Source organism: Brevibacillus jepli (assembly GCF_047229145.1).
GTDB lineage: Bacteria > Bacillota > Bacilli > Brevibacillales > Brevibacillaceae > Brevibacillus.
In genome coordinates this window covers 1-56,018 of the sequence record NZ_JBFEFW010000015.1, presented here as the reverse complement: position 1 = coordinate 56,018, position 56,018 = coordinate 1, and the positions used below count along the sequence as shown (strand labels likewise).

Genomic DNA, 56,018 nt, shown 5'->3' with positions numbered 1-56,018 from the left:
CGGGATAAAAACTTCTCCTTATCGATCACAGTGTACTTCCTCCTGCTCTCTGTAGGCTGAACTACATAGTAAATGCCTTCCTCACACTATACTCCTTGTTAAGCAATGAATTTCGAAAGAACAAAGGAGTGCCTTTTGATGATCCTTCAACTCATTCTGGCTTTGATGTTTTCTATCTCTGTGTGGATGAAGTTTTCACGTGCACAATCAATGCTCCAACACTGGAAGGAATACAGGTATCCGCTCTGGTTTATGGACGTGGTTGCTTCACTTGAGCTCATCGGGGTCATTGGCGTGGTTAGCGCCTTTTGGATTCCTGTTGCAGTAAAATTCGCTTGCGCCCTGTTTGCCGCCCTCATGCTCGGTGCCATACATGCGCATCTTTTTCTGGCCAAGCACAAGCCGATCATGGCGATAAATGCCGTGTTTATGCTGGCCTGCTCGTTGCTTCTCCTTTGGATATAGTCTAACAAAAAAAGGCTATCTCCAGAACTGCCTTGGAGACTAGCCTCTTTCTCATCAACTCTACGCCTGCTGAAGCAAAAACTTCTTCCCGTATTCCCCATGATCCAAGATCGTCGGGTGCTCGATCTGAATCGTCGAGTGGTCAATTCCGTATTTCGTTTGCAGGATGTGATTAATCGCCAGAATGACACAATACGGCTGGATGCCTTCACGAACGAACACATGCGCTGTCAGCGAGTAGTGCTCTGTGGATACCGCCCACAGGTGCAGCTCATGAACATCTTCTACTCCTTCTACTTCACTAAGGTCTTGACGAATTTGATCGAGATCAAACTGCTCAGGAACAGATTCCATCAACACCAAGAGCGATTCGCGGATGATTTTGGCGCCGCCTGTAAAAATAATTCCCCCGATCACCAAGCTGATCAATGGGTCGAACAAATAGTAGCCTGTCATGTAAATGAGAATCGCCGAGGTAATCACACCGACGGAGCTGAGCAAATCTCCAATAAAGTGCCACAGTGCACTTTTTACATTGAGATTGTCTTCTTCCTTCATACTGCGGCTAAGTACGATGGTCAACACGATGTTCACTACCAAGCCGATCGAAGCAATGACCAGCATCAACTGCAAATCTACGTCTTGTGGATTGATCATCCGTTTGATCCCTTCAATGACAATCCCGATCGAAATCACGGCAAGGGCCAAGCCATTCAAGAACGAAGCGATAATTTCAAAACGGAGAAACCCGAATGTGTACTTCTTATTCGGCTTGCGAGTCGCCATATAAATAGCGGTCATACTCAAGCTCAATGCGATGACATCTGAGATCATATGAGCTGAGTCAGACAGGAGCGCGAGTGAATTGGACATCAAGCCCCCCACAACCTCCACGATCGTAAAAAACAACGTTAATATGAGCGTAACCCACAGTGTTTTCTTCGATGTTTGCTGTTCCTTTACGTGATCAAGATGATGATATTCCTCCATCTTCATACGTATCACCTCTGTTCATTAATTTATAAAAATTACAATGTAATAATTAATGTAATCATAACCTCCTTTTTGCCGATATTCAAATGAACATTTTATGGATCATACAAGTGATTTTCATTACCAGTGGGGCTTATCAAAACAAAAAAAGCCTCATCCAAAAGGATCAGGCTGAGCTTTCCTTATTGTTTTTCCCTTCCAAAATCCGTCGTATATTTCCCTTATACTGCGTGAGCAAGACACTTGCCTCTCCTGCTGGCAACGCGGTTTTTTGCATCACGATCGCCAGCTTTGCGTCACCGGCTGCCAGCTGCAGCAGTACGTCGGCCTCCTCGATAGAGACATTGGTCGCTTCTGCCACGATCCGCTTTGCCCGTTCCTTCAGCTTCTCATTTGTTACCTGCACATTGACCATCAAATTTTTGTACACTTTCCCCAACCGAACCATGCATGCGGTCGTGATCATGTTTAGCACCATCTTCTGTGCCGTCGCCGCTTTCAATCGAGTCGAGCCTGTCACTACTTCCGGGCCTACCACTACATTGATGGCCACATCCACACCCTGGTTGATCTGCGCCTGCTGATTGCAGGACAACGAAATTATTTTTGCCTGCTGACTTCTTGCTTCCGCCAACGCTCCGATCACATATGGAGTGCGCCCGCTTGCCGCGATTCCGACCACTGCATCGCCTGCCTTCACGCCATAAGCAATCACGTCTTCCCGCCCATACTGCTCAACGTCTTCGGCTCCTTCCACAGCTCTGACGAGAGCCTTTTCCCCTCCTGCAATGACTCCCTGCACCAATGAAGGGTCCGTACCAAATGTCGGAGGGCATTCTGCTGCATCCAGCAATCCCAGTCTCCCGCTCGTTCCTGCGCCGAAGTAAAAAAGTCTACCGCCGTTTTCCAGGCATTCTCCGATCAAGTCCACTGCCGCTGAAATTGCGGGCAACTCCTTCTCTACGGCAAACGCTACTTTTTTATCCTCCTCATTCATAATCTGGATAATCTCCATGGTCGAGAACTTATCCAGCTCTTCCGTACGGAGATTTCTTGTTTCTGTCGTCAAATCGCGCAGCTGAAACTTCATCCAGTTTCCTCCCACCCATTTACACTCGTCTTCTCTTTTTCCTATGGAAACAGGCTGACAGGAAGATGTCCGGCTGCCTTTTGTTCCCCAAACAAAATGTCTGCCACAAGCTCAATGGCTTGGTGTGTGTGGTCGTAAACAGCGAGGTACGCATCGACCTCCTGCATATCCATGAGATCATACGGATTTCGCAATGCGACAGCCACGACCTTCTTCCCCTGCTCCACAAGTCGATTTGCCAGTCGTGATTGACCTTTAAAAATATGTGCATTGTACGTAAAGACGACGATGTGCTCCATGGAGCCAAAAGCAGACGCCACTGACTCTACTTCACTCTCTGTCGGGTCGAGCGAAGAGTGGACACGGTATTCCACGTCACAATATTTTCGCAGAGACGCGAAGAGATCGACTGATCCTGTCTGGGCGTCTTCTGCCAAGGTGAGATTGGTAACACCTGGAAAAATCACACCGAGCGGCTGACTGTTTTTCATAAAGGGGATCAACTGATTCTCATTTTTGACTAACGTAATGGCTTGCGAGAGCACATCCCGCGCCAAGGCCGCATGTTCTCCCCTGTCAAAGGACGCTCCTCTTTCTTTCAAGCATGTCTCCCAGGAAAGAAATCGCTGCTTCAGTCGCAGCACGCGATTTACCGCTTCGTTTACTCTCTCTTCGGACAGCTCGCCGGAATGGATTGCTTCTACGAGTCGGTCATACGCTTTTTGCTGTACTTCATGTGTGTGAGAAATGAGCACGAGATCGATTCCAGCCTGCACACAACGCACCGCTGCTTCTGAAACGCCAATTGTACCTGCGATCGCAGCCATTTCCATGCAATCCGTAATCGCAACCCCATCAAAGCCGAGGGACTCGCGCAATATCCCCGTCACGATTTCCTTGGAATACGTGGCAGGTGAGCCTGACCCATCCACACTGGGCAAACTGATATGTCCTACCATGACCATCGGGACGCCAGCCGCGATACTACGCCGGAATGGAACGAGCTCGACCTCTTCCAATCGCTTCCGATCATGTCCAAGCACGGGAATGGCTTCATGAGAATCGGTACTCGTATCTCCATGACCAGGGAAATGCTTGATGGAGGGAATGACACCACTTGCAAGCATGCCTTGAACGGCTGCCTCACCAAACCTCGCCACCTGCTCTGGCGCTTCCCCAAAGGATCGCACGCCAATGACCGGATTGTACGCATTGTTGTTCACGTCGACCGTCGGGGCAAAATTAACCGAAACGCCAGCTGCACGCAGCTCCTCGCCTGTTGCCTGATAAATACGCTTGGCTTGATCGAGATTGCCTGTCGCACCCAAAGCCATTGCCCCGGGAAAACGTGTCGCGCCTTTTTGCAGACGAGAAACCACGCCATTTTCCTGATCAGTCCCGATCAATAGCGGATAGGAATGCCAAGACTCATACGCCCAGCTCTGGAGCTTCCGTACTTGCTGATACGTCTCTTCCGGTGTTCCAATATTGCGGCTAAACAGAATCACGTTTCCAATCTGCTTTTTTTTGATCCATGTTTCCATTTCTATGGGAATATCCATCGTCGGGTAACCGATCATCAGGAGCTGCCCGACCTTCTGTTCCACAGTCATATGTTCGGCTTGCATGGAATCCTCCTTCCTAACGACTTGATCCTTTTACGAGAATGCTTTGCCGTACTTCGCATACTGCTTCCAGCTGCGATATCCGAGCCTCTCATAAAAGTCGACCAGCGTCGTCCAATCAATGACGATGTTTTGAATGCCGCGCTTGCGCAAGGTCACAATGCCCGCCTCCACAATCGCCAGTCCCAGGCCTTGTCCTCTGTACGCCGCGTCGACCCCCAACGGCCCGATGCCGCCCAGCCCCTCCGAAAACAGAGGTGCCCAGTACACGTTTTGTGCGATAAACGGAGATTCGGCATCATTGATCCGGCAAAAACCGATGATCTCTCCCTGCCGCTCCACGACGACGAATTCGCGTCCGGTTCCTCCTCGCTGAAAATAATGAATGGCTTCGTACTCCCAGCGTCCGGGGAAGCATCGATGCAAGAAGGACAGGAATGCATCTTGGTCCGCCTTCGTCAACAATCGAAAGCAGCTACCTGGTATCTCCGGCAGCGCCAGCTCCTCTTGATCGGGATACTGCGCTAACAGATCGTTCTCCAATCGATCCTCCGAGTGATACCCTTGTTTCTGAAACCATGCCTTTACGTCCGCGGATTCATCAGGTATGCCTGGGAAATAATGATACGGGTCACGCCCCAGCAGGATTTTTTCCACACCCTGCTCCCGCAACGCTCCCTCTGCCCTTCCCAGTAATTCACGACCGATCCCTTGCCCGCGATACGAATCAGCCACGAGCAAAACCTGCAGCCAGCCGATGCCTTTTCCCAGCTGAATGTCGAGCTTTTCCTGCCAGCACTTGGCCACGATAAAACCGACTGGACGCTGCGTCACAGGATCAATCGCCATCCACGATCCGGCTTTTACTACATTCTGATCTTCGAAGCTGTTTTGTCGCATGAGCTCGGGCCGCATTGGAAAGCGATCACCTAACTCCTGATTCCACAGCTCGCAAAGTGCATCCACATATTGATCGTCCCAGGATACGTATTGCATATTGGACCGTAGCCTCCTTCCGTCCTATTTCAATCCAGAGGTTTTGGAGCCTTCCACAAAATATTTCTCGGCAAACAAAAACACGATCAAAATCGGGATCAAGCTGATCAAAGCCCCTGCTACCAGCAATTGATCCTCTGTCTTGTACTGACCGCTCAGCGACAAAATTCCGATCGGCAAGGTAAAGTTCTCATCCGAAATCAGATAGATGACCGGCGCCAAAATCTCATTCCATTTCCCCATAAACGTAAAGACCGCCAGTGTCGCCAGAGAAGGCTTGCACATCGGCAAAAACACCCGCCAGTAAATCTGGAACGGATTGCAGCCATCCAGCTTGGCCGCTTCCTCGTAATCCTTCGGGATATTCAGGAAAGCTTGCCTCATTAAAAAGATGGCAAATGGCTGTCCGAGCCACTCCAAAATCCACAACGGAGCTAATGTGTCGAGCAGTCCCAAATTTTTAAAGATAATAAACTGCGGGATAATCGTGACGATCCCCGGAATCATCATGGTTCCCAGCACGATCATGAACAGTGTATCGCGGAAAGGAAAGCGCAGCCTGGCAAAGGCAAAGGCTATCATCGAGCTCGACAGCAGCGCCCCTACCACCGAAAGAACCGCGACAATCAGACTGTTGATCGTATAGCTGCTGAAATTCGCCTGTTCCCACACGGTAGTATAGTTGCTCCACTGTGCAGGATTAGGCAGCCATTCTGGTGGGAATTGCATGTACTGTTTGTAAGTTTTCAGTGAGTTAAACACCGTCGTCAAAAACGGGACGAGCATGATCAAGGCACTGGCGATGACAAACAGGTAACCCACGATTTTATTCAGAGGAAAACGCTTTTGCATGGCTACCTCCTTTTCCTCCTAATCATAGTGAACCCATTTCTTCTGCAGCTTGAATTGAATCAACGTAATGGCAAGCAAAATGAGGAACAACACCCACGCAATAGCAGATGCATAGCCCATTTTGAAGAAGCTAAATGCTTGGCGGAACATGAAAAGCATCAGGACGAGACTGGCGTTGTTCGCACCACCTGTCGAGCCTGCCTCCGTAGAGCCGCCGGTCATGACAAAAATCTGTTCAAAGTTTTGGAAGGAGTAGATCGTGTTCAGGATGACGACCAAAAACGTCGTTCCTGAGATCATCGGGACCGTCACCCGCCAAAATCTTTGCCAGGCGTTGGCTCCATCAATCGAGGCTGCCTCGTACATTTCAGACGATATTCCTTGCAGTCCAGCGAGAAAAATAATCATCATGTAGCCGACCGACTTCCAGATGGCGATGAGCACCAATACCGGAATGACCCACATTTCATCAATCAGCCAGTTTTGCGGAGCGATCCCGAGTTTGGACAAAAAGGCATTGGCAAAGCCGATCCGTTGGTTGAACACCGCATCCGCTACATACGCGATCACCGTCCACGAGGAGATGACCGGCAAAAAGTGAACCATCCGGAAAAATTTCAGACCCTTTAGCTTTTGATTGAGGGCAACAGCTAACAACAGTGCCAAAAAGGTTTTGGCCGGTACGTACAGGATCGTAAAGTAAACCGTATTCCATAGCGCGCGATAAAACAGCGGGTCTTCAAGCAGCTTTTCATAGTTGTCCAAGCCAGTCCATTTGGGCGGATTTAATATATCGTAGTCGGAAAAGCTGAAGTACAGTGAAGCCACTGATGTCCCCACGACGAACACGAGAAAGTGGATGAGATAGGGGGAGACCAGGAGCAGTCCCCATCTCCCCTCGCTATCCAACCATTTTCTTTTTTTCACAGCAGGCTTAAGCTGTTGCTTGGTCTGCATCTCTAGCATGGTTGGCACACATCCTCACTGATAGATGACTACTGCTTTTTGAAGAAGTCATCCAATACTTTTTGAATGCCTTGGTCTGTTTTCGAGATGAACTCATCGGTTCCGTATTTATCCATGAACAGCTCCGCCAGATTGTCGGTAAACACCTTCACCCACTCGGTAAAGACGGCATTGGTATCAATCGTGCCCGCGAACTCCAAGGTGTCGAGGAATACCTTTTTGTTTTCAGGCTTCGTGGCAGGGTTTAGGAACATTTCAGAGTTCGCTACTGATTTCTTCACTGGAATGGCTTCGCCCACTTGCGTCCACTCTTTTTGTGCTTCATCTGATGTCGTCCAGTACGTGATCCATTCTTTTGCGGCCTTGACCTTTTGTTCGTCTGCCTTTTTGTTGATGACCCAAGAGTTGGCGATCACGGGAGCGAAGCGCTTGCCGTCCGGACCTTTTGGCATCGGAGCGACGTCGTAGTTCAAGCCTGCGCCGTTCATCGAGGTCGTTGCTGCGTAAATATCGATTTGCATGGCTACAGCACCACTCAAGAACGCTTTGAAGTTGCTCTGGAACGCCTTTAGATCAGCAGGATTCGGGAACAGCTTGCGTTGCATCCCGTCCACCATCCACTCCACCGCTTTTTTGTTCTCTGGACTGTTGATGATCGATTTCGTCAGCGTCGGGTCCAATACGCCGCCGCCGTATGCTTTCAAGATGTTAAAAGCACCCCGGGAGCTTCCAAAAAACGCGAAGCCGTACTGCTTCACCGCTTTTTTGTCAAAGGCAGGGTCGTCTGCATTTTTCCCGTTGGCATCGAGGGTCAGCTTGACGGAAGCCGCCTTCAAATCATCCCAGGTCCAGTCAGCAGTAGGGTATGGTACGCCCGCTTTGTCAAACAAATCCTTGTTGTAAAATAGGGCCCCTACCTGGATACCTTGCGGAACGCCCCAATACTTCCCGTCTGCGTCCTTGTTGAACTCAAGTCCATTCAGCTCATCTTTGCTAATTTCTTTTGTGACGTAATCGGTGATGTCGAGAATGGCTCCGCGTTGGGCGTAGCCGAATACTTTGGTTCCATCGCTCTGCCACATATCAGGTGCATTCCCTGCCGCAATCTGGGTAGTCAGCTTTTGATAAAAGTCATCGTAAGGAGCCGTCATCGTTTTGATCTTGATATGCGGATGTGATTGTTCGAATTTTGCGATAATTTCTTCCATCTTTTTCTTCGTCGGTGGATCAGAGCTGTAGCCCATGTACAATTCGACTTTGTCCCCTTGCTGTGTGGAGGGCTGGCTGCTACATCCGGCTAGGAGCAATGCCGCTGCTAAGCCAACCATACCGAGTATTGAGAGAAACCGTCTCTTTTTCATGAAAAACCTCCCCAATTGTAAAAAGTGCAAAGCTTACATAGCTAACGATGTTACCAAATGATAGGGATAAAGGGATAAAGGCAGGAGTTTGTGTAATCTAAGAGGGTTTGCTTATTTGTATTGCTCCCGAACGGCTTTACGCGTCTGACGCAAGTACGCAGCAGAGACATCGTAATTTTTGGCAGCAACACCTCTAAACAAGATGTCGATCACATTGAGCTGTGCGATTCGTGAGGAAGTGGCAGCACTGCGTTCATCAGCCTCTGTGGAAAACGTGGTCAAGTGAATGTCCACGCATTCAGCCAATGAGTTCGTGCCGTATTTCGTAAGGCCGACGGTCACAGCACCCGATTTGCGGGCTTGTTTCATCGTCGTAATGATCTGGGAGGTCTCCCCCGAATTCGAGATTCCGACTGCTACATCACCCGCTGTCAGCGTGACCGCCGATGTAAGCTGCAGGTGAGAATCTGAGTGAGCTGTGCACATTTTGTTGATGCGCAAGAACTTATGCTGCGCATCCTGGGCAACCAACTGAGAAGCACCTACTCCGTAAAAATCAATCCGGGTGGCTCGGTATAGCTCGCCAATCGCCTGCTCTACTGCTTCGGTATCCAGGATTTTGATCGTTTCTCGCAAGGAGAGAATATTGTTGAGCGAAACCGATTCAATCAATGTGTACATATCAGCATCGGGAAGAATCTCTTTGTATTCATCCTGAGCGGTAGACGATTGCAGATCACCCGCGATTCTGATTTTCAACTCCTGAAAACCATCTACACCGATACTTTTGCACATGCGTATAATGGCAGCTTGGCTGGATTCGCTTCTTTCCGCAAGCTCCTTGATCGAAAGGCGAATCACCTCATCCGGGTTGGCTAAAATGTAATGTGCTGCGTTTTGTTCAGAACGCTTGATATTGTGCAACGATTCGCGGATGCGCAACAACCCGCCATTCAACACCATACCACCCCTTTAGTCTCGCGAAATTGTTAAGCGCTTACATCAGAGCATGACATTGGTAATTCAATCCATATTTTGTATTATAGACACTTGAAACAAAATATCAATATAAATTGTCAGATTTGAAATAAAATTTCAAAACTTTTTTCGACATTTCCTATTACTACTAAGGTCTTCATCCAGGGGCTTCCATCTTAAACGTTTGCTATTTGAATTTCTCTACCACTTCCAAAATAGATTTAAAATACAAAAATAACTAAATTTGTGTATAATTCGTTAAATTTCGTCGATATATTTACCAAAATTGCACTTTATGGTATTAATTGTATATACCATTTATTAGGAGGTAGCTTCGTTATGAAAAAAGTACTTTTTAGCCTTATGAGTCTTTCTTTAGTGTTTGGGATATCTTCTACTGCTTTAGCAAAAGATGCCAAACAAGATGAGTCCAAATTGAGTACCCTAGCTGTTTTTTATGATCGTGAGCCTAATAACACTCCAGCAGGGGCCAATTTTTTTGAACTTGGTAACCAAATAAACGGAGCTTTTCAGTACGAACCAATTGATTCTGAAGACTACTTTTACTTTATTGCACCTGAAACAGGATATTATAATTTCTCGCTATCTTTTAACACAGAAAACCATTATGGACTCTTTTTATTAAATAACAATCAAGTGGAGATTGGAAAAACTACCTCTAGGAATCCATCTTTTACTGCTAGAGTGGTTAAAGGTCAAAAATATTACCTTTGGGTAGATGCAGGTAGTATCGCGCATCATGCTGATCCAAGCTACAGCGTCTACACCTCCAAATCTAACTAATACGCCTGATCTCACAGTTTAAATGTGAACCTATCCCATCCCTAAAAGTTACCAGCAAAAAAGAGACGGTTATGCCGCCTCTTTTTTGCATGTGTATGAACTCTTCTACCAAACCAACCTTACAACCCTGTAATATTCTGTAAGGTAAATCAATTTCCCATTTCTCTCCTATCGATTAAGATTCTCCTGTTAAGTGAAAAGGGGGATCACAAATAATGAATGGCATGGACGTCAATGTTCATTATTTTCGATTGATTAATGACTTGGGGAAAGAATATCCGGCGCTTAATCCCATAGCTTTTTTCGTAGCGGAATACACCGTGTTTCTTTTGGCATTGTGCGCGTTGGTGTATTGGTTTACGCAAAAGGATGAGAATCGGATCATGGTTGTTTGTGCGACTGTTACGTTTGTTATCGCCGAGCTCTTTGGAAAAATAGCGGGAAGCCTGCATATGAACAACCAGCCATTCGCGGAGCTTCCCGACGTGAACCAGCTGGTTCAAAAAGCCGTTGATAACTCATTCCCGAGCGACCATACGATCTTGTTCTTTTCTTTCTGCATGACCTTTTGGCTTTTCAAAAAGAAAATGGGTCCCCTCTGGATGCTGCTAGCTGTATGTGTAGGCATTTCTCGTATTTGGGTAGGTGTTCATTATCCGGCAGATGTCATCGTCGGGGCTTTAATCAGCACCGGATCAGCCTTAACGGTTTACATGGTCATACCGCGAATGCGTATTGTGCAAACCTTGCTGGATATCTATGAAAAGGGCGAGCGAGCCATTTTACCTGCGAAATCGAAGACAAAAGGCTTTTAGTATGGCCTTAAGTCTCCGGCATCGTTCCACCATTTACGAGACAATCATCTTAATGAACTGAAGAATAAGAGGAGCACCTTGTACAGGTACATCACTCAGAATCAAAACTCCCGGTTGAACAACATATAAATTGGGAGGCTGAAGCATTCCATTGATGAAAAGATTCAGAACAGAAACCTCATTCGGATCCAGAATGCCGGAAGTACTGAATAACACGACAGCATCACTGTTGGTATACATGTTTTTAACTCCATCTGAAATTGCGGTATACTGATATGTTTCTGTTCTTATTAAACCAGGAGTACATGGACATGGGGGACATGGCGGACAAGTCGGGGAGGGTTTTACTGGAAAAATCCCGGGACAACCTAATGGCTGGACGATTTGCAGACTCTGTCTCCTCACTGTGTATTGCTGTGTGTCATAGCGCCTCATGAATTCACTCGTCCTCTCTGGAAGTGATTCGACCGTTCACTCCGTTTTACAGACATGAGTGAACCCCAGGCACATTCCATCCACCTGGGGCCACCATTCTTTTCACCTTAGTTCACGACAAACTCTACAATGACTGGAGTACCATCGTTTTCGGCATCTCCATCTGGAATGGTAATCGCAGTTGTTGTAATAGTAGAGGTATTACCTGGCTGGAGTACCCCATTAATGTAGAGACTGTAAAAAGCAAACGTACCAGGAAATGCTGTCGCAGCAGCGCCAGCGTCATTGGTAAATGCAGTTGCCGCAATGGTAAACGTAGCACCAGTACCAGTTCCAGCACCCATGGTGGATGTAAATCTCAATGAGGTAAGATACGGTTTAATAATCGGCACTTTGAACACCCCCTCCTCTATTTATTCCCTACTAGTTAATGCTTGTTTTCATTCGATTGAAACCGACAAATGACAGTAGAAACATGCACATTTTCCCTTAAAAGAATATAACTGGAAAAAGAAAACACCCCCCACTTTTACCAGTAGGAGGGCTACATGATTTTTAATCTTGAAACAGTACTCGCAACTGCTCCTTCTCTGCGTCACTCAAGACGTATTCTGCCATCGGAAACAGCACACTCTCTTCTTTAAAGAAATGTTCCATGAGTATTTCTACTGACTTTAGCAAATGAATGTGGACAGCTTCTACTTCAACAGGTTCAGACTTTTCCTTTTCTACGATTCGCATGAACGACATCAGGCTTTCATGAATAAGATCATGCTCTTCTTCCATGGCAGCAATCGGTCCCATCTCCCCTTCTATATAGTTAGCCATCAGGGGATACAGGTCTTCCTCCTCGCGTCTGGAGTGTTTCTCCAGTTCCGCCCGAAACGATGACGCCAGCTCATGAAGCTCCGTTAAGCCTTTCTTTCTTTTCGTAGGTTCGGCAGTAGATTTCAGGTTATTTGCTAGATGTACGAGCTCATTCATCTGCTCAGCCAATGATAGATGCTCGTCTTTCAATTTTTCCAGAGCTGGACACAGCTTCCTTCTTCCTTCAAACTCCTGCATCATCCCCATACATCCTATAGGCGGTGGTCCCATTGCAATCCCTCCATCTAATAGTGCGTGTTCAAAAAGTCGGCTTTTTAGCACCGAGAAGATGGCGAGAACCGAACGAAGGAGGAGCGGAGTGTAGGTAATCTACATGAGCACCGGACTTCGGAGGTAAACGCCATATTCGATGTCGAATTAGCTTCTTGAATTACTTCGTGATCAAAAGTCGACTTTTTGAACAACCTCTACTAGTAGACGTTAGTTACCAAAAGAAATATGATACGCTAGCTGTCCCCGGTTATCCCTGGCAACCATTCGAGTACAGTCATCCTCTTGCGAAAAAACAACAGGTCCATTCTGGATGGGAATCGCAACAAACTGACAAGGGTTAAAATATAGCCGCAGATGCTCTTCATCCTCTGTGATCTCCCATTTTGCCAGCTGCCTTTCCAAGAGAGCTGGACTGTGTAGCTCGGCATCATCCGCCAAATCTTGAATGAGTATCCCCATTTTTTTATCCACCAAGGGAGGCAGCTCTTGGTGAAGCTCGGCAATCGTTCGCTTAGTAGGATTCATGGCAACTGTCCACCCTTCCTTCTCCCTATTAATTCCCTTGCTCTCGTCGATCTCGCTTGTCTTTGCTATATACCAGCCATGCCAGTGGGAACAACACAACCGCAGCACCGCTGAGCAGTAGCACCTCCATATACCGCTGTGCAAAATACATATTGACTACGTACTGGGTGCATACAATGCTGGCGAACAGGATCAAGGCTAACAGGATGACACCTCTATAGCTGCTCTTCATATCTCTTCACCCCTACAGCGTAAACGGCTCCATCTTTCTCTTGAACCACAATTTCCGGAAGCGGTCTTCTCGGCGGACCAGCGAGCGGCTTCCCCGTAGCCACATCAAACTTTCCATGATGGCATGGACATAGCAGCTCTTTCTCATCACGGTCCCAAAATACCGGACACTTCAGATGCGTACATGCATTTTGATACGCCTTGTATTCCTTTTCCGCTACATATACGAACAGTGCACTGTCATGCTCTCCTGGATAATTAAATTCAATCGCATCTCCAGGCTTTATATCACTGAGATTCGCAATTTTTTGCGTGGGAAACGACTTGCTGGATGGAACGATCAGCTCTTTGGCAGCTAATGCTCCCCATGGCAGAGTAGATGCCGCGAAAAGGCCGGCTGCCCCTACCATTGTTTTCATAAAACTCCGGCGATCGAGATTGCGCTCATTGGAACGATTGATGTTGTGCGTATAGTTATCATCCTTCGAAGGAATGTGGCGGTTTTTCTCGTTCTCCATAAGGTATATCTCCCCTCTAGAATAGCTTCTGCTTGCCCTGCAGAATGCCAGGCAGGCTAATTTTCACATTCGTTTCGCCTTCCAGCACATCCGGATCGTGACTGGCCGTCCATTTGCCATTGGCCAAAGGAATCTGTGCCCGTTTTTCTTCCAGCTCTGCTTCTTCAATCCACTGCAAGGTGTTTGTCGGGCAAACCGAAGCGCACATCGGCGGGATTCCCTCTTTCGTACGGTCGTAGCATAGATCGCACTTGTACATGAGATTCTGCTCTTCATCAAATTTGGGAATCCCATAGGGGCATGCAATCGTGCAGTTTTGACAGCCGATGCATTTCTCTACCAAGGCTGACAATACGGCCCCATTATCTGCGATTTGAATCGCCTGAGCAGGACAGCTGCGTGCACAAGCAGGATTGACACAATGGAAGCACATGAGAGGGATCGTTTGTCTGTTGATAAACGGGTCCACATCCAGTACGTAGTTTCGGTTTCGGTTGTCGTGGCCGCCACACTGTGTACACGCCGCCAAGCAGCTTCGACAACCGATGCAATTGTCCATTTCGATGTATAAGACTTGTTTACCCATGGCGAACTCCTCCATGTTTTTGCTTGATGATTTGCGCGGCACACGCTTTAAACTCAGGCATTTTGCTGTAAGGGTCCAATGCCGGGTTGGTCAGCAGATTGATCGACTTCTCTTTTCCCCAGTGGTACGGAACAAACACCGTGTCCTCTCGAATGGCCTCGATCACTTTCACACGGTACTGTGCCTCGCCCCTCCTCGTTTTCAGCGTGACCAATTCATCGTGCTCAATGCCGTAACGAGCTGCTATTTTTGGGTGAACCTCTAGCAGAGGATCAGGATACATGTCGTTCAAAAACGGGATTCGTCTTGTCTGGTTCCCGGACAAATAGTGAAAAACAACTCGTCCCGTAGTTAGCCGCAAAGGATATTCCTCATCCGGCTCCTCCGCTGGCGGACGGTAAGGCAGCGCACAAATTTTGGCTTTGCCATCCGGGTAATAAAATTTTTTATCCAGGAATAAATGGGGCTGTCCCTCGTCACCCTCCTCGCGACACGGCCAGAAAACCCCATTGTTTTTTTCGATTTTCTCGTAGGTGACCCCGTAATAGTCAGCTACTCCGCCTTTGGAGACCTGACGTATTTCATTGAAAATATCCTGGGGAGACTGCAAGTGAGCAAAGTATTGTCCGCGCCCCATTCTCTTCGCGATTTCGATCTGAATCCACCAGTCAGGCTTGGATTCGGCAAACCATTCCTGCGCCTGCCGATGACGAATGATGCGACCCTCGAGATTCGTTGTCGTTCCATCGTCCTCTGCCCAAGTCGTAACGGGAAGAACGACATCGGCGTATTCTGCGGATTCAGACAGGTAAAAGTCGCAGCAAACCATAAAATCCAGACTCTTCAGCGACTCCCGGACATGATTAAGGTTTGGTGCACTAACAACCGGGTTGGAGCAGAGTAAGTATAAGCTGCGGATCGTTTTATCCTTCATCAGCTGGAACATCTCATAGGCCGAGACACCTTTTTGCGGCATCTCTTCCGCTGGCATCCCCCAGGCACATGCTATTTCACGCACATGTTCAGGATTGTCAATCTTGCGGTAGCCAGGCAGCTGATCGGCTTTTTGCCCGTGTTCCCGCCCCCCTTGACCGTTTCCTTGACCGGTAAGGGTTGCCACACCTGATTTGGGACGGCCAATCTTGCCTGTGACGAGCGACATGTTGGTATAGGCCGATACGTTGTCCGTCCCTTTCGCCTGCTGTTCCACCCCACGGCAAAACAGCACAATCGCTTCGGGTGCCCTCCCGAAAATATCGGCAGCTCGCACAATCTTCTCCACAGAAATTCCTGTTATGTCACTGACATACTCCGGTGTGAAGGTAGCAACCACTTCTTTTGTTTCTTCAAAACCATTCGTATGATTTCGAATAAAGTCTTCATCAATATGCCCATTCTTGATCAGGAGATGAACGATTCCGTTTGCTAGTGCCAAATCTGTACCGGGCCGCAGATCCAGGTGGACATCTGCACGACGTGCCAAAGGTGTTTCCCGTGGATCGGCTACGATCAGATAACCGCCTCGATTTTGCACTTCCCAAATACGAAACATGCTGGTTGGGTGACATTCAGCCGCGTTTGAACCGGCCAAAAACAAGCAGTCTGTTTGATGAATATCCGTCCAGGGAACGGTAGAGCCTCGGTCAATCCCCAAGCTTCGATTCAATCCTGCCGCAGCGGAGGACATGCAGAAGCGACCATTGTAGTCGATATAGCGGGTTTGCAAGGCGACCCGGGCAAATTTACCCGTGAGATAGCATTTTTCGTTGGTCATGGAAACGCCAGAGTAAACAGACAAGGTATCTTTGCCATAGTTGTGCTGCAATTCCTTGAACTTGGAAACGATCAAGTCAAGTGCTTCCTCCCATGACGCTTCCCGAAATCCTTCCGCTGTACCTTTTAATGATGCGTCTGTTCGAATCAAAGGCCGCTGTATCCGATCCGGATGGTTCACCTGCTGATAAGCTGTCACCCCTTTTGGGCACATCTTACCCAGATTGACAGGGAAATCGTACCGTGGCTCCACTCCGATAATCTTGTTCGTCGTTGTATCTACACGCAGGTTCATCCCGCATTGCATGCCACAGTAGCAGCAGTGCGTGCTCACCAATTTCTCGTTTGGATGAATCTTGTTTTCAATGTCTTTAAAAAATTTATCCTTTGGCATGTTGATTGGCCTCCCTGGCATTGATCTCGTGCGTAGGAACTCCTGTAAAGCGGAACATCCGGTATTTTCTGCGGCACGGCAAGCAGAGTTCAGCCAAGTGGAATCCTTCTTCCATTTGAAAAGCCATTTCGTTTTTACCCAATACATTGATTACATCTGCCGATTGTTCCGCAGAAACAAATTCATTGCTGCACACTTTGCACTTTTTCATTTCCTGCTCGCCGTAGTGTTCACGATAATTACGAGCAAACACACTCATAGGACGGAACGGTATGTGAGCCAGTTTTCCGAATGGCAGATAAATCAAGGTCACAATCACTGCGAATTGGTGAGTGACTGATATGACCGGGTGCCCAAAGCCCCCTAAGAACATGTTGCTTACAGTTAACATCAAGCCTGTTATGCTGATAAACAGTAGCAAGTACAAAGGCAAGAAGTCGTAGACAAAGGATTGTTCAGCCCGTGCCTGCATGTTTTTGTGTCTGCGATACAAAGCCATGACTGCTCCGCTGATGACCATAAAAGCAGTAATGTTCAGCGCATTGTAAAAGAGAAAGGCAACCCAGCCATCTGCTTTTACAGTCAAAACATCCAAACCCATGAATACAACCTGATAGAAGCCATTGTCCGTCATCGTGAAATACATCCAGCCAAACACTAACGGAAAGGTGACGAATGCGGCTAGGATACATCCCCATCCCAGTAAAATGTGCTGTGTCCAGCGGTACCATCCCCGATTCCAAATAAAGCGATAGATGGCCAGATGATCCACCGTTGTATTTGCCGTGCTTTTACGAAAGAGAAGTCGTAGCCCTTTTTTTAAAATCACATTCGTTGGCGGGCGATCTGCCCAGGCAGAGAATCGGTAGAGGAAACCTCCAATAAAGACAAGAGTTCCCACCATATAGCCGTAAAGCGCCAAGTCAATATGCGTGAAAAAACGTGTTCCCACGTAACTTAAGACGAACAAGCAAGCAATGATGATAAAAGCACGCTTCGCCACCTTGGAAGCAAATATATAGTTCATACAACACCCTCCCTGCTGCTGCTCATTTTTTTCCTTTCGTTCGAGACTATTGTAGCAATGGCTCGTAACCCGGGTTGTGATATACCTCACACCACTGCCACAATCATGACTATTTTCCCTTTCCAAACCATCGAATTCGGATGATATAATGAGTTACCTTTTATCCTTGTTATAAGGGAGGACCCACATGACCGGAAATGGCACTACGTTTGTGGAGCAGATTTCTTCCGATTTTGTGAATAGCCTTGAAACGTTTTCTGTTAGGAAGAGCTTTGCTCCCGGAGCCGTCCTGTTCTTGGATGGTGAAAGCGCCGATCAGCTATTTTTAATTTCGTCGGGCCAAATCAAGCTCACAAAAAACACAAACGATGGAAAAGAACTGACCCTGCAAGTATTTGGTGCAGGAGAGCTAGTCGGCGTCTCTGGACTCTTCGAACAGGAATTGATGTACACCTCGACAGGCACCATGTTGATGGAAGGTGAGATATGGATCATCCCGCGACAAGCGTTGGAAAAAATGCTCATCAAAAACGGACAATTTTGCGTAGACTTCCTGCGCTGGATGGGCTTGATGAACAGGCGGATGCAGTCCAAATTCCGTGATTTGCTACTCAATGGCAAAATCGGCGCCCTGTATTCAACGCTCATCCGCATGAGTAACACGTACGGCAAGCCACACCCCGACGGAATTCTCATCGACCTTTCCCTTACCAATCGTGATTTGGCGCAATTCATTGGCCTGACACGAGAAAGTGTTAACCGGATGCTGTCCGATCTGAAAAAACAGGACACCATCGATCTGCTCCCCCACGGGCATATTTTGATTAAGGACCTTGCCTATTTAAAAGAAGCGATTTATTGTGATGACTGTCCTCCTGATATTTGCCAAATGTGAGCGATCTCTTCATACTTTTCTACATGAAAAAAGTCCTGGACTTGTCCGTCCAAGACTTTTTTTCATTATTGATTCAAGCTTCTTTATCCATGTTTTTGCTCCGCAAGCTCGCTGAACATGCCAGCATAGTACTCGACGTCTCCTGCATCGTCCAGAATCGCGCTGATTGTTAACCATTGGAGATATTGATCTCCATTCTTTCGACGATTCCAGATTTCGCCTTGCCAATAGCCATTTTTCTTGATTGAATCCCACATCTTTTGATAGAAGTCCGCATCCTGCCTTCCCGATTTCAAAATGCTGGGAGTCTTGCCGATCACCTCATTCATCTCGTAACCGGTCACTTTCGTAAAAGCATGGTTCGCACTTTTAATGACGCCACGCGTATCTGTAATCAGTATCGCTTCACCCGTGTTTTCCATTATGGTGGCGGCGAGCTGCAACTTCTCTTGATAAAACATCCACATCACCAAGATCAAGCTTGCCAGTGCAAACTGAGACAACGCCATGAAACCGATCGCGTAATGACCCGTCAGATTAAACAGCATCGTTAATATCAACGGCGGGAAAAATCCTCCCAATCCACCCATGGCAGATACGATCCCGTTCACAATCCCCGCTTGTCGCGAGAAATACATCGGCACTAATTTGAACACGGCACCGTTACCGATTCCGACACATGTCGCCACCAGCAAGCAACCTACTGTATACATCACAATCGTTGGCGAAAACGATAAGACAATTCCAGACAAGGCGAGCCCGGCAAACACAATCATCAATGCCTTGAAAGGGTTCCACTTATCTCCGAGCCAGCCTCCCACTGGTCTCGCCAGTGTCGCCAAAAGAATGAACCCTGCTGTTCGCATCCCCGCATCTACTTTATCCAACTGGAAATGGCTCACTAAAAAATTCGGGAGATACACGGTGAAAGCGACGAAGCAGCCAAACGTAATAAAGTAGAACAAACTGATTAACCACAGCTTCTCGTTTTTGTAGACACTCTTTATTTGCTGACCAAGAGGAGTCACTACCTTTGGTTCATTTTTATCCCCCATCAAGAAGGTAAGCACAGCGAATCCCGCGAGCAATAACATGAACATCTGTACAGTCGTGGCCCATCCAAACGATTTGGCGAGAACTGGCGCAGCAAAAGTTGTGATCGCTGTACCAATATTCCCCATACCGTAGATTCCGTTTATAGAACCATGCTTCTCTTTCGGATAGTATTTCGGTAAAGAAGTGACACCAACGGAAAACACCGCTCCGCCTATCCCTAAAAACAGCCCGCCTATTAACAAATCGGTATAAGTGGTCGCCTGGCTAATATAAAAAACAGGAGCTAGCAGCAAGAGAAAGCTAATGCTAAATAATATTCTCGCGCCAAATCGGTTACTCCAATATCCAACAGGGATTCTGAGCAACGATCCAAGAAGCACCGGAATCGCTGTCACCCACGCCACTTCACTTGCACTCATGGGTACGGTTTCTTTAATAAAAGGCATGAGCGATGACAGAATGACCCATACCATGAAACCGACCGTAAGACTCAACGTCTGTAACGGCAACTGCCATTTTCGTACCATAACAACACCCCTCACTTGGGAATCATCTTCATTCACAATGATAAGAGGCAATGTTCGTTTTCGTTGTGATTTTAATCACAGCTCCTTCCAGTTAATCCGCTTATAATCAAAGCGAAATCTTGGATAGAAGGAGTGGATCATACATGTTTTGTTATCAATGTGAACAGACTCCATCCGGTGGTTGTAAGATCATCGGCGTTTGCGGAAAGAATGAAGAGCTTGCGAGTATTCAGGATACGATTATTTTTGCTTTAAAAGGAATTGCCGCTTATGCAACACATGCAAGGCAACTGGGGTATATCGATCCTGAAGTGGATGGAATTACTCAGGAAGCTCTCTATTTTACACTGACGAATGTGAATTTTAACTTGGATGAACATTTGCAGATGGCGATGAAAGTAGGAAGTGCCGCAATAAAAGTCATGGAGCTTTTGGATAGAGCCCATACGGATCATTTCGGAATCCCGCAGCCAATCACAGTCTCGCAAAATAAAATAGAAGGAAAATGCATCGTTGTAACGGGGCACAATCTGTTTGCTCTCGAAGAGCTGTTAAAACAGACAGAAGGCAAAGGAATCAATGTGTACACGCATTCCGAGATGCTGCCTGCGCATGGCTATCCAGAACTGAAAAAATATCCACATTTGAAGGGAAACATCGGGAAAGCATGGTACGATCAACGTCAATTGTTTGAGCAATTCCCAGGCGCCATACTGGCTACAACAAACTGTGTGATGCCCATTCGTGGCAGCTACGCCGATCGTTTCTTTTCGTATGATATAACTGGCTTGGAAAATGTAACGAAAATTGTAGATAACGACTTCTCGCCGCTCATTGAAAGAGCATTGTCTCTTCCTGAGGTTTCTATCGAATCGGAACTGACATTGACGACAGGATATCATCACAAAACGGTGCTCGGAATCGCCCCTGAAATTATTCAGGCTGTAAAAGAAGGAAAGATCAAACGCTTCTTCGTCATCGCTGGTTGCGACGCTCCTGGCAAGGGAGGCGAGTATTACCGTGAATTGGCTACATCCTTACCGCCAGAAACAGTCATTCTTACTACCTCCTGTGGAAAATTCCGTTTCAACGATGTAGATTTCGGCACCGTGCCAGGTACCGACATCCCAAGATATATCGATTTGGGACAGTGCAATAACTCGGTTTCTACCATTACGATTGCGGCTGCTTTAGCCGATGCCTTCGAATGTGAAGTGAACGAGCTGCCGGTAAGTATCGTCCTTTCCTGGTTTGAACAAAAAGCGGTAGCGATCTTGCTCGGTCTGTTTAGCCTGGGGATACAAGATATCCGAATCGGCCCGAAATTGCCTGAGTTCATTCAGCCCGGTGTTCTGCAAGTACTGCAAGACTTGTTCCATATTCAGTTGATTGGGGATGCCCAAGAGGATATGAAGCAAATGCTAGGAGTCACGCAATAGGCAAAATAGAAAAAACGGCTGTCAAAAGGTCAGGTCTAAGACCAGCCAATGACAGCCGTTTTTCATTCGCATCTCTTATGTTTGGTTCGCTCGTGATCTCGAAGCTGTTCAAGGCTTCTCATTTTCTTTCTTCAGGTTTTGAAAAACTGATCCATTTTCCTGTGTGTGCGTCGACAACTCCTTTGTCTCCGCTGAGGCGGTAAACAAGCCGCGGTTTTGGTTCCTCTACCTCGTTAAAGTCTTTATCCGGTAGCAGGTAGTAGAGTTCGAGCGATTTTTTCACGGCTTGCTCCGTTTTTTTCGCAAATGCCAAGTCTACTCTCTGCATGTTATTGTCGAGAATCACAGGATAGGGAAGCTCGTCATCCCCTATATGACTGCTGCCTGAGTACGGGTTGACAGATACTTCAAATCTTGCGTTCTCAATCAGAAGACCATTTTTCAACCATCCAAAATGCACTTTATAGTCCCGCCAATTCGTCTCCTTCCCCCTCAGACCTCCATCATACGGCTGTGGATCAAGCATATAAATATCTGCCAGCTGATCACGGAGCGTCGTTTGCAGGAGATGGATTGCGCCTGCCTCCGCTTGCTCACGGGTAAAAGCTCCGTCTTTCTGACTCCCCGCCTTTGGAGCTGAAGCAGGGGGTAATTCCTTCAAAATCTTGATCGGTTGCTTTGGTTTCGCCACCGCCCCTTTGCCATCGATCATCACGCCTGAGATCGCATCTACCATTTGCGGATCGGTTGGTAGGTAATCGTAGACCAACTTGTATTTCTCCTCATGATCTCCACTGGAAAAACTCTTATAATACATGGTTGGCTCCGTTTTTTGTTCCAACAGCTCGCGCGCTTCTTTTTCCGATATGATTTGGCTTGCGTCAGGCAACTCCCCCTCATACCATAATCGATTGAATCGCAGAATCTTTCCGTCTCCTCGCACGGTTACAGCGATCGAATTGTCCTTAAAAGGAATACCATTCTCAACTCTCTGAAATTTAAAAGAGTACGTTTCTGGATTGTTGCTCTTGTAATCGTCTTCTTCTAGCAATGTTAGCTTCGCTCGTTCCTCTGGAGGAATGACTTTTGTGAGAAACTGCATTACTCCCTCAAGAGCGATTTGCTGTCTATTCGTTGTAGCAGGGCTAGGGGCTTCGCTGTCGTTGCCATGATATTGATATCTCAACAGATTCCCTGAGACAGGATGAATGACATACATGATACTTGATTGATCTGATTTGTTCCAATTAAGGGACCATCCCGCATAGGGTATATAGTCTTCATACGGTTCGTAGTATTTTCCATGGCTATACTCATAACCTTCGGGGATAGTCACCCATTTCTTGGCGTATTCAATAGCTTCTTGTTCTGAAAGAATCTTTTCTGATTTTTGCTCAGCCGCCTGTACCAGTGTACTCCCAGTTGCGATATTGCCAAGTACAAGTAAGGATGAAAGCAAGAGAATCGATAATCGTTTCCAAATTCCTTTTCTACTATTTTGCTTCATACACATGTTCCTCCTCCATCTGTTCCCGATTGATTTCATCGGATCATTGTGGATTTGATCACACTAATGTTTTTCCATTCTTTGTTAACTCTATATCAATATACATAATTTGTAAAAGGAAAAGAAATAGATGAAACGAAAAAAGAGACGGTTTCCCGCCTCTTCTTCTATTACTACCATTCCGTTTCCGTTTTGTGTTCAATTACGTGTATGACTTTTGGTTCAACTTCTTTCATCATTTGTTTCAGTAAATCATCGCTGATCTTTACTTCATTTTTTCCATCTTGAAGTTGTCGTTCAGACTGTGTTTTTGCAATCACATCAATCACTTGTTGTTTCGAGACATTTTTCGTTGCTGCAATCTCGACAACATTTTTCCCTTTGGCAAGTTCTTCTTTTAACTCTGTCGGGCTCATTTTTAGTAAAGCAAACAGTTTTTCATCGTTTAAGAAGTAATCAGCAGTATGATCAGGTTTTCCATTTAATGAGAAATAACCTTCTACTCCAGTGTTAGATGGTTCAAAATCTACCGGAGAAAGACTAATTGTATTCCCCTGAACAAATACCTGGTAGCCCTCTCCTTCTGATCCCTTCTTGGTGTAATTCAAGATAAATGTTTTTTGATTGGGATTATCCATTTGCTCCATGGCAACCTCGTAATCTTTGATGTTGCCGTACAATTTATCAATAAGCTGATCTACCTTCGCCTTGATTTCCTTATCGGTTAAAGAAATGAGCGGCTTCTCCTTAGGCTCCCAATTCTCTTGCGTCAGGTCTTGAATCTCATCCGTAATACCGTTTGTATGAAGGGTAATCTTTTTGCCGGTTCCCCCTTTTTCCTGCAGAACGATGCTTAGTTGGACCTTTTTGGTTGAATCTTTGGGGTCTCCCAGGTAGCTTGCATCGATAATCTCAAACGATTTTGTTTCGGGAATTGCGCTGTACAGCTTCTCAAGTGTTGCTTTGCCAACCTCATCCAGCTTGACTTGTTCAGAAGTCATTGGTGCTCGAGTGAGCATGTCAATCACAACAGGGGCCGCAAATGCTGCAGTTGGAATCAAAATCGCAGCAGCAACTAATCCACCAATTAATCGTTTTTTCATGGTTATTTCGCTCCTTTTTCGTTGCAAATAGTGTGTATAGGATTGTTCGATACGTTTGGAGAGAGCCGCTGGGCACTCCATCGTTTCTGCCTCTTCGTGCAGATGTTCACGGATTTTGCGTTCAATAGTCATTGATCTTTTCCATCCTTTCCAGGGGGAGATTCCCTAAGCTTTTTCGAAGAGCCTGGAGGGCAGCATGATATCTGGACTTGACTGTTCCCAGCGGAATATCGAGCAAGTTCGCAATTTCCTCAAGAGTATAGTCGTGAAAAAAGCGGAAGATAATCACTGCCCGCTGTTTGTCGGTCAGTTTTCGTATGGACTGCGATATTATTTGGTTCGTCCCATCCAACGCAGTATGCTGATCCCAATAAGACTCTTCCTGAGAGAAGGCACGGATGCGATCAAAAATTCGGAATCTCCTCCAGCTCTTGACCCGAAATCGCTGCACTTGACGGATTACCAAGCCATGCAGCCAGAACTGGAAAGGACGGTCCGTATCGTAATTAGCTAGTGAAGTCCACATTTGCATATAGATCTCATTCATGACATCTTCCCGATCCTGCTGATGATCCACCAGAAAGGAGACGGTCCGATAGACGTCCTGAAAGGTGGCATCATACATCGTATGAAACGCCTGTTGATCACCCTCTTTCATTTTTATAAGTAATTGGTACATCTCTTCACTTTGCATTCAGAGGGCCCTCCTGAGTAAGCAGCTTACACACTATATTGCCTCTCTATCGGAAAAAGGTTCGGTTCTCTTCTTATTTTTTTTCAAACGGTTGATTGTATTAGGGTCTCTTGCTCGTCCCACACAGGGAGGTTCATGGCATATTTATGTCGAAATCTAAAAATTACAATAATCACCAGGTTAATGGAAGCGGCAAAGTCAGTTCGGAAAATTTCGAGTAGGAGCGTGTAAAATGAATATAAAAGAAAAGTTGCTATTCATAAAAGAAAATGGCTACCAAGCACCATCCGATACATTTCAATTCGTATTAGAAATGATAAATGAAATTGGTTCTTTGGATGCCCAATTACGTGATGACCTCATTTATACAACCTTATCACATTGGATTCCTGGTCAATCTCTAACCGCAAATGAACTGGAACAACTGATACCAATCATTCTCGATAATAACCATTTGCTTTTTAAGCTTGGTGAAACAAATACAGACTCCGTCTTTACCCGCTCTTTCTCCATGCTAGTCATACCTCTCCTCCTCATGAGGCATAGAGAATCACCCTTTCTCTCCAGAGAGAATATCCATGAGATAAAAGAGAAAGTATTTGACTGCGTACGAGGAGAGCGAGATTATCGCGGATATGATGAAGAAAAAGGCTGGGCTCATGCCATAGCCCATGCAGCGGATGCATTAGACGATTTAGCTCAATGTTCCGAGCTGGACAAAGATGACCTCATAACCATCCTCGATTTGGTTTACGAAAAGATGACCATAACCGATCGAATTTACTCCGATGGGGAAGATGAGAGAATGGTAACAGCCATCATTAGTATTTTGAATAGAAAAATTCTTAGCCACACTTATGTAGAACAATGGATTCAAAGTTTTGGTGATGCAAAGATGAGTTCAGAATTTCTTCCTGCCTTTAAACAAAAAAAGAATACGAAGAACTTTTTGAAGAGCTTGTACTTTCGGGTGAAATTTTACAAAGTAGATGCCGATCTCTGCCCAACCATCGAGCAGACATTATATAAAATAGAAAAAGTATACTATTCCTGATATCGTAATGAAACGAATACAAAAACAAAAAAGAAGCGGTTCTCCAGCCGCTTCTTCATCATTTCCTCATCTCATATACTAATCATTTAATCCCTTTCCATCGAGAATTTGCTGCACACATTTTTCAACCCTTGACTCACGAGTTTTGGATTGTTTAGGTGCTGAAAAATGAAGAATGTAGGCTCTTTGCCGTCCCGGCGTCAATGCTTCAAAAGCAGTTTTCAAGGCAGGGATTTCATTTAATTTATTTTGAAATTCTTCTGGGATGATATATTCTTCATGCTTTTTAAAGTCCACTTCCAAGCCGGCTTTTTCAACTTCAATGGCTTCCTGAATATAGGCCTTTATCATGGATTCCATTTCAACTATTTCTTCAATATTGGTGAACCGAATCTGACGCGCCGCCTGTACATTCTCCGTTTGTTGGATGAGAATCCCGTGTGGGTCCTTTAACAAGGCGCCTTTTTGAAACAGAAGCGCACAATATTCTTTAAATCCATGTATTAAAACGATATTTTTTTTCTCAAACGTGTAACAAGGATGCATCCACTTAAAATCTTCGGTCAGATCACAGTCAAGAACAATATTTCTCAGCTTCTCGTATTCAGCCTTCCACGTTTTCGCTTTACTTAAAAATTCATCAACTTTAGGATTCATTCTACTGGTTGTCATCAAAGAACACCCCTCTTCTACTTGGTGTCATGTCAATTTATAGTTTTGACATCATGGTATTTGTATTATTCTATCATCATGTATACAGGCTCCTTCTTTTCATGAATAAGCTCTATCAAAGTGAGGGTGATTGTTATGGATATCTATAAAAAGTGGGCTTGCCAAAAAATGATCGAATCGTCACAAAGCAATATATGGGAAGGACATTGGGCGTGTGCGGTTATCGCCTTGACTAATCTCTTGGAAGAAAAACTTGTACCTGCCAAGTTGGAAGATTTGATTCATAAAAATCTTGTCAAAATTGTAGAAGAACATGCAAACGAAGAGCAGTATCGGGAAAACAAAGAATACGAGGACTTTCCTGCTCAAATGATAAGACTGCTTGTCCAAAATAACCATGCATGCCATGCTCTTGGTCATGACGTGATTTACACGTTCTATTTGCTGAGTATGCTCTCCCGTTCCGATATTCCGGCAACTGTCGAATTGCTTGATGCCATGGGCAAAATTATTAGAAGCTTCGCAGCATCTGGTCCTGGTTATGTTACTGTGAATGGGGAGAATATCGTCATTGATCCTGACGGCATACCAAATACCAGTGTTAGATTACAGCTAACTCCGGAGCTTGTGCTTGACTTACTCCATAACTTTCAGAGACCATTGCAAATGGAGATGGGCGATATGCAGTTGGGCCATATCCTTACGCATGGTCACGCTATTGTAGAAATGAAGCAAGCTTACCGCCAATATGTAAACGACAACCTCGATTCGGCCTTTTGCACAAGAATCAACCTCTTGACCTATGCAAATTCACTTGAGAAAAATCAGGTTGAATTCGATACGGTGGTTACGGAAACCGAGTTGAATCCATTAGAACCTTCCTACTGGGAACAAGCATTAGCTGAAAGCAGGCATGGTCATTTTTATAAATACGCGAACAGTTACCTGAGACTTTGCCGATTGTCTGGCCGTGGTCCATCCGATTTTCGAGTCTTTCAACGCATTCTGTGACGAGCTACCACTATTAAAAAACACGCCCTTTTTCAGGAGGCCACTGAAGAACTTAACGATTTTTGTGATATTCATTCATTAGAGGGAAAAAATGCGACACCTGCTCCGTATTTTCGGGCAGGTGTCGCATTTTTTATGATGCAGTTTCCCTCTCTTCTTAGTCCGTCAATTTCAATATTCGCTTTAGGTTAACCGCGAATATCGCCATCGCGCCTTGTAATTCCATACCTAACAAGCCCGAGGATGTGGCTACATCATACCCGTGCCTATGCTTGAGTTCGCTATTCTTGGCTTCAATCTTGTAGCGTTCCTTCGCCTTTTCCTGGAAGTACTCACTTTCTTGAAACGCCATTTGTTCCGTGTGCTCTTCGGATTTTATCGTCACCGAGTACGTTTTGCTTTTGGCTCCGTCCTTGTAACACCCATCTTTAAACGGACACCGCTTGCATGTCTCCACATTGAAATAGTAGGTGTCGACTTGGTTCCTTCCTACGCCTTTCTTCCCTTGTCGTGCTTTGCGGATCGCCATATGCCCCGCTTTACACACGTACATGCCCGCGTCTTTATTAAACGTAAATTCATCCTCTTTCTTGCGTCCGCCTTGCGTAATCTGCGGGTTTAACTTCGCGATCAGCTCGATGTTATTTTCTTTGCTGTATGTAAGGTTGTCCTTCTCCGAATAAGCTGTATCTCCAATCACTGTCTTCACGTTCATGCCCGCTGCCTTGCTTTTCTCAATGAGTGCCTGAAGTTGCTTGCCGTCACTTTTTTCTCCCGTCGTGACCACAGCCGCTGTTATGATCCGTTCCTCGGTCAAGGCGAGATGTGTCTTGTATCCAAAAAACGAGGAATCCGCACTTTTGTGACCAACGCGCGCGTCCTGATCTTCCGAGATTCGCAATTGCTCTACGTCATCTTCGACGGTTTCTTGGAGCAGATTCAGCGGCTCCGTAATTTTAGGCAGTTGGGCGATTCCAAGCTGTGTCTGTGTGACTTCAATAAGCTGTTGGCAGTATGCGATCTCCGCTTCGAGAGTATCCACCGTATTTTTGGCGGGAAGCTTCGTTTTGAACGATTCGTCTACGGAGTAGATCGCTTTTCGTAGTTTGCGAGATCGATCCTGCAAGATTTCTCTCGGAGATTTCTGATTATAGCGAGCCTTTGTATGCGTGGCGTCCACAATGATGGCGGTGCTCTTGAGAATATCTTTCTCGACCGCCAGTTGAACCGTTTTTCCGATGAGCATGTCCAGTAGCTTTACGTCTTTCAGCCGAAGCTTACGGAACTTGGTCAAGGAACTCGGATCGATGACCGGCTCTTCCGGTGCCATATGAAGGAAGTATTTGAACGACATGTCGTACCTGGACCGCTCGACAATATCCACATCTGACAGCTCAAAGATAGCTTTGAGCAGTAGATATTTAAACATCCGCACGGGGTCGATGGCGTTCCGACCGTTATCCAGACAGTAGTTCGCTTTCAATTCGTCGTATATAAAAGAAAAGTCCACTAGTTCGTTGATCTGACGTAACATGTTATCTTTAGGAACAATCAGGTCATATAATGCCGTGTAGGGACTAAATGCAAATGAGATTTGTGGCTGGAACATGGGGTTCAACCCTTTCGCCGTAATGCTTTCATTATACAAAAAAAGGTACAGCCTCGTAAAAAACGGAGGTCTGTACCTTTTGTGCTCGAGGAGACTTTTTCAGTGCCCTCTTTTTCAGGCGTGTTTTTCTTTATTCTTATTTTCAGCATCAAGCTTACCCGCAATTTTCACTTAGAAAGCATATCATCCAAATACTTCATAACCTCTTCTCTCTTACCAGACACTTTTTCTGCACGCCTGCTATCTTTCTCTACCTTGTCCAGAGCTTGCTTTAAAATCTCTTGCTCTGCTGCTTGAGGAATCACAACGACACCATCGGCATCACCTACGACGATATCACCCGGATGGACCGTAGTTCCACCGCATGAGATCGGAACGTTAATCTCTCCCATGCCTGCTTTTCCGCTGGCGGCAACGGTCGTCCCTTTGCAAAACACCGGATAATTCAACTCTTTTATCCCCTGAATGTCACGAACCACTCCGTCGACAATGATGCCGCTAATCCCCATTGTCTGTGCCAAACCAACTACAAAATCACCAGCGATTGCCCGATACGTATCGCCTTTGGCGTCGATCACCAGAACATCTCCCGGCGTAGCCTCACGAATCGCCTGCAATACGACCTGGTTGTCACCTACAGGCATTTTCACCGTAAATGCTCTGCCTGCCACACGGTATTCCTCTTTTAATGGCTTGATCGCTGGATCCATATTGTTGAGACCTTGCATCGTGTCCGAAATGCACGTGGTTGGAACGTTTTCATATTGAGTGACAATGCTCATTGATATCTCTCCTTTAGTATTCAGTATCACATTATCTTAATAGTAACTCTTTTTGAAATAATTTAAATCATATTCCCTATTCCTTTTTTGAATACCTTGAACGGATGTGGTCATTTGCATATAACTAGCCCATGTTAAAATGAAAAAGAGACGGAAATTATCCGCCCCTTCATTCAAATCAATCCCAAGCAAACAAACCTTTGCTCTTTCCAGGGATCACCGTACTTCTACTTATGTAAACCATTAAGTGACACTTAAAAGGATCAACCGGTGTATCCAATTCGCAACCGCCGCTGTAGGAGACTCGCAGAGGCTGCCTGTGCTTTTACTACATTGCTAACAGCCTGATAATACAGTTCATCATCTTCTACTGTTGTTTCTGGTATCGGAGGTTCCTCGTTTGTACTACTAGGTACCTCCCATTTATCCTTGTTCTCCTACCTAACTGTACCTTCCGATATACCTAAATGATCGGCTATGTCCTTCAGCTTAATTTCATCACTGGACTGTTCTCATATCTCCAACGCCGATTCGGGTCTCTCGTTCTCGCCACTACATGATCACCACCTCCATTGTTTCAGTTGTTTTGCAATAGAAAAAAGCATCACTAGGGTGCTATGCACTTTTTCTATCTTCCATTTTTTTAGAGCTTGGCCAGATACCTGTCTGATGTAATATATTCGAAATTATACCCGCTAACAGAGTATTGGATAGAGATACTGCCAAAGCGAAAAGCGAAAGGGCGTCACCATATTTACTTGGAATAGCTGGTTCTTGCATCCCAAGAAAAATACTAACAATTATCCCTATAATCAAAACAATAACGATCAACAAATCAAGAAAGTTTGTTCGATGCAGCTTCTTTTGTAACCATATTTCTTCTGATTCTAGGATTATCGATTTAGAAGAAAACAGAACAGTAATAATCGAAGTGAAAAGAGAAATACTTCCAAATACAATTGATAATTTAAATGTTTCATCTATTAGCTTAAAAACACCCAAAGTTATAAAAACAAAAAACGTACCTATTTGGATAAGCTTTATTACTGTTTTCACGGTTCAATAATAAACTCTTCGTTAATCTTTGAATGAATAAAAGCAATAAAATGAAGCAGTTCAATAATTTCTTCTTTATATAGTACTCCCGTTTCTCCTCTTTCCATACTAATTGCGTGAGAAAAAGCTATCCGAGGTGTTGCTGTTTCATCATTCTTATGAATAAACGTTGTTCCGTATAAAATATTACTATTTAAATCCATAATATACTTGACTGCTTCATCAGTTGTTTCTTCAGGTATTTTGATAATTGATGGGACAGTAATAAGTATCACCTTAAGTTTTTCATGAACGAAAAGATATACTCTGAATGCCTTAGAATCATTTAACTTAACCAGTAATGAAAACCCTGCTTTCTCCTCGAGTACTTTAAAATCGTTTAATTCCATCTCTAATAATACTTGCTCTAATTGTTTGTACAAATTCATTATTAATCCCTCACATATGAGTAAAGTTCATCGTCTACTATATACGAAATGTAGTAACTCCTTCTATACTATCTAACTCTCCGTCTGATACACCGTAGTGTCTAACTCCGATAATTTGATTTTTAAAATGTTCTTTTAAAAAAGTCCTAGTTAAACTAACAACATCACAATATAGTTCCTGATCTAATTGCTCTGGAAACATAAAAAGCATTTTTTGGGGCGTAACGTCTAATACAAATTGCTTGTTATTATGTATAGCTATCGCATTTTCATAATTAGAATTACGATAGTTAAGGCCAAAGTGTTTTTCGCTCTGTTTTATTAATTCATTGTAGTCAAAGTCCCTATCAAAAATAAGAGCAAAAGATTTTGAATCATTCATCATTTTTGCTCCCTCCAAAAATTATGCCATGTATTTTATTCGTGAATGAGTTGTCATATTTTTTTTCCAAAGTAATGATATTTTGATCAAATGTCGCAAACTTAAATATTTCTTGATGTGTGACACTGGCTTTATTCCAATTCACATGTATGCGAGTTAAATCATTCACAATCCAAATCTGATCTTCTTCATAGATATAACAATTTATTACTTCGACTCTTTTCTCAAAAGTATAGTATTCTTTCCCCCAAGCAACTAATGCTTGATTCTCTCTGTTTTCCAAAATGGCGATTTGTAACTTCTTATGTTCAATTGACTTCATATTGTTCTTATATTTCAAGAAATGTTCCATAATACTCCACCGATCTAATTGAACTTACTCGTATCATACAACATTTTCCTAAAGTTTCCTATTGCATTCTTTTCATTAATGTAAGTTTTGATTTTTATGTTCCATCATTATCTCTATACGTAACAAATCACAAAAAGATAACAATTTTTATGATTTTTTAAAATTCGTATGGGCTATTGTAGCGGTAATGAAACCAAAAAGTTCTATCACATAAAAAGAACTTCCGTATGACAAAAATAGAATTTCAACTGATCCACATGGCAATAAAAATAGATATCAGCAAGCATTGTTACTGCACTGAAAATTCCTCGTAAAAACTTTGCACTAACGTAAAAATCATAAGAAATATATTGGCAAGAAGTATGGAAAAGACATCCAATTGTACAGCGTCAATCGTAAACCACGTTTCGTTCACACTTAAAACTAACCCCATCACAACCTCCAATCATCCCAATTACTTGCAATTCATTTATACTAATCCAATTTTTACATTCGATAAAAAGTATTATCTACCACATAACAAATTAAAATAGCCTATCCCACAAGGAAAAGGCTATTTGAAAAGCGCTCTGATATTTTTCTTTGCGCCCGAGTGACAAGTGTTTGTATGTGCTTTTGATGATCTTTAGTAGGCGAGCTGTCTCCGCTAATGAAAAGCACTCCCCATATGTTAGTACATAGCACCCCCATTCGCACTTTGTAAGATTGAATATAGCATCTTCCAATTGAAACCTCTGCCACTCTATCAGATTACACGAGCTACCTGGCTGTACTCCGAGAGACGAATACTTGCTTGTATGTATACCGGCATCAATTTTTCACATTCATACTCAGCGCTCCGATCAATTCCCCGTTTGTTCTCTGGCATGCGCCCTGACCCCACTCACTCAATAACAAATTCAGTACTGCTGATCATTTCGCCGATGAGTTGTCGCTCCTTTTTTTTGCATCACCATTGCTGATGATTTTTTTGTCTATTTTTCATCAAAGCTTCTTCAAACCGAACCACTCGATTCTGAATCCTTAGTGTCCTTCATTTGACTTTGTGTGCGTGCCAGTGCTTTCATAGTCCCTTTGTCTTTAGTAAATCGTGCACTATACCCCCTCCCCAATGCGTCTGTTTACGTGCTTTACTAATTGTATTCAAGGAACTGCCGTCTTCATGTGTCACCCATCAACCGTTTAATTTGATTGATCGTCATTACTTTAGTCGGTCTTGCAGGTTCTGGTTTCTGGCACGTAGTACGTGTTAATCTGGCGCCCTCCCGTATCTCAGTATCCGGGTTGAATTAAAAAATCTTGCATAGATGGTGAGCATAAAGAACTTGTTTCGGAAGAAGATTTCGAAGAAGTTGCTATTTTTATAAAGAAACGCTTGATATACCGCGAGAAGACCAATGTCTACTTTCCGTTTACTGGCATTCTAAAATGCGCACGCTACGGAAGTCCCCTCCAGGTTGAGAAAATAAATAAGCAAAAGCTTCGAAATTACCGCTTTTACTGATGCTGGCCTTATCTTGAATTTGAACACAAGAAAGCAATAATGCAAAATAATTTCATTAAAACGAATGAAGAGGCGGAAATAATCCGCCCCTTCATTCAAATCAATCCCAAGCAAACCTCTGCTCTTTCCAAGGATCACCATACATATTATACCCGTTCTTCTCCCAAAACCCTTGCTTGTCTTTCTCCATAAACTCAATCCCACGCACCCACTTGGCGCTCTTCCAGAAGTAGAGATGCGGAATGACAAAGCGCAGCGGCCATCCGTGCTCAGGCGTCAAGTCTTCACCGTTATGCTTGGTAGCAAACAGATTCCCAGCTTTCATGAAGTCGACCAGCGGAATGTTCACAGTCCATCCGTGCTCTGCGTGCAGCATGACGTACTTCGCTTCCGGCTTCACCTTTACCAGCTTCAGTACTTCTTCTACGGGAATGCCTTCCCATTCATTGTCCAGCTTGCTCCAGCCTGTGACGCAGTGAATATCGTTGGTCGTGCCGCCTTTTGGCATAGCCATCATTTGCTCATAGGTCAGTGTTACTTCCTCTTCGACTAGACCGAAAAGGCGAAAGCTCCACTCCGTAGACAGGTCTGTATATTCAGGAACATCCCCGTAGTGCAAGACAGGAAAACCTGTCGTCTGCTTTTGATTAGGCGGGATACGATCTCGCTTGGTGTCTGACGATGGATTGAAAAACATGCGTCCACTCCCTCGATTGTCAGTCTCTTATTTTCCAACCCGCAAAAGGGCGTGATCTACCTTGATGCACATGTCCTGCACAACCTCGATGCCTTGATCTGCAACCAACTTGGCAGCTTCTTCGTTGGCAATACCTTGTTGCATCCAGAATACCTTTGGCTTGTTCTGCATTTTCAATGCTTCCTCTGCAACAGGCATCATATCTTCGCTGCGGCGGAACACATTGACGATATCCACTTGCTGGTCGATCTCAGACAGGCTGGCAAGCGCTTTTTCACCCAAAACCGTTTCACCTGCGATGACAGGATTGACCGGGATGATGGTGTACCCCGCATGCTGCATGGCTTGCGCGACCATATAGCTGGTGCGATCCGGCTTGTTGGACAGACCTACTACTGCGATTGTTTTTGCATCCTCCAGCAGTTGACGACGTGCTTCGTTAGTTGGATTTTGTGCCATATGAAAACACTCCTTTTATAATAAGTGTTGAATTACCTATGATAATTAGGATTCACTGCGACTGGAAACGAATTCAACGATGGTCCGCGTCATCGCACCGGTACCACCTGCTGGCTGCATGTCGCCTGCGCTTGCTGTGTAAGCCGTACCCGCGATATCCAGATGCACCCATGGTGTCTCGCCAACGAATTCCTGCAGGAAAACACCGCCGATGATGCCATGACCATAACGTCCACCCGAGTTTTTCAGATCAGCAAAGCGGCTCTTGTTCAGGCTGCGATACTCATCGAAGGTCGGGAGCTGCCACAAGCGCTCACCCGCTACGTCTGCTGCTTTCATCAGCTCATCCATCAGTGCTTTGTCATTGGTCATGGCGCCAGAGCAGAAATGACCGAGCGCAACCACGATACCTCCTGTCAAGGTAGCGGCATCTACCAGGCAGGACACTCCTTGCTTTTTTGCATAGGTGATGCAATCAGCCAGCACGAGGCGACCTTCTGCGTCTGTCGTAATAATCTCCACCGTTTTGCCACTCATGGTCGTGATGACATCGCCTGGACGGAATGCCGTTCCGGATGGCATGTTTTCCACAGTACCGACAACCGCGAGTACGTTTACTTTCGGTTTAATTTGGCCCAGTGCCTCGAGCGCCCCGATCATCGTAGCCGCTCCACCCATATCCGACTTCATGTCTTCCATACCTGCTACCGGCTTAATGGAGATACCACCTGTATCGAATGTCACGCCTTTGCCTACCAAGCCAATGACGTCATCCCACGTGTCTCTTCCTTGATATTTGACGGCTACGACATAAGGCTCAAGCTCGCTGCCCTGAGCCACAGAGAGGACGCCGCCCATTCCCAGCTCTTCCAGCTTCGCTTTTTCGAGGACTTCCACAGTCATCCCGTAGCGCTCTGCTACCGCTACCATCGCATCCTTCAAAGCACGCGGAGTCAAGTAGTTGGCTGGTTCATTGACGAGTGTACGCGCCAGGTTTGTCCCGGATACAAGAGCCGATCCGCGCGCAACACCTGCCTGTACCAACGCGGCATCGCCATCTGCTGACAAAATCCGCACAGCTGCCACCGGGTCCGACTCACGCTTTGGCTTTTGTCGGTAGCCCTCGTAGTTGTATTCAGCAAGGCCAAATGCTTCCGTCACTGCCTGTGCCAGACGATCTGCACTCAAATGCTCGGTGGTTGGCAAATCGATTACGACCGTTTTGCCGTTGCCTTTTCCCACCACTGTTTTGGCTGCACGTCCCCATGCATTCCGGGCTGCGACGAAATCAAATTTGCCTGGATCACCCATCCCAACGATCATCAATTTTTTCGCGGCTACTTGATTCATTCCGTGTACAACCGTAATTTCTTTAGCCTCGCCTGTGAGTTCCTTGTCCTGCTGCAAGCCACTCAGGGTGCCTCCAAAAGCTTCGTCCAGCTCCGGATAAACTTGAGAAATCTCCTCGCCCTTCCATAGTGGGATAATCAGCTCATCACACGCGATATTCACGAGCTGCAAGCGTTTTTCTACTGCTACTTTCATATACTCTTCCCTCTTTCTCTGTGGTAGGATACAATATGGGCACATTTGTTTAGTGCGATGTGTCGACATATAAGCGCAAGGATGGAAACGTCATGGCTTTTGCCTCTGTGTACGAAACGACATCCGTCTCTGGCAATACTTTCTCGCATTCATCTATGTAACGAAGAACTCTTGTTACGTCTAGCCCCCAATGAACGGGCTGGTAACGGGTTAAATACTTTCGTGCATTGCCTAACATCCAGCGAGCACCTTTTATATTGCCGTATTCTTGGTGATAAAGTCCAACTGACAATTGCAGCAATCCTTGCAAAAACTTGTCTGACTTATCTTCCATCCAGATGTCTTCCAACAGATCGTGGCATTCGTAGTATTCTCCATCATTGAACTTTTCAATGAACTGTAAATACTGCTCGGGATACCCCATGGATGCATGCCTCCGTTTCGAACCTTCCGTCTTCATGGTAACACAGATTGGCAGTGACTTTACATCCAAACAAAAACTTCACGGATTAAGACAACGCCCTTCTGTTACAATAATCCTAGAGATAAGCGCACAGTAGAAAGGAATGGATTTTCCGTGGCGGATTTTTTTGACAACTTTCCTTTATGGGCTGCACTTCTTGCCATAGGGATTGCCCAATTTATCAAAATACCCCTCCATTTTTTCGCAACGAAAACGTGGCAATGGTCACTGCTCATGAGCACGGGCGGTATGCCTAGCTCCCACTCCTCTGCCGTGACGGCGCTGTCTACAGCCGTGGGACTGCGCGAAGGCTTCGGCAGCAATATGTTCGCTATTTCCGCCATTCTCGGTGTGATCGTGATGTTTGATGCCGCAGGTGTTCGCCGCCATGCCGGTATGCAAGCCGTCGTCTTAAATAAGCTGGTAGATGAATTCAACCATCTGTTAGAAGGAATGAAATCGTTAAAAGTACGCCCTAACCAGGAAAAAGCGAAAAAACTGAAAGAGCTTCTCGGTCATCAACCTATCGAAGTATTGATCGGTGGTTGGCTAGGAGTTATGGTCGCGCTATTGGTACATCCGTTGTTTTAAGATGCTTCCTCAGGGGGGACTCGCATGCGTATCGTTTCCATTTGTCCCAGCAATACGGAAATCCTGTATTACTTAGGCCTGCATGAGCATGTCGTCGGATTGGATGATCACTCTGACTGGCCGCAGGAATGGCAGCATCTCCCCAGGGTCGGACCCGATTTGACCATCGATATGGACCTGGTCGCTGCCCTCCAACCGGATCTGGTCGTAGCATCACTCTCTGTTCCTGGCATGGAGAAAAATATTGAGGCTCTGCGCGATCGCAGTATCCCTCATATCGTTCTGAACCCTTCCCGGATTGGGGAAATCGCCCAGGATATCCGACTCGTAGGCGAGGCGACAGGTACAACGAGGCAAGCCGAGCAGCTTGCGGTCCACTTTGACGAAACCATCGAAAGCATTCGACAAAAGGCCGCGAAGTACGATCGCCGCCCGAAGCTGTACTGGGAATGGTGGCCGAATCCCATCTATACGCCCGGCCAGGAAAACTGGTTGACAGATGTCAGTGAAATCGCGGGTGCCACCAACATTTTCGCAGACTATCCTGTCGCCAACGTCAAGGCTACGCGGGAAATGGTCATGGAGCGCAATCCCGATCATATTTGCGTCGTCTGGTGCGGGATTGAGCTGAAACGAATCAAGTCGGACATGATAACGAACCGCCCTGAGTGGACGAACATGACCGCGATTCGAAGCAATCAGGTCCACTTGTTGGAAGAAGGCCTGTATTGCCGACCTTCTCCTCGCATTCTCGAAGGACTGGAGAAGCTGGTTGATTTGATTCATACATAATGTAAATACAAAAAACGTTCAAAGCCTATGCCTTGAACGTTTTTTCCTTGTTTCTTCCATGCCACCGCTGTGGCATCTATTGGTTTTAGGTCATATACTATTCAGTTTGCTGTCGTCCACTGACGGGTTCCGCCATGGCCGCGATTCCTTTTTCATTCAAGCTATTCAAAAAAGCTTCTGTTACTTTGCCTTCGCCTTTTTTTACGATATACACGTCTACCGATTTTTTCCCCCATTGCGAGAATACGTCCTGCTTGGTCTCGAAATAAAGGTCAATCTTATGGCCGCGAATCGCTCCACCCTTGTCAGCTACCACGCCATATCCATATCCGGGAATGTAAAGAATCGTCCCCAGTGGGAAAACACGCAAGTCAGCGGCAATGGTGGAATAGTCGTCTCTACGAACCTTTACACCCGAATAGGTAATTCCATAGGACGGGTGAGATGGATTTTTGCCCGTCGACTCGTATCCGGCATAGTAGCCAGTTGCTACCACACGTACTTTTGGATATTGATCATGGAATACATCGGCTTTATCAATCACTTGAGTAAGGGAGCTGGCTGATACCGTCCGTTTTTTGACGACATGCTGTCCCTCTTTCGTTTCCCTGATTCCAAAAGTGGATGATGCACTGCGCTCTTCCACCACATTATAGCTGTATCCATCGCTTGCGAAGGCCGTCAAGACCAGAATGAACAGCGCGACGATACTTACGAACTGCTTCCTATTCATTTCTTGGAAAACCTCCTCTCGTTTCTAGTCATGTCCCGATGAGGAGGAAAGTATACACAAATTTTGGTTGATTACAGGAATATTCAGTAAGTTGCGCCCATTGCCAATCAAATACCAAAAGAAAAACAAGCCCGAAACGAAGGCTTGTTTGTGCTTGTTTTAAAACATCCGATATCCTTTTTTGCGAAGCGTTTGAATGGTCCAGCCACTCGCCACTGTACCTGCCATACCGCAGCCCAGAATGAGCGCATCCCAAATGCCTGGTACGATTTGTTGATAGACAAGCGCCCCTACAACTACACCAACGCCGATCACAACAGGAAACCATGTCGTTTTCAAAATCATGTTTAAAATAAACCCAATGCCAAACCCTAGCACGGAGAACAGAACAATGGATACCATAAATTGCATCAAGTTCATCGACGAAAAAGACCTCCTGCCACCTTCTCCACCTTTTGCCACGATATCGGCAAATACAGGAAAGACGGGCTATTTTCGGTATTAAGTGTAGCAAAAAGGCGAGGGATCGGTCAATACGGGAAGCCTGCTGTGTGTGTTGCAAGCCTCACAGAAAAAACCGCCGATGCATTCGCTTCGACGGTTCTCTATGCTACACTCATTCATTATTGATGGGAAGAAACAGGGTCCTTCTGAGCTTCCTGTGTACCGGCTCCATCACAGTTAGGGCAATTTTCCGAGCCCCCCAGGAGCAGTTGAAAATACCCTTGGCCGTTACAGTACGGGCACTGTTCTTGTTTTTGTCTCATGTTGAGCTCCCCTTTCGGTATACATGCGCGAGAACTAATTGCATGTATTTTCAGATTATTTTGATGTATCTAACTATATCAGAATCCTCCCTCGGTTCACAATGCAGTTCATGCAGGAAAATGAATAAAAAAACCGCAATGTAAGCGGAAACATCGCGGTTTATCTATCTTATTCGCAGGATTACTTAAAGATTTTATAAGATGTGTATTGAAAAACGGGATCGATAGCAAACGATTGCCCTGTCATTCCTTGCTCTCGCTTGATATAGTCCGGCAATATTATTTTCAAATAGGTAGAAGAAAGCGGGTCATGAAGCAGCTCTTGAATCGACATGAATCTCGCCTCGGCGATCTCCCCTTCCTGCGGGCGAGGCTCTCCACCTGCATAATCCATCCAAAAAACAACCATATTGTCGCTAATCGATTCCCGGATGACTCCTGATCGAATGCCCGCTACTTGACGAACGACCGCCTCGACACCCGTTTCTTCCAGCACCTCACGCACTGCCGCTTCATCTACGGTCTCGCCTTCCTGCACGAATCCCGCAGGAAACGACCATTGACCCTTCAGTCCACTGTACGTTTTTTTGACGACCAACGCTTCTTCCCCGCGAATGACGATCCCGCAGGCTCCTAGCCAAACCTTCCCCTCGCGCATCCTACTCGCTCCTCCCTTGTATGAAACGAAACCCCCGGCTCTTCTTCGCCGGGGGTACTCTCTCAATCATCCTCGTCATCCAGGAGCCCATTATCGATCATGTAGCGCAGATTTTCCCGATCCCTTTCGCGGCCCTTTTCCTTGAGCCGATCGATGGCAGGCAGGATGAGAATATCTACTTCACGCTGTACATGCCATGCCAAATCGTGTCGCCCCTGTTCCTCCAGAAAGGCGCCCACTTCCATCATGGCGTTGTACCGGTCCATCTCTTCGCGGACCATAAGCCCTCTGACTTGAATGCTCGCATGACGCATCGTTTTACAGCTTTACTTTCTTCAAGGCGAGTCCAACCCCGCCGATTTTATACAAATAGCGGAGGTCGCTCGCTTTTTTCATCATGGCTGCTGTGCTGCCGAACAGCTTTTTCGAACCAACTTGCCCGATTCCCTCGCCTTTGCCTAGTGAAGCCAGTGTTCCTTGCAGGTGCGGTGTGAATTTTTGCGGGAGATCGCCACGGACCAATGCCGCCAGGTTATCACCTAAAGTCTCGCCTTCCTGCACAGCGATTTGCGCCGTTGGCGGGTAAGGACGTCCTTCCTCGTTAAAGATCAAGGCACAATCTCCTACGACAAAAACATTCTCATGACCAGGCGCACGCAAATATTCGTCTACCTTGACGCGACCGCGCATGACTTCGAAGCCAGCTTTTTCCACGATGCTGTTGCCGCGCACACCTGCTGCCCAGACGACCGTCTTCGATTTGATTTCTTCTCCCGTAGCCAGCAGCACGCCATCCGGGGTACACTGCTTGATTGGTGTTCCAATTTTGAACTCGATGCCTTTTCTCTCCAATACATCCATTGCGTATTGGATTAGCTCTGGATCAAAACCTGGCAAGGCAGTTGGTGCTGCCTCAATGCAGTAGACTTTTACCAGTTCTGGATCGACATCAAATTCTCGGCACAGTTCCGGCAGACGATCGCCAAGCTCTCCGCAAAACTCGATGCCAGTAAAGCCAGCTCCACCCACAACAAACGTGAGGTAGTCCGTACGATCCGGCTCATTTTTATATTTGGAAAACATGTACTCAATGTGCTCGCGAATATGGCGAACCGCGTTGATGCTGCGAATGCTGAACGCATGCTCCTTGAGTCCTTCGATGCCAAACGTCTCAGGCTCGCTGCCCAATCCGATGACGAGGTAGTCATAAGGCAGCACATCGCCATTGTCGAGCGTGACCGTCTGCTCCTCTGGCTGAATCGCTTGCACCGTTCCTTTGACAAAATTCACTTTGTCCTTGTTCAAAATGCCGTCCAGGCTGACGCGGGCGTGATCCGCTGGAGCCGTACCTGCCGCTGGCTCATGCAACCAAGTCGTGATGTAGTGATAGTTGTGCTTGTTGACCAAGGTGATATCTGCTTCATTGTAGTTGAGCTTTTTCTGGAGCTGCAACGTAGTGAGCAAACCACCATATCCGGCGCCGAGAATCAGGATTTTGGGTGTACCCATCATTATCCCTTCCATTCATGTATAATGTCATTGTTTTTGGTAACAAAAGGAAGATTGTGCGATTTTTCACGTGGTCTGGTACGTATTAAGATGCCCCAATCCACTAACTGTGTAGTATCGGAATTATTGCCCTATGATGCCATCCGAACCACTCTGTGAAAAAATGCACAAAGTCTTACAAAGAAAAATGTGACAATTTCTTTACAGTCATCCTCATCTTATCGGCTACCGATTGGATTTGCAAGGTTTTTTTGCCTATCATCTTTCGAATTTTCTCTCCAGTTTTTCCACTTGTATGGGTTATAATGGTTGAGGAGTTCGCTTACGATTAATTCGGAGGTGCTTTGGATTGAATTTTCTGCAAAAGGACGAGCAAATCTACGACATTACGATCATTGGTGGCGGCCCTGCCGGGTTATTTACCGCTTTTTATGGCGGGATGAGGCAGGCCAGTGTAAAAATCATTGAGAGCATGCCCCAGCTAGGCGGGCAATTGTCTGCTCTTTATCCGGAGAAGTACATATATGATGTAGCCGGATTTCCAAAGGTTTTGGCACAGGATTTGATCAATAATCTGAAGGATCAGATTTCTCAGTTTCAACAGACGGTATGTCTGGAAGAGAAAGTGGAAAACGTCGTAAAAAAAGCAGACGATGTGTTTGAAATCACAACGGACAAAGGTACTCATTTCTCCAAAGCGGTTATCATTACGGCTGGAGTAGGAGCATTTGAACCTCGCAGGCTGGAACACCCAGATGCCGTCAAATTTGAAAAATCCAATCTGCACTATTTTGTTACCGATCTGAACTCCTTCAAGGGACAGCGTGTAGCCGTTATTGGCGGCGGTGATTCCGCTCTGGACTGGTCCCTCATGCTAGAACCAATCGCAAAAGAAGTACACCTCATCCATCGCAGAGACAAATTCCGCGCCCATGAGCACAGCGTAGAAATGCTCATGTCCTCCAAGGTAAACGTCACGACACCTTATGAAATTGCAGCCTTACAAGGCGAAGAACGTATCGAAAAACTCACGCTGACAAATTGCACGACAAAAGAAGAAGTGGATCTGCAAGTCGATGCAGTCATTGTCAACTTCGGCTTCATCTCCTCCCTCGGTCCCATCAAGAACTGGGGTCTGGAGCTGGAAAAAGGCTCGATCGTGGTCAATACCCGCATGGAATCAAACATTCCTGGCATTTTCGCAGCAGGCGATATCGCTACCTACCCTGGTAAGGTCAAGCTGATTGCTGTCGGTTTCGGTGAAGCTCCTACCGCTGTAAACAATGCGGTTGCTTACTTTAATCCGGATGCCAAATTGCAGCCTGGTCACTCTTCAAGTATGGACAACTTCAAATCGTAAAAATGCTTCGGCCCTGTTGCTGCCTTCTACGGCGGCGGCAGGGATTTTTTGTCCCGTTGCATAAGCGCTTTTGATCGCGCACACAGTAGAAAGGACGAGGAGGCGATACGCTTTGGTTCATCTCTGTCCCGTTTGCAATGGCTTCACGGCTCTCCAACAAGCTTGTACAGATTGCGGTCAACCCCTGCAGGATGCCGGCCGTCTCTCGGACTTTTTCGGGGACTACAGCCCGTACCGGGAGATTGACGACGCCAAGATGGACAATGGCTACCTGGACCGTCTACGCCACCAATGCATCCATACCGGCTGGTGCCCCTCCTGCCAAACGGAACAGGCGGTCATCCTGGATGAATGGACACCCGCTATGCTTGTAACAGATATGAAAAAGGACGCGTACCACTAATTCGGTCACGTCCTTTTTTGTGCGAAGCATTACTTTTTCTTCATCGCCAGCTTTTCTGCCATACGTGTATTATTTGCTTTCATTTGTTCGAGCATTTGCTGGAGTGATTCTTTTATCTTGCTAGCATCACCAGATTCAATCGCTGCGTCAAAGGCTTCGTGTGTTTTTTTCATTTGCTCGATCCGGGCTTTTCTGGACTCACGCTCTTCCTTTGGCCCCATATTTTTCTCTTTCCATTCCTTGAACTGCTGCTCCATCTGCTCATTCGTAATTTCGCCCTTTTTCACTTGCTCATTCAGCTTGTTGATCAGCTGCTTCCGCTCTTCGCGCTTTGCCTTCCATTTCGGATCGTCGCTCAGCGCCTCGAACTCACTCATTAAACGATCACGCTCTTTAAACACCGCATGCCATTGTTCTATGCTATTCGGTGAATATTTTTCCGCTAGCAAGAGCATGTACATTTTTTGATGAGCGCCTCGATTCGAGCCGTGACGCAGCTTGACGTGCGTTTCTCCATGCTCACCGTGGTTATGAGTCGGTTTGATTCCCTGAGCAACTGCATCAGACACATCTTGCGCCATCGCGACACCTGGAATGGCTAGTCCCATTATTAACGCAGCTGTCATCATTCCTTGCTTCCACATCTTCATGCTACTCACTCCTTTTGGTAGATAACGTTTATGCTGACTCAGTCAAAAAGGTCGCAACTCTTCCTTATCCAGCCCCAATAGCTTGACCAGCCCCATTTGCTCCAGGTCACTTTTCGTTTTTTCAGTACCATACTGATAAATGAGCTGATAGATAGATCGCAGGTTGTCATCGTATTCATCATTGTCCCGATCCGGCATGTCTGACCATAGCGTATGCCCATGCATCCACATCATGAAATCGCCATGGACACAGTTATTGAACAAATCGCGCATCATGCCAACTTCTACGTCGGTTGCTTCGATTTCAAAATCATAGGTGGCGGAGCCTTTTTCGTCGCGAATTTCTGCCACAGTCGTTCCCGCTTGTAAGGTCACGTAGTAATGTTTCTTATCCAGTGTCACTCATCTCCTTTTCGTAAAAAGCATCCCCGACTTGAAAACTTTTCCTCCTTACCATGTGCAAAAATCGCCAAAAACATGTATCGCGAAGGCTATAACGAACAAAAAAGCCCTCCGTCATCCAGAGGACTCTTCCTGCTCTTTTGTTCAACGGTCGATTACGAACGATCTTCTTTTCGTAAATTATGCCCCGTATTCTCTCCCGTTTTCGGAGGAGTGCTGCGTGAACCGGCGGACGCTTCTGTTGGGCGCTTGTCTTTGTTGTTGTGCTTGGACATATGGATACCTCCCTTGATTCATGAGTGGCTGCCCATGTAGTATGTCCCCACCTGTGAAATGAAAAAACACCTTGACCCGCTAAGCAGGCCAAAGTGCTTGTTTGTTGTTTTATTCCAATAAGAGAATCGAATTATTTCACGACTAATTTCGCTACCATTTTGTTATGATCCGGTCCACAAATCACGTTGCAAAAGATCGTGTACTCACCAGCTGTATCGATTTTCATCGTTTTGCTGCCATCCTTTTGGATATCTACATCCAGTCCTTGAATGCCAATACCATGATAGCCTTCTGTCGATTTGAAGTTGATCGTGAACTCTTCGCCAGCTTTTACTTCAAAGGTTTCTTGATTGAATTTCCAGTTACTAGCTTCAATATTAACCTGAGTGCCAGTAGTCGCTGCAGGAGCCGCTGCATCTGTGCTAGCAGCTTGATCCTTGTCTCCACCGCATGCTGTAATCAACATCGCAGACAATGCAACTGAAGAAACCAACAGACCCCACTTCTTGTTCACTTTGGACCCCTTCTTTCTTCTTTATCTACACTTCCATCTTACTCGAAGAAATCGAACCAAAATCTGGGATCGTGTGAACGAACCGTGACGAATTGGAGAACGATTGATGAACAGGCATGATCTGAACCTTAGATATCGGTTGGTAATTGAAATGGAGGAAAATCAGCTCGAGGGAACGGTACGCTACTATGGTTGTCCTGCGGAAGAAGCCGGGGCCAAATATGTCTGCCCACTTCCTGCGGATCTCAAGCCAGCTGCCCGTCGATAATCGTATCCTTTTCCATAGCCTGAAAAATCTGAAAGCCTTTGACGTTGCATCATTTGAACGTCAAAGGCTTTATTGCTACTGAATCTTGTACACCGTTATTTCTGGAAAGCAATTAAACCGGATCGGCAGTCTAGATGTTCCAAGCCCGCGACTGATGCCAAACACGCCAACACATACATCCTGCTTCTGACCGATATGAAAATGTTTATACGCCCCCACCGTCCGACCAAAAAAGCGAATTTGCCCACCGTGAGTATGGCCGGTCAACAGAAGATCCGCTTTCACACCTTCTTTGTAAATCAACGAAATAATGGTAGGAGAATGGGCCAAAAAAATCGTCAGATCGGCTTGTACCGTATGATGACGCGGCCCTTGTTCATTACCATAAATAGAATTATCGAACCCATAAATCAAGATACGGTTGCTGCTTCTTTCTATGAAAACACCCTCGTTTTCCAAAAACGTCATTCTCTTTTTCAACGCTTCCTTATGGGATGTGTATTCGGAAAAAGAATAAGCTCTTTTTCGAAAGCTCCCCTCTTCTCTCTCGTAATTGCCAGGAACGAAGAACATCCCAGCGTTGCTTTTTATTTTCTCAAGCTCTTCCAGCACATGCGTCAGTTGCCCGCTGTGCTGCGCCAAATCCCCCGTCACCATCACCAAATCGGGATCGTGGACATTCACCAGTTTGTGCAGCTCTCCATTCCAAAAACGTGTTCGACCATGAAGATCGGACAAGTGAATCACAGTAAGGGGGGAAACACCAGGGAGCGTCAGCTTCACTGTTCTTGTTTTGACATAAGTCGTATGATAGGCGATTAAAATCAGTCCCGCCAGGATACACAAAACAACGATTGCGAGAAGCATCATCATCTACGGAACAATCCCCTTTTCGATTAAATAAATGAAACCGGAGACGATCGCTCCCCTCGTCTCCGTCCTCGCTGTTTTTATGGAAGATAAGATTTTGCCCGATACTCCGAGAGATTAAAGGACTGCCAGCTATTGTCCTCATACAAAATCTCTTTTCGCTCCTGTACCATCGACATAAACGTTTCTTCTACCTTTTTGTCCTGTACAAGCTCCATGACGACTGGGATTGCGTCATAAGACAGCCTGCTCAAATACTCGATATCGATGGTTCCATTTGAATGGTAACGCTGAATATTGTTTTTGGCAATGATGACGTCCATATTGATATAGTTCAGAATGACGTAGCTTACGAGCGTCACGATCGCATAATACTGGATCAAGGAGAAGCCGTCGCGCCAAATTTTGAAAAGAGCAATGATAAACAACACAAACAGAAAAATCATGAAAATGTGAGCTAACAGCCGCGTATGTGTATAGCCGTAAGCATCCTCATATAGTGAAAGGCGAAAATAAGCCGATACGAGCATAAAGCCTGTGCAAATCGTCAGCATGCTTAACAGTACTTGAATCATCCGGTAAAGCATTTGTTTTGCCCGTGATGCGAAGTGCATCGTACAAAGAAGAATGAGAAAATTAATAACCGTTACCGTAACCAGCTCATTGAAGCCGTTTTTGGCATACTCGGCGTACGTCAATCCATCGGGTAAAATCCGCTTTACCCCGCTGAACAAATACGATATCTGGATGTATGTAAACGCAGTGTACACGATATTGATAATCGCAAGAATCGTCACGAGGATAATTCCGTCCCAGACGATCTTCTTGTCATCTTCAGGCACAGGCAGTACCACTGTTTCTTCTCGTTTCCCGAATACCGAATACATGTAGGCAAACACGAGGATGGTAACAATCCCGATTAGAAACATGCGGAAGATGGCTTCTAGTGAATGGATATCAATCAGCCTTCGTGGTATTTGCCCCAAAAAGTGTCCAAACACACTATCGGCATTGGAGAGCAGGGATAGTACGACCACCAAGAGAGGCACTGATATGCCCACTCCAATGAAAATTTTCTTCATCACCCCGTACTTCTCACTGTTCAGCCTACTTTTTATCCAATCCTTCGTCAGCCGAAATGGTAGTCGCGTATACTTCGGCATGTAGAGGAGCAGCGTCTCCATCATCTCCATGAAAAAGCCTGGTTCGTACCATTTCGCTCGATGGCGTTTGGTGATCAGGATCGTTTGGATCACGAATAGAAACGGAATCAGCATAAGGTTGAACAGATGAAAATGCGGATTGGAAAATAGAAAAAAAGTCAGTGCCAATAAAAAAATCGGAAGCGACAATATCCAGTCGAATGCCTGCTTTCGTGAAAAGCGTAATTGAATGCGCTGTCTAGCCTGCCAAATAAAAAGAGCGTACAAGCCAATCACGAACAACGGATAGGAGATGCCCAATCCTTGTCCATAAAACATCAAATCGAACAGTAAACCGATCCCAAATGCCCCCAGCAATAGCCACTGCAAGCCTTTTTGTTCTTGAGCAACATCCGCCAATATCTTCACTCCTTACTCATGCTTTGCTGTAAAATAACGTAAGAGCAGACTCCAAAAAGGAGCTGCTCTTGTAAGTACGTGCAAAATTGGATAAATGTTACAATTATCAACTGATCAATATCTATTTTAAATTCTCCGCAATCGCCAGTAATTCTTTTTTCGTCAGAACTGGATTGTTGGCAATCACTTCGATGAGTCTGTTTTTGTCCTCTTGATATACCTGTACCTCTTTTTGTTCTTTTCCGTCCAATAGCTTCTTAGCCACATACAATCCCTCATATTTTTGCACTTTCACTTTTTCTACGATGGCATCCTCTCCTGCTTCTTCCTCGATCCATTTCACACCCTCAAAGTTCGTGATGGCGATTGATACGTCCCCTTCCATCTCTGCTCCTTCACTCCCTTTGTACACCGTAAGGATTCTATTTATTGTCGGCTTAGGAGATACTTTTCGCATGACGATTTGTTTCTTTTCCTTCTCTGCCTCCTTGTGCATTTCTGCGAATAACTCTGGTTGGGTATAATCAAATGGATACTCGACATGCCCTTTTACAAATATGTAGCCACCCGCTATCTCTGCTGGTACCTCATAAAAGCTGCCCACTTCTTTCTGCAACAGCGGTGTGGTCAGATGTTCAACCGGAATATACGTAAAGGAAACACGTTTATCCGGATTGTCAGGGCCAGGTATATAGATTGCTGCGCCTTCTCCCGGCTTAAGCGAATTTCGAGCGTCTTCAAAGGTTTTTATACTTTCAGGGCTACTTTTTTGTAGTGGAGTAGCAGTCCGCTGCACTTTCACTACTGCTTCCCCTTTTTCATTCTTCAACTCGTATACCTTCATGGCTGCATATGCGGATGTTCCCCCGAACACAAGAATGGCTGCAACGATGAATCCCAATCTTTTTTTCATTTGCTTTCCCTCCGACCTATTTGTTTGTTCCTTGATTTTTTGAAGGACCTGATCCTTGACATCGAAATCATCGGCGGCTGCTAGTAACTGCTGTTTCCAATCATCGGGTTGCTGAGATCGAGTCATGTCTATCACCGCCTTCATTCATGAGCATGTGGGATTTGCATTTTTTCAAAGCCCGCTCATACTGTTTTCGCAACGTGGCTGGCTTCGTATCAAACAACAAGGCCAATTCGTCGTAGCTTCGGTCTTCCACCACACGCAAGATCAGGAGATTGCGCTCCTTTACAGAAAGCTTGGAAATCGCCATATGAAGAGGGTTGTTCAAATATTCCGTATCTTCCACTCTCTTCTCTCCCTCATGGCGGCTAACCGTCTGAATCCCCGCTCGCAAAAAAGTGACCACACGATTCAGCTTCGCCCTGTTCAACAGGTTCAGACAATGATGGTAGGCAATCTTATACATCCACGCTGAAAAAGAAACCGTTTGCCGATAGCTGTCCAGCTGCTCGAATGCTTTTAAGAAAACCTCCTGGACCGCGTCCTCCGCTTCCTGTCGATGCCCCAGCATGTGATAGCAGTATACGAACAGCGGCTTTTGCATCCTATCGATGATAATGCCGAATTGGTCGATATCTCCCGCTCTGACCTCCTTTATCGCCTGTTCGATTTCGTTATGATCCAAGCCCTCTCACCTCCGATTCGCACGTATAACAAACAAATCAGTCATTTTGTGACACGATTTGAAAATTTTTCTTTCCTTCGGGAAAAACCGCACAAAAAAATCCATACCACCGTATGGATTTTTATCCGTTAAGAACTTCCCATCCTATGTAAAGCAGTCTGTCTTCCCAACAAAAAAACCTCTTGAAGTCGTGTCAGTTATCTGCACGATTCCAAGAGGTCTCTGTATACTAATTTAGTCGTCGCACTTCTCCGCTTTACCCTCAGCCAAAGCTGTCTTGAAGGACGAACCACAGCCACAGGATGCGACTGCATTCGGATTCTCGATGGAAAAGCCTCCGCCCATCATCGATTCCTTGTAATCGATCTCTGTACCTTTAATGTATGCATAGCTGTCCTTATCGACAACGATTTTCACACCATTTTGTTCGAAGGTTTCGTCGCCTTCCTTCATCTCTTCGTCCCAGCCCATCCCGTAGGTAAAGCCGCTGCAACCACCTGTTCTGACACCTACCCGCAAAAACACATCGGGCTTGCCTTCTGCTGCCAGCATTTCCTTCACTTTCAGACTGGCTCGCTCTGTCAATGTAATCATGCTACTTTCCCTCCTTCACAGGCTCATCATTCCTGCACGTGTTACAACCATTATATTCAGTTTACTAAGAAACGCTTCTTCTCACAAGGTTCCCCTGCACTTTACGCACTCATTCCTACTGGCAAATAAAAAAGAAGGGTTGCCCCTTCCTATGCAAAATGTGCATTGTTTTCGATTAAATAAAATCTATACGGCTTTTTACGGTTCCCTACCTTAGACAGATTATGATCTATCTGGTTCAGTTCGTTGTGTAGTTGATCAATTTGTATGCTGTATTCGAGGACATCTGGATGATCTAACCCAAACTCTAACCCCATATTTACCATACGCTGTCGAAGGAGTTCGATTTTCTCGAGCAAAACGTCCCGCATTGTGAAGCTCCTCCTAGTAATAGATCAGTCTTTCTTACTATATTTTACAAGAACAGCTAGAATTTCGCAAACAAAAATTCCTTCATTCCCGTAATTACGCCCAAAATATGCCGATAATTGTTAGAATTTTACATATGATCACACTACCTCATAGAGAGTTGGAGAACTTATGATATTGTTCGTACTTACCAAGAGGTTTATAATATAGGTGCCTTGTTGTCCGAGATTTGCTTTTTTTCGAAGAGCTCTCTCCATTCCCAAGGAACGAAATTTCAATTGGGTACAGCTGGACAAAAGCTCTTTTCACCTAAGAACCATTGACTTTGAAAGGAAGTGTTTGGAATGGCGCTTGAAACGATTGCCATACAAGACAAATCTCTCGCCGGAATCGCTGAAAAAGTCATGCATGGCGAACGCCTTACCTTAGAAGACGGTGTCACCCTTTTTAATTCCAACGATCTTTTGACGATTGGACAATTGGCTAACGTTGTCAACTATCGCAAGAATCAGGATAAGGTCTATTTTTTGCAAAATCTGTACATCAACCCAACGAACGTATGTGAAGCTCATTGCAGATTCTGTGGTTTCCGCCGCGATGAAGGGGATGAAGGTGCCTACACGATGAGCACAGAAGAGTTGCTTCATTATGTAGAAACACGCTTCCATCCGGGTATCCGTGAGTTCCATATCGTTGGCGGACATAACCAGCACAAGCCGTTCGAATACTATCTCGACACCATTCGTACCTTGAGAAAAGCGTACCCGGATGTAACGATTAAATCGTACACAGGTGCGGAGATCGAGTTCTTCTCCCGTATTTCTGGCCTTTCCATCCGCGAGGTTCTGCAAGAGCTGATGAAAGCTGGTCTCCAAAGCCTTACTGGTGGTGGCGCCGAGATTTTGACTGAGCGCTATCGCATGAAAATGAGCCCGGAAAAAGCAAGTACGGACATGTACCTGCAAGTACACCGCACCGCTCATGAACTGGGCTTGAAAACACATACGACAATGCTGTACGGTTCCATCGAGACATTGGAAGAGCGCGTGATCCACATGCTCCGTTTGCGCGAGCTGCAGGATGACACCAACGGCTTCATGGTCTTCATCCCATTGGCTGTTCAACCGATCAAAGCGACTGCTGGCATCAAGCGCCGCAATTCTGCGATTGATGATTTGAAAACAATGGCGATCAGCCGTCTGATGCTCGATAACTTCCAGCATGTCAAAGCTTACTTTATTAACATCGGTACTCAGCTCACGCAGCTCTCTCTGCAAATGGGTATCTCCGATGCACACGGAACCTTGATTGAGGAGCGCATCAGCCACGCAGCAGGTGCACTGACTCAGCAAGCTCTGACTGTAGATGAGTTAGTTTGGTTGATTAAAGGCGCAGGCAAACGCGCACTGGAACGCGACACCTTCTACAACGTGATCAAAGAACACTAGGACATAAAAAAAGCTGATGCTCCGATTCACTTCGGGCATCAGCTTTACTAATTTAGCTCGTGCGCGACTTATCACGCTCACCAATGAACATCCTAAGAGAACAACCTACAGAGGAAAATCAGCATCCAGCTGCTCTTCTTCCTCCCGTAATTTATTCTTGATTTTCACCAGTAATTCATCGGCTGTGGGAGCTTGTACCAATGTACCGTTTACGAGCGCGAACGGCTCCATGTAGCATTCGCCACAATACCCCAGACAGCCGTACTCCAGTACGTCCACGTCCAGATCCGAATCATTTTCCAATGCATCCACGACGGATTGCGTATAAGAGGAAACATTACTCGCGCAAAATTCTACTAGTGGTTTCATCTATTGTCACCTACCGATTATTTCGACATCATCACGTACTTTATTGTACCGCGACTTTCACAAAAATCCAGCGGAGAAAACGGGAAAAAGATTCTGCTTGCATTTTTAGTGAAAGAGACTAAAAATAGAGTGGGTGCTGTAAAAAACGGACAGAAGAAAGGACTAGACCTTCTATGAAACGACTTGTGATCCTTGGTGGAGGATACGGGGGTCTTCGTATTATTGAGCGAGTCCTGTCCCCTGATTTACCAGATGACGTGTTTATAACCCTCGTAGACCGGATGCCGTTTCACGGCTTGAAAACAGAGTATTACGCTCTGGCGGCTGGTACTACACCGGAATCTCACCTGCGTGTCAATTTTCCAAACGATCCACGCCTGACCGTGAAATACGGTGAAATTACAGGCTTGGATTTGGACGAGCAGGTCGTCAATTTTGCTAACGGGGACGCCCTCTCCTACGATTGGCTTGTAATCGGATTGGGCTGTGAGGATCGTTACCATGATATCCCTGGTGCTGAACAATTTACGTGTTCAATCCAATCCATGGGAGCTACCCGCAACACATACATGGCAATCAATAATGTGAACCCATACGGAACGGTTACCGTCGTGGGCGGTGGCCTTTCCGGCGTGGAAATGGCTGCTGAGCTGCGCGAGAGCCGCCCGGACCTGAATGTACGCATTATCGACCGCGGCCAAAGCATTTTGAGCCCATTCCCGAAAAAGCTTCAGGAGTATGCATCTCAATGGTTTATTGAACATGAGGTACAGCTTGTTTCCATGGCGAATGTAACTGGCATCGAGCAAGGTGTCGTGTACAACCACAATCAGCCTGTACAAAGCGATGTTATCGTATGGACAGCTGGAATTCAAGCCAACCGCATCGTGCGCTCTCTCCCGATCGAATTAGACAACATCGGACGCGCCAAATTAAACCAGTATCATCAAATTCCATCCCATTCGAACGTTTATGTCGTAGGTGACTGTGCAAGCACGATCATCGCACCGAGCGCACAAACGGCTGAGATTCAAGGCGATCAAATTGCCCTGATGTTGAAAAAAGACATCAAAGGCGAGGACTATCCAGCTTCATTGCCTGCTCTCAAGCACAAAGGCTTCCTCGGCTCCCTCGGCAAAAAAGAAGGCTTCGCCAGCATGGGGAAAATGTCTCTGGTCGGTCAAATGGCTCGTGTCATCAAGAGCGGTCAGCTGTGGATGTACAAAAAGCATATGGGATAATACACAAACCTGTTGGCCAGATGGTCAAACAGGTTTTCTTTTTATATAATCATGGAATGGGAGGTTGATTTTTCCAGATGAATGATTATATTCAAACGATGCGCCGCCTGATCGGGCAAGAAACACTGATAACCGTGGGTTGTGGGGCGATCATCGAGGACGAGCAGGGACGTATCCTTTTACAGCAGCGTAAAGATCGGGTTAACTGGTGTTTACCAGGCGGTGTGATGGAAATTGGAGAAACCTTTATCGAGACGCTTATGAGGGAAGTACAGGAAGAGACGAATCTTATTATTGAGTCTCCTGAACTGTTTGGCATTTATTCTGGCCCATCGGGATGCCAACAGTATCCGAACGGCGACAAGATATTCAGCCTGCAAATCATATTTCGGGTAACCTCGTATCATGGTGAGCTTCGGCAGGAAGGGCCAGAGAGCCATGCTCATATGTTTTTTGAGCGGAACAGCCTCCCCCATCCACTCAATCCAGGTCAGGCAGCTTTTATTCTGGATTGGGCTGAAGGGCTTACGGGACCTATCGTCAAATAATTCAAACAACAAAACAATGATAAACCCCAAGCTGAATCCACATAATATCGGAGACCGGAAAACATCCAGCTTGGAGGTTTTTTTATTGGAGTCGAACACTTATAAGGATATGAGCGATACGCTGGAAAACAATTACATGCCGATGACTTCCTTCCGAAGTGGGGTCGAAGAGGCAGTCAGACCCGATGTCGTATGCTCTACCATTCAAATTGTGAACATTGCGCTAGTCGGCGATGCAAGGTCATGGGTTCTGGTTGATGCAGGGATGCCACAATCGGCGGATCAAATCATCGAGATTGCCAAGGAGCGTTTCGGTGAGCAAGCCAAACCGAGAGCCATCCTGTTGACTCACGGCCATTTCGATCATGTCGGGGCAGTCGTAGAGCTTGTCAAAGCATGGAAGGTTCCCGTCTATGCCCATGCGCTTGAGCTTCCTTATTTAACAGGGCAAAAATACTATCCCGAGCCGGATGGCACTGTAGAAGGCGGGCTGATTGCAAAGCTGTCGCCCTTGTTTCCAAATGAACCGATCGATTTGGGTAGCCATATTCATGCCTTGCCAGAAGATGGCAGCGTGCCTGATATGCCTGGATGGAACTGGATACATACGCCTGGACATACTCCAGGGCACATTTCTTTATTCCGTGATGAAGACAGGACGCTCCTCGCAGGGGACGCTTTTGTTACAGTGAAGCAGGACTCGTTGTATCAAGTCGTCACCCAGCAAAAGCAATTAACTGGTCCCCCTGTTTATTTTACAACGGATTGGCAGGCAGCTCGGCAATCCGTCGAAAAGCTTGCGGCGCTCGCCCCTTCCTGTGCAATCACTGGTCACGGCCCACCAATGTATGGTGAAGAGTTGGCCAATGGATTGGAGAAATTGGCTGCAAACTTTGATCGAATTGCGCTCCCAAGATATGGGCGATATGTGGATCAGGAAATGTAGATTGGCAAAAAGCTAGCACCGGAATGATGATATTACCCCCGTCAAGTAGACAGCATTAAAACTGATAGGTCCTAAGCAACCTTGGTGCGGTATTCCACCGGACTAAGGTTGTTTAATTTTGCCTGAAACCTTTCGTAATTATAAAACCGTATGTACTCATCTATAGCGGTTTTGAGCGCCTCTTCAGATTCAAAAGACTGTATGTATAGGCACTCTGATTTAAAATGTCCAAAAAAACTCTCTATACAGGCGTTATCCAAACAGTTGCCCTTTCGAGACATACTTGCTTTCATCTTGTAGTGTTTCAGAAGTTTACTAAAATGCCTAGAAGTATACTGATACCCCTGGTCACTATGGAGGAGGACACCTTTTGTTTCGCGTACATTTCGAGCTTTTTCCAATGTATCAATCACTAGTTGTAAGTCATTCCTTGCACTAAGGTGGAAAGCAATGATTTCGTTGTTGAATAGATCACATATAGCGGACAGGTATAGGTTTTTCTGTTTATACGGAATGTAAGTAATATCGGTAACCCATTTTTCATTTGGACAGGTTGCATGGAACTCTCGGTTTAAAACATTATCAGAAACCACACAAACTTCCTTTTTGCCATAAAACCTTTTCTTCTTGCGTATCTGAGCTTGTATCCCCATTTGTTTCATTAAACGATAAATCCTTTTATGGTTTGCATGTATACCATACGTCTTCTTCACCCAAATTTGCATTCGAGGATATCCTAAGATGCCACGTAAGCGTTGATGCCCTTCTAATATCTTTTCT

Annotated in this window: 66 protein-coding genes and 2 pseudogenes (1 of these 68 running past the window's edge); 16 read left to right on the top strand and 52 right to left on the bottom strand. The window is 45.8% G+C overall.

The window, feature by feature from the left end; all coding sequences use genetic code 11:
• Positions 1–29: the beginning of a Crp/Fnr family transcriptional regulator gene (locus tag AB1L17_RS17460; protein ID WP_412845951.1), read on the bottom strand. 673 nt of this gene lie to the left of the window's left edge; 29 of the gene's 702 nt are visible here — the first part of the coding sequence; it begins with the start codon at positions 27–29; its stop codon lies beyond the left edge, outside the window.
• Positions 30–138: 109 nt separating this feature from the next.
• Between AB1L17_RS17460 and AB1L17_RS17455 the strand changes: the two genes are divergently transcribed.
• Complete coding sequence (locus tag AB1L17_RS17455) at positions 139–465, top strand: DoxX family protein (RefSeq protein WP_412845952.1); 327 nt, start codon at positions 139–141, stop codon at positions 463–465.
• A gap of 60 nt (positions 466–525) precedes the next feature.
• Here the strand turns inward: AB1L17_RS17455 and AB1L17_RS17450 are convergent, their stop codons facing one another.
• The 8 genes from AB1L17_RS17450 to AB1L17_RS17415 all read right to left on the bottom strand — a co-directional run bounded on the left by AB1L17_RS17450 (position 526) and on the right by AB1L17_RS17415 (position 9,305).
• Entirely contained in the window at positions 526–1,461 is a 936-nt protein-coding gene (locus AB1L17_RS17450) for a cation diffusion facilitator family transporter (RefSeq protein ID WP_412845953.1), read from the bottom strand.
• Positions 1,462–1,624: 163 nt separating this feature from the next.
• A complete protein-coding gene (murQ, locus tag AB1L17_RS17445) occupies positions 1,625–2,548 on the bottom strand; it encodes an N-acetylmuramic acid 6-phosphate etherase (RefSeq protein ID WP_412845954.1) in 924 nt (307 codons plus the stop codon).
• Between the two features lie 41 nt (positions 2,549–2,589).
• Positions 2,590–4,176: a glycoside hydrolase family 3 protein gene (locus AB1L17_RS17440; protein ID WP_412845955.1), complete on the bottom strand. Its 1,587-nt coding sequence runs from the start codon at positions 4,174–4,176 to the stop codon at positions 2,590–2,592.
• A 30-nt stretch (positions 4,177–4,206) separates the two neighbouring features.
• Positions 4,207–5,169, bottom strand: a complete 963-nt coding sequence (locus tag AB1L17_RS17435; RefSeq protein ID WP_412845956.1) for a GNAT family N-acetyltransferase — start codon at positions 5,167–5,169, stop codon at positions 4,207–4,209.
• 24 nt (positions 5,170–5,193) lie between these two features.
• A complete protein-coding gene (locus tag AB1L17_RS17430; protein WP_412845958.1) occupies positions 5,194–6,021 on the bottom strand; it encodes a carbohydrate ABC transporter permease in 828 nt (275 codons plus the stop codon).
• 18 nt (positions 6,022–6,039) lie between these two features.
• Entirely contained in the window at positions 6,040–6,987 is a 948-nt protein-coding gene (locus tag AB1L17_RS17425; RefSeq protein ID WP_412845959.1) for a carbohydrate ABC transporter permease, read from the bottom strand.
• A gap of 29 nt (positions 6,988–7,016) precedes the next feature.
• Positions 7,017–8,348, bottom strand: coding sequence for an ABC transporter substrate-binding protein (locus AB1L17_RS17420; protein WP_412845960.1), 1,332 nt, complete (start codon positions 8,346–8,348; stop codon positions 7,017–7,019).
• 111 nt (positions 8,349–8,459) lie between these two features.
• Positions 8,460–9,305: a MurR/RpiR family transcriptional regulator gene (locus AB1L17_RS17415; RefSeq protein ID WP_412845962.1), complete on the bottom strand. Its 846-nt coding sequence runs from the start codon at positions 9,303–9,305 to the stop codon at positions 8,460–8,462.
• Positions 9,306–9,665: 360 nt separating this feature from the next.
• Here AB1L17_RS17415 and AB1L17_RS17410 point away from each other — a divergent pair, with 360 nt between their 5' ends.
• Complete coding sequence (locus AB1L17_RS17410; protein WP_412845963.1) at positions 9,666–10,130, top strand: hypothetical protein; 465 nt, start codon at positions 9,666–9,668, stop codon at positions 10,128–10,130.
• 215 nt (positions 10,131–10,345) lie between these two features.
• On the top strand, positions 10,346–10,945 hold the full coding sequence (locus tag AB1L17_RS17405) for an undecaprenyl-diphosphatase (protein ID WP_412845964.1): 600 nt from the start codon (positions 10,346–10,348) through the stop codon (positions 10,943–10,945).
• 33 nt (positions 10,946–10,978) lie between these two features.
• On the opposite strand, the gene AB1L17_RS17400 is transcribed toward AB1L17_RS17405, so the two are convergent.
• The 9 genes from AB1L17_RS17400 to AB1L17_RS17360 form a co-directional block, all read right to left on the bottom strand.
• The gene (locus AB1L17_RS17400) at positions 10,979–11,380 is read right to left on the bottom strand and encodes a DUF4183 domain-containing protein (RefSeq protein ID WP_412845965.1); all 402 of its coding nucleotides are present in this window, start codon (positions 11,378–11,380) and stop codon (positions 10,979–10,981) included.
• Positions 11,381–11,487: 107 nt separating this feature from the next.
• Positions 11,488–11,772: a DUF4183 domain-containing protein gene (locus AB1L17_RS17395; protein ID WP_412845966.1), complete on the bottom strand. Its 285-nt coding sequence runs from the start codon at positions 11,770–11,772 to the stop codon at positions 11,488–11,490.
• A 163-nt stretch (positions 11,773–11,935) separates the two neighbouring features.
• A complete protein-coding gene (locus tag AB1L17_RS17390) occupies positions 11,936–12,478 on the bottom strand; it encodes a hemerythrin domain-containing protein (RefSeq protein ID WP_412845967.1) in 543 nt (180 codons plus the stop codon).
• Positions 12,479–12,688: 210 nt separating this feature from the next.
• The gene (locus AB1L17_RS17385) at positions 12,689–13,006 is read right to left on the bottom strand and encodes a hypothetical protein (RefSeq protein ID WP_412845968.1); all 318 of its coding nucleotides are present in this window, start codon (positions 13,004–13,006) and stop codon (positions 12,689–12,691) included.
• Positions 13,007–13,034: 28 nt separating this feature from the next.
• Positions 13,035–13,238, bottom strand: coding sequence for a hypothetical protein (locus AB1L17_RS17380; RefSeq protein ID WP_412845969.1), 204 nt, complete (start codon positions 13,236–13,238; stop codon positions 13,035–13,037).
• Positions 13,222–13,755, bottom strand: a complete 534-nt coding sequence (locus AB1L17_RS17375) for a Rieske (2Fe-2S) protein (protein WP_412845970.1) — start codon at positions 13,753–13,755, stop codon at positions 13,222–13,224. Before AB1L17_RS17375 ends, AB1L17_RS17380 begins: the two co-directional genes overlap by 17 nt.
• Before the next feature lie 16 nt (positions 13,756–13,771).
• Positions 13,772–14,341 carry a 4Fe-4S dicluster domain-containing protein gene (locus tag AB1L17_RS17370; protein WP_017251305.1) on the bottom strand — a complete coding sequence of 190 codons (570 nt, stop codon included), beginning with the start codon at positions 14,339–14,341 and terminating at the stop codon, positions 13,772–13,774.
• Positions 14,334–16,508 (bottom strand): molybdopterin oxidoreductase family protein, encoded by a 2,175-nt coding sequence (locus AB1L17_RS17365; RefSeq protein WP_412845971.1) that lies wholly within the window; start codon positions 16,506–16,508, stop codon positions 14,334–14,336. The genes AB1L17_RS17370 and AB1L17_RS17365 overlap by 8 nt, the downstream gene beginning before the upstream one ends.
• Positions 16,495–17,535, bottom strand: coding sequence for a hypothetical protein (locus tag AB1L17_RS17360; protein ID WP_412845972.1), 1,041 nt, complete (start codon positions 17,533–17,535; stop codon positions 16,495–16,497). The genes AB1L17_RS17365 and AB1L17_RS17360 overlap by 14 nt, the downstream gene beginning before the upstream one ends.
• Positions 17,536–17,722: 187 nt before the next feature.
• On the opposite strand from AB1L17_RS17360, the gene AB1L17_RS17355 reads away from it, so the two are divergent.
• Entirely contained in the window at positions 17,723–18,430 is a 708-nt protein-coding gene (locus AB1L17_RS17355; protein WP_412845973.1) for a Crp/Fnr family transcriptional regulator, read from the top strand.
• Between the two features lie 83 nt (positions 18,431–18,513).
• Here the strand turns inward: AB1L17_RS17355 and AB1L17_RS17350 are convergent, their stop codons facing one another.
• Positions 18,514–20,013 carry a nitrate/nitrite transporter gene (locus AB1L17_RS17350; RefSeq protein WP_412845974.1) on the bottom strand — a complete coding sequence of 500 codons (1,500 nt, stop codon included), beginning with the start codon at positions 20,011–20,013 and terminating at the stop codon, positions 18,514–18,516.
• A 143-nt stretch (positions 20,014–20,156) separates the two neighbouring features.
• Here AB1L17_RS17350 and hcp point away from each other — a divergent pair, with 143 nt between their 5' ends.
• Positions 20,157–21,452, top strand: a complete 1,296-nt coding sequence (gene hcp, locus AB1L17_RS17345; RefSeq protein WP_412845975.1) for a hydroxylamine reductase — start codon at positions 20,157–20,159, stop codon at positions 21,450–21,452.
• 118 nt (positions 21,453–21,570) lie between these two features.
• Here hcp and AB1L17_RS17340 read toward each other — a convergent pair whose 3' ends face one another.
• The 3 genes from AB1L17_RS17340 to AB1L17_RS17330 all read right to left on the bottom strand — a co-directional run bounded on the left by AB1L17_RS17340 (position 21,571) and on the right by AB1L17_RS17330 (position 24,756).
• Positions 21,571–22,959 (bottom strand): YcdB/YcdC domain-containing protein, encoded by a 1,389-nt coding sequence (locus tag AB1L17_RS17340; protein ID WP_412845976.1) that lies wholly within the window; start codon positions 22,957–22,959, stop codon positions 21,571–21,573.
• Between the two features lie 173 nt (positions 22,960–23,132).
• On the bottom strand, positions 23,133–24,194 hold the full coding sequence (locus AB1L17_RS17335) for a hypothetical protein (RefSeq protein WP_412845977.1): 1,062 nt from the start codon (positions 24,192–24,194) through the stop codon (positions 23,133–23,135).
• Positions 24,184–24,756 carry a sigma-70 family RNA polymerase sigma factor gene (locus AB1L17_RS17330; protein ID WP_412845978.1) on the bottom strand — a complete coding sequence of 191 codons (573 nt, stop codon included), beginning with the start codon at positions 24,754–24,756 and terminating at the stop codon, positions 24,184–24,186. Before AB1L17_RS17330 ends, AB1L17_RS17335 begins: the two co-directional genes overlap by 11 nt.
• A gap of 232 nt (positions 24,757–24,988) precedes the next feature.
• On the opposite strand from AB1L17_RS17330, the gene AB1L17_RS17325 reads away from it, so the two are divergent.
• Positions 24,989–25,810: a DUF2785 domain-containing protein gene (locus AB1L17_RS17325; protein WP_412845979.1), complete on the top strand. Its 822-nt coding sequence runs from the start codon at positions 24,989–24,991 to the stop codon at positions 25,808–25,810.
• Positions 25,811–25,888: 78 nt separating this feature from the next.
• Here AB1L17_RS17325 and AB1L17_RS17320 read toward each other — a convergent pair whose 3' ends face one another.
• On the bottom strand, positions 25,889–26,482 hold the full coding sequence (locus AB1L17_RS17320) for a YdeI/OmpD-associated family protein (protein WP_412845980.1): 594 nt from the start codon (positions 26,480–26,482) through the stop codon (positions 25,889–25,891).
• A gap of 135 nt (positions 26,483–26,617) precedes the next feature.
• On the opposite strand from AB1L17_RS17320, the gene AB1L17_RS17315 reads away from it, so the two are divergent.
• Positions 26,618–27,493 carry a hypothetical protein gene (locus tag AB1L17_RS17315; RefSeq protein WP_412845981.1) on the top strand — a complete coding sequence of 292 codons (876 nt, stop codon included), beginning with the start codon at positions 26,618–26,620 and terminating at the stop codon, positions 27,491–27,493.
• Between the two features lie 157 nt (positions 27,494–27,650).
• Here the strand turns inward: AB1L17_RS17315 and AB1L17_RS17310 are convergent, their stop codons facing one another.
• The 12 genes and pseudogenes from AB1L17_RS17310 to AB1L17_RS17255 all read right to left on the bottom strand — a co-directional run bounded on the left by AB1L17_RS17310 (position 27,651) and on the right by AB1L17_RS17255 (position 36,731).
• Complete coding sequence (locus tag AB1L17_RS17310) at positions 27,651–29,102, bottom strand: IS1182 family transposase (RefSeq protein ID WP_412845982.1); 1,452 nt, start codon at positions 29,100–29,102, stop codon at positions 27,651–27,653.
• Positions 29,103–29,269: 167 nt separating this feature from the next.
• On the bottom strand, positions 29,270–29,884 hold the full coding sequence (locus AB1L17_RS17305) for an RraA family protein (RefSeq protein ID WP_412845983.1): 615 nt from the start codon (positions 29,882–29,884) through the stop codon (positions 29,270–29,272).
• Between the two features lie 269 nt (positions 29,885–30,153).
• Positions 30,154–30,255: pseudogene (locus AB1L17_RS17300) on the bottom strand (DNA translocase FtsK); the annotation flags it as partial.
• A 66-nt stretch (positions 30,256–30,321) separates the two neighbouring features.
• Positions 30,322–30,387 (bottom strand): annotated as a pseudogene (locus tag AB1L17_RS17295) (phage terminase small subunit-related protein); the annotation flags it as partial.
• Between the two features lie 112 nt (positions 30,388–30,499).
• Positions 30,500–30,940, bottom strand: coding sequence for a hypothetical protein (locus AB1L17_RS17290; protein ID WP_412845984.1), 441 nt, complete (start codon positions 30,938–30,940; stop codon positions 30,500–30,502).
• A complete protein-coding gene (locus AB1L17_RS17285) occupies positions 30,937–31,368 on the bottom strand; it encodes a hypothetical protein (protein WP_412845985.1) in 432 nt (143 codons plus the stop codon). The genes AB1L17_RS17290 and AB1L17_RS17285 overlap by 4 nt, the downstream gene beginning before the upstream one ends.
• A 37-nt stretch (positions 31,369–31,405) precedes the next feature.
• Entirely contained in the window at positions 31,406–31,753 is a 348-nt protein-coding gene (locus AB1L17_RS17280) for a hypothetical protein (protein WP_412845986.1), read from the bottom strand.
• Positions 31,743–32,102, bottom strand: coding sequence for a hypothetical protein (locus tag AB1L17_RS17275; protein ID WP_412845987.1), 360 nt, complete (start codon positions 32,100–32,102; stop codon positions 31,743–31,745). The genes AB1L17_RS17280 and AB1L17_RS17275 overlap by 11 nt, the downstream gene beginning before the upstream one ends.
• A 1,604-nt stretch (positions 32,103–33,706) precedes the next feature.
• Positions 33,707–34,303 carry a sulfite oxidase-like oxidoreductase gene (locus AB1L17_RS17270; RefSeq protein ID WP_412845988.1) on the bottom strand — a complete coding sequence of 199 codons (597 nt, stop codon included), beginning with the start codon at positions 34,301–34,303 and terminating at the stop codon, positions 33,707–33,709.
• Positions 34,304–34,330: 27 nt separating this feature from the next.
• Positions 34,331–34,762: a CoA-binding protein gene (locus AB1L17_RS17265; RefSeq protein WP_412845989.1), complete on the bottom strand. Its 432-nt coding sequence runs from the start codon at positions 34,760–34,762 to the stop codon at positions 34,331–34,333.
• Between the two features lie 45 nt (positions 34,763–34,807).
• A complete protein-coding gene (locus AB1L17_RS17260; RefSeq protein WP_412845990.1) occupies positions 34,808–36,307 on the bottom strand; it encodes a leucyl aminopeptidase in 1,500 nt (499 codons plus the stop codon).
• 49 nt (positions 36,308–36,356) lie between these two features.
• Positions 36,357–36,731 (bottom strand): DUF309 domain-containing protein, encoded by a 375-nt coding sequence (locus tag AB1L17_RS17255; protein WP_412845991.1) that lies wholly within the window; start codon positions 36,729–36,731, stop codon positions 36,357–36,359.
• A gap of 153 nt (positions 36,732–36,884) precedes the next feature.
• On the opposite strand from AB1L17_RS17255, the gene AB1L17_RS17250 reads away from it, so the two are divergent.
• Together AB1L17_RS17250 and AB1L17_RS17245 are read left to right on the top strand one after the other, a co-directional pair.
• On the top strand, positions 36,885–37,361 hold the full coding sequence (locus AB1L17_RS17250; protein ID WP_412845992.1) for a divergent PAP2 family protein: 477 nt from the start codon (positions 36,885–36,887) through the stop codon (positions 37,359–37,361).
• 24 nt (positions 37,362–37,385) lie between these two features.
• Positions 37,386–38,153, top strand: coding sequence for a cobalamin-binding protein (locus AB1L17_RS17245; RefSeq protein ID WP_412845993.1), 768 nt, complete (start codon positions 37,386–37,388; stop codon positions 38,151–38,153).
• Between the two features lie 97 nt (positions 38,154–38,250).
• Here the strand turns inward: AB1L17_RS17245 and AB1L17_RS17240 are convergent, their stop codons facing one another.
• The 6 genes from AB1L17_RS17240 to AB1L17_RS17215 all read right to left on the bottom strand — a co-directional run bounded on the left by AB1L17_RS17240 (position 38,251) and on the right by AB1L17_RS17215 (position 41,820).
• Positions 38,251–38,886, bottom strand: coding sequence for a 3D domain-containing protein (locus AB1L17_RS17240; RefSeq protein WP_412845994.1), 636 nt, complete (start codon positions 38,884–38,886; stop codon positions 38,251–38,253).
• Between the two features lie 159 nt (positions 38,887–39,045).
• The gene (locus tag AB1L17_RS17235; RefSeq protein ID WP_106653608.1) at positions 39,046–39,306 is read right to left on the bottom strand and encodes a YuiB family protein; all 261 of its coding nucleotides are present in this window, start codon (positions 39,304–39,306) and stop codon (positions 39,046–39,048) included.
• 203 nt (positions 39,307–39,509) lie between these two features.
• Positions 39,510–39,653 carry a YuiA family protein gene (locus AB1L17_RS17230; RefSeq protein ID WP_412845995.1) on the bottom strand — a complete coding sequence of 48 codons (144 nt, stop codon included), beginning with the start codon at positions 39,651–39,653 and terminating at the stop codon, positions 39,510–39,512.
• Between the two features lie 181 nt (positions 39,654–39,834).
• On the bottom strand, positions 39,835–40,311 hold the full coding sequence (locus AB1L17_RS17225; protein ID WP_412845996.1) for an NUDIX domain-containing protein: 477 nt from the start codon (positions 40,309–40,311) through the stop codon (positions 39,835–39,837).
• A gap of 62 nt (positions 40,312–40,373) precedes the next feature.
• Complete coding sequence (locus AB1L17_RS17220) at positions 40,374–40,625, bottom strand: hypothetical protein (RefSeq protein WP_412845997.1); 252 nt, start codon at positions 40,623–40,625, stop codon at positions 40,374–40,376.
• 4 nt (positions 40,626–40,629) lie between these two features.
• Positions 40,630–41,820: an NAD(P)/FAD-dependent oxidoreductase gene (locus AB1L17_RS17215; RefSeq protein WP_412845998.1), complete on the bottom strand. Its 1,191-nt coding sequence runs from the start codon at positions 41,818–41,820 to the stop codon at positions 40,630–40,632.
• 349 nt (positions 41,821–42,169) lie between these two features.
• On the opposite strand from AB1L17_RS17215, the gene AB1L17_RS17210 reads away from it, so the two are divergent.
• Both AB1L17_RS17210 and AB1L17_RS17205 read left to right on the top strand, forming a co-directional pair.
• A complete protein-coding gene (locus AB1L17_RS17210) occupies positions 42,170–43,180 on the top strand; it encodes an NAD(P)/FAD-dependent oxidoreductase (RefSeq protein WP_412845999.1) in 1,011 nt (336 codons plus the stop codon).
• 112 nt (positions 43,181–43,292) lie between these two features.
• Positions 43,293–43,583, top strand: a complete 291-nt coding sequence (locus tag AB1L17_RS17205; protein ID WP_412846000.1) for a hypothetical protein — start codon at positions 43,293–43,295, stop codon at positions 43,581–43,583.
• 29 nt (positions 43,584–43,612) lie between these two features.
• Here AB1L17_RS17205 and AB1L17_RS17200 read toward each other — a convergent pair whose 3' ends face one another.
• The 3 genes from AB1L17_RS17200 to AB1L17_RS17190 all read right to left on the bottom strand — a co-directional run bounded on the left by AB1L17_RS17200 (position 43,613) and on the right by AB1L17_RS17190 (position 45,425).
• The gene (locus AB1L17_RS17200) at positions 43,613–44,233 is read right to left on the bottom strand and encodes a hypothetical protein (RefSeq protein ID WP_412846002.1); all 621 of its coding nucleotides are present in this window, start codon (positions 44,231–44,233) and stop codon (positions 43,613–43,615) included.
• Between the two features lie 42 nt (positions 44,234–44,275).
• Positions 44,276–44,635, bottom strand: coding sequence for a hypothetical protein (locus tag AB1L17_RS17195; RefSeq protein ID WP_412846003.1), 360 nt, complete (start codon positions 44,633–44,635; stop codon positions 44,276–44,278).
• A 406-nt stretch (positions 44,636–45,041) separates the two neighbouring features.
• Positions 45,042–45,425, bottom strand: a complete 384-nt coding sequence (locus AB1L17_RS17190; RefSeq protein ID WP_412846004.1) for a cupredoxin domain-containing protein — start codon at positions 45,423–45,425, stop codon at positions 45,042–45,044.
• A gap of 106 nt (positions 45,426–45,531) precedes the next feature.
• Between AB1L17_RS17190 and AB1L17_RS17185 the strand changes: the two genes are divergently transcribed.
• A complete protein-coding gene (locus AB1L17_RS17185) occupies positions 45,532–45,693 on the top strand; it encodes a hypothetical protein (protein ID WP_412846005.1) in 162 nt (53 codons plus the stop codon).
• 75 nt (positions 45,694–45,768) lie between these two features.
• Here AB1L17_RS17185 and AB1L17_RS17180 read toward each other — a convergent pair whose 3' ends face one another.
• The 6 genes from AB1L17_RS17180 to AB1L17_RS17155 all read right to left on the bottom strand — a co-directional run bounded on the left by AB1L17_RS17180 (position 45,769) and on the right by AB1L17_RS17155 (position 50,688).
• Entirely contained in the window at positions 45,769–46,566 is a 798-nt protein-coding gene (locus tag AB1L17_RS17180) for a metallophosphoesterase (protein ID WP_412846006.1), read from the bottom strand.
• Positions 46,567–46,643: 77 nt separating this feature from the next.
• A complete protein-coding gene (locus AB1L17_RS17175) occupies positions 46,644–48,134 on the bottom strand; it encodes a DUF4153 domain-containing protein (protein WP_412848878.1) in 1,491 nt (496 codons plus the stop codon).
• 112 nt (positions 48,135–48,246) lie between these two features.
• Positions 48,247–49,164, bottom strand: coding sequence for a hypothetical protein (locus AB1L17_RS17170; protein WP_412846008.1), 918 nt, complete (start codon positions 49,162–49,164; stop codon positions 48,247–48,249).
• Entirely contained in the window at positions 49,139–49,723 is a 585-nt protein-coding gene (locus tag AB1L17_RS17165) for an RNA polymerase sigma factor (protein WP_412846009.1), read from the bottom strand. The genes AB1L17_RS17170 and AB1L17_RS17165 overlap by 26 nt, the downstream gene beginning before the upstream one ends.
• Before the next feature lie 234 nt (positions 49,724–49,957).
• Positions 49,958–50,317, bottom strand: coding sequence for an iron-sulfur cluster insertion protein ErpA (erpA, locus tag AB1L17_RS17160; protein ID WP_412846010.1), 360 nt, complete (start codon positions 50,315–50,317; stop codon positions 49,958–49,960).
• A gap of 149 nt (positions 50,318–50,466) precedes the next feature.
• A complete protein-coding gene (locus AB1L17_RS17155; RefSeq protein ID WP_412846011.1) occupies positions 50,467–50,688 on the bottom strand; it encodes a Spo0E family sporulation regulatory protein-aspartic acid phosphatase in 222 nt (73 codons plus the stop codon).
• A gap of 342 nt (positions 50,689–51,030) precedes the next feature.
• On the opposite strand from AB1L17_RS17155, the gene mqnE reads away from it, so the two are divergent.
• Complete coding sequence (gene mqnE / locus AB1L17_RS17150; protein ID WP_412846012.1) at positions 51,031–52,134, top strand: aminofutalosine synthase MqnE; 1,104 nt, start codon at positions 51,031–51,033, stop codon at positions 52,132–52,134.
• A gap of 105 nt (positions 52,135–52,239) precedes the next feature.
• On the opposite strand, the gene AB1L17_RS17145 is transcribed toward mqnE, so the two are convergent.
• The gene (locus AB1L17_RS17145) at positions 52,240–52,503 is read right to left on the bottom strand and encodes a DUF1450 domain-containing protein (protein WP_412846013.1); all 264 of its coding nucleotides are present in this window, start codon (positions 52,501–52,503) and stop codon (positions 52,240–52,242) included.
• A 173-nt stretch (positions 52,504–52,676) separates the two neighbouring features.
• Between AB1L17_RS17145 and AB1L17_RS17140 the strand changes: the two genes are divergently transcribed.
• From AB1L17_RS17140 to AB1L17_RS17130, 3 genes are all read left to right on the top strand, one after another.
• Positions 52,677–53,744, top strand: a complete 1,068-nt coding sequence (locus tag AB1L17_RS17140) for an NAD(P)/FAD-dependent oxidoreductase (RefSeq protein ID WP_412846014.1) — start codon at positions 52,677–52,679, stop codon at positions 53,742–53,744.
• A gap of 77 nt (positions 53,745–53,821) precedes the next feature.
• Positions 53,822–54,292 carry an NUDIX hydrolase gene (locus AB1L17_RS17135; protein WP_412846015.1) on the top strand — a complete coding sequence of 157 codons (471 nt, stop codon included), beginning with the start codon at positions 53,822–53,824 and terminating at the stop codon, positions 54,290–54,292.
• Positions 54,293–54,377: 85 nt separating this feature from the next.
• Positions 54,378–55,238, top strand: coding sequence for an MBL fold metallo-hydrolase (locus AB1L17_RS17130; RefSeq protein WP_412846016.1), 861 nt, complete (start codon positions 54,378–54,380; stop codon positions 55,236–55,238).
• Positions 55,239–55,309: 71 nt separating this feature from the next.
• Here the strand turns inward: AB1L17_RS17130 and AB1L17_RS17125 are convergent.
• A partial coding sequence (locus AB1L17_RS17125) for an IS3 family transposase (protein ID WP_412848877.1) occupies positions 55,310–56,018 on the bottom strand: 709 nt, incomplete at its 5' end.

Coding starts and splice junctions, on each gene's coding strand:
- AB1L17_RS17455 (WP_412845952.1), top strand. CDS start 139: ATGATCCTTCAACTCATTCTGGCTTTGATGTTTTCTATCTCTGTGTGG.
- AB1L17_RS17450 (WP_412845953.1), bottom strand. CDS start 1,461: ATGAAGATGGAGGAATATCATCATCTTGATCACGTAAAGGAACAGCAA.
- murQ (WP_412845954.1), bottom strand. CDS start 2,548: ATGAAGTTTCAGCTGCGCGATTTGACGACAGAAACAAGAAATCTCCGT.
- AB1L17_RS17440 (WP_412845955.1), bottom strand. CDS start 4,176: ATGCAAGCCGAACATATGACTGTGGAACAGAAGGTCGGGCAGCTCCTG.
- AB1L17_RS17435 (WP_412845956.1), bottom strand. CDS start 5,169: ATGCAATACGTATCCTGGGACGATCAATATGTGGATGCACTTTGCGAG.
- AB1L17_RS17430 (WP_412845958.1), bottom strand. CDS start 6,021: ATGCAAAAGCGTTTTCCTCTGAATAAAATCGTGGGTTACCTGTTTGTC.
- AB1L17_RS17425 (WP_412845959.1), bottom strand. CDS start 6,987: ATGCTAGAGATGCAGACCAAGCAACAGCTTAAGCCTGCTGTGAAAAAA.
- AB1L17_RS17420 (WP_412845960.1), bottom strand. CDS start 8,348: ATGAAAAAGAGACGGTTTCTCTCAATACTCGGTATGGTTGGCTTAGCA.
- AB1L17_RS17410 (WP_412845963.1), top strand. CDS start 9,666: ATGAAAAAAGTACTTTTTAGCCTTATGAGTCTTTCTTTAGTGTTTGGG.
- AB1L17_RS17405 (WP_412845964.1), top strand. CDS start 10,346: ATGAATGGCATGGACGTCAATGTTCATTATTTTCGATTGATTAATGAC.
- AB1L17_RS17400 (WP_412845965.1), bottom strand. CDS start 11,380: ATGAGGCGCTATGACACACAGCAATACACAGTGAGGAGACAGAGTCTG.
- AB1L17_RS17390 (WP_412845967.1), bottom strand. CDS start 12,478: ATGGGACCACCGCCTATAGGATGTATGGGGATGATGCAGGAGTTTGAA.
- AB1L17_RS17385 (WP_412845968.1), bottom strand. CDS start 13,006: ATGAATCCTACTAAGCGAACGATTGCCGAGCTTCACCAAGAGCTGCCT.
- AB1L17_RS17380 (WP_412845969.1), bottom strand. CDS start 13,238: ATGAAGAGCAGCTATAGAGGTGTCATCCTGTTAGCCTTGATCCTGTTC.
- AB1L17_RS17375 (WP_412845970.1), bottom strand. CDS start 13,755: ATGGAGAACGAGAAAAACCGCCACATTCCTTCGAAGGATGATAACTAT.
- AB1L17_RS17370 (WP_017251305.1), bottom strand. CDS start 14,341: ATGGGTAAACAAGTCTTATACATCGAAATGGACAATTGCATCGGTTGT.
- AB1L17_RS17365 (WP_412845971.1), bottom strand. CDS start 16,508: ATGCCAAAGGATAAATTTTTTAAAGACATTGAAAACAAGATTCATCCA.
- AB1L17_RS17360 (WP_412845972.1), bottom strand. CDS start 17,535: ATGAACTATATATTTGCTTCCAAGGTGGCGAAGCGTGCTTTTATCATC.
- AB1L17_RS17355 (WP_412845973.1), top strand. CDS start 17,723: ATGACCGGAAATGGCACTACGTTTGTGGAGCAGATTTCTTCCGATTTT.
- AB1L17_RS17350 (WP_412845974.1), bottom strand. CDS start 20,013: ATGGTACGAAAATGGCAGTTGCCGTTACAGACGTTGAGTCTTACGGTC.
- hcp (WP_412845975.1), top strand. CDS start 20,157: ATGTTTTGTTATCAATGTGAACAGACTCCATCCGGTGGTTGTAAGATC.
- AB1L17_RS17340 (WP_412845976.1), bottom strand. CDS start 22,959: ATGAAGCAAAATAGTAGAAAAGGAATTTGGAAACGATTATCGATTCTC.
- AB1L17_RS17335 (WP_412845977.1), bottom strand. CDS start 24,194: ATGACTATTGAACGCAAAATCCGTGAACATCTGCACGAAGAGGCAGAA.
- AB1L17_RS17330 (WP_412845978.1), bottom strand. CDS start 24,756: ATGCAAAGTGAAGAGATGTACCAATTACTTATAAAAATGAAAGAGGGT.
- AB1L17_RS17325 (WP_412845979.1), top strand. CDS start 24,989: ATGAATATAAAAGAAAAGTTGCTATTCATAAAAGAAAATGGCTACCAA.
- AB1L17_RS17320 (WP_412845980.1), bottom strand. CDS start 26,482: ATGACAACCAGTAGAATGAATCCTAAAGTTGATGAATTTTTAAGTAAA.
- AB1L17_RS17315 (WP_412845981.1), top strand. CDS start 26,618: ATGGATATCTATAAAAAGTGGGCTTGCCAAAAAATGATCGAATCGTCA.
- AB1L17_RS17310 (WP_412845982.1), bottom strand. CDS start 29,102: ATGTTCCAGCCACAAATCTCATTTGCATTTAGTCCCTACACGGCATTA.
- AB1L17_RS17305 (WP_412845983.1), bottom strand. CDS start 29,884: ATGAGCATTGTCACTCAATATGAAAACGTTCCAACCACGTGCATTTCG.
- AB1L17_RS17285 (WP_412845985.1), bottom strand. CDS start 31,368: ATGAATTTGTACAAACAATTAGAGCAAGTATTATTAGAGATGGAATTA.
- AB1L17_RS17280 (WP_412845986.1), bottom strand. CDS start 31,753: ATGATGAATGATTCAAAATCTTTTGCTCTTATTTTTGATAGGGACTTT.
- AB1L17_RS17275 (WP_412845987.1), bottom strand. CDS start 32,102: ATGGAACATTTCTTGAAATATAAGAACAATATGAAGTCAATTGAACAT.
- AB1L17_RS17270 (WP_412845988.1), bottom strand. CDS start 34,303: ATGTTTTTCAATCCATCGTCAGACACCAAGCGAGATCGTATCCCGCCT.
- AB1L17_RS17265 (WP_412845989.1), bottom strand. CDS start 34,762: ATGGCACAAAATCCAACTAACGAAGCACGTCGTCAACTGCTGGAGGAT.
- AB1L17_RS17260 (WP_412845990.1), bottom strand. CDS start 36,307: ATGAAAGTAGCAGTAGAAAAACGCTTGCAGCTCGTGAATATCGCGTGT.
- AB1L17_RS17255 (WP_412845991.1), bottom strand. CDS start 36,731: ATGGGGTATCCCGAGCAGTATTTACAGTTCATTGAAAAGTTCAATGAT.
- AB1L17_RS17245 (WP_412845993.1), top strand. CDS start 37,386: ATGCGTATCGTTTCCATTTGTCCCAGCAATACGGAAATCCTGTATTAC.
- AB1L17_RS17240 (WP_412845994.1), bottom strand. CDS start 38,886: ATGAATAGGAAGCAGTTCGTAAGTATCGTCGCGCTGTTCATTCTGGTC.
- AB1L17_RS17235 (WP_106653608.1), bottom strand. CDS start 39,306: ATGAACTTGATGCAATTTATGGTATCCATTGTTCTGTTCTCCGTGCTA.
- AB1L17_RS17230 (WP_412845995.1), bottom strand. CDS start 39,653: ATGAGACAAAAACAAGAACAGTGCCCGTACTGTAACGGCCAAGGGTAT.
- AB1L17_RS17225 (WP_412845996.1), bottom strand. CDS start 40,311: ATGCGCGAGGGGAAGGTTTGGCTAGGAGCCTGCGGGATCGTCATTCGC.
- AB1L17_RS17220 (WP_412845997.1), bottom strand. CDS start 40,625: ATGCGTCATGCGAGCATTCAAGTCAGAGGGCTTATGGTCCGCGAAGAG.
- AB1L17_RS17215 (WP_412845998.1), bottom strand. CDS start 41,820: ATGGGTACACCCAAAATCCTGATTCTCGGCGCCGGATATGGTGGTTTG.
- AB1L17_RS17200 (WP_412846002.1), bottom strand. CDS start 44,233: ATGAAGATGTGGAAGCAAGGAATGATGACAGCTGCGTTAATAATGGGA.
- AB1L17_RS17185 (WP_412846005.1), top strand. CDS start 45,532: ATGAACAGGCATGATCTGAACCTTAGATATCGGTTGGTAATTGAAATG.
- AB1L17_RS17180 (WP_412846006.1), bottom strand. CDS start 46,566: ATGATGATGCTTCTCGCAATCGTTGTTTTGTGTATCCTGGCGGGACTG.
- AB1L17_RS17170 (WP_412846008.1), bottom strand. CDS start 49,164: ATGACTCGATCTCAGCAACCCGATGATTGGAAACAGCAGTTACTAGCA.
- erpA (WP_412846010.1), bottom strand. CDS start 50,317: ATGATTACATTGACAGAGCGAGCCAGTCTGAAAGTGAAGGAAATGCTG.
- AB1L17_RS17155 (WP_412846011.1), bottom strand. CDS start 50,688: ATGCGGGACGTTTTGCTCGAGAAAATCGAACTCCTTCGACAGCGTATG.
- mqnE (WP_412846012.1), top strand. CDS start 51,031: ATGGCGCTTGAAACGATTGCCATACAAGACAAATCTCTCGCCGGAATC.
- AB1L17_RS17145 (WP_412846013.1), bottom strand. CDS start 52,503: ATGAAACCACTAGTAGAATTTTGCGCGAGTAATGTTTCCTCTTATACG.
- AB1L17_RS17140 (WP_412846014.1), top strand. CDS start 52,677: ATGAAACGACTTGTGATCCTTGGTGGAGGATACGGGGGTCTTCGTATT.
- AB1L17_RS17135 (WP_412846015.1), top strand. CDS start 53,822: ATGAATGATTATATTCAAACGATGCGCCGCCTGATCGGGCAAGAAACA.